We start from the raw sequence: 57,671 nt of genomic DNA on the forward strand, positions 1-57,671 counted from the left end.
GCAGCTAAAGACTTAAAATTTGGTAATGACGCCCGAAAAAAAATGTTAAAGGGTGTCAACGTTCTCGCTAATGCAGTGAAAGTGACTTTGGGTCCAAAAGGTAGGAATGTCGTATTAGATAAATCTTATGGAGCGCCTTCTATTACTAAAGACGGCGTTTCTGTGGCCCGTGAAATTGAGCTAGAAGACAAATTTGAAAACATGGGTTCTCAAATGGTCAAGGAAGTTGCCTCTAAAGCAAACGATGCCGCAGGAGACGGTACCACCACAGCGACCGTGTTAGCACAATCCATTGTCACAGAGGGGTTAAAGGCAGTTGCAGCAGGCATGAATCCCATGGATCTTAAGCGTGGTATTGATAAAGCAGTAGAAACCGCTGTTAAAGAACTTAAAATTATATCTAAACCTTGCAAAGACTCTAAAGAAATTGCACAGGTCGGCACCATCTCTGCTAATGCAGATGCAAGAGTAGGTAAATTAATTTCAGACGCCATGGAGAGGGTTACTAACGAAGGTGTGATCACCGTTGAAGAAGCCTCTGGTCTGGAAGACGACCTAATCGTTGTGGAAGGAATGCAGTTTGATCGCGGTTATCTTTCCCCTTATTTTATTAACAAGCAAGAAAGCAGCTCCATTGAATTTGATAATCCCTATATTTTATTAGTCGATAAAAAAATCTCTAACATCAGAGACATGTTACCCATCTTAGAAGTGGTGGCAAAAGAAGGAAAACCCTTACTCATTATCGCAGAAGATGTTGAAGGTGAAGCTTTGGCAACCTTGGTGGTGAATACGATGAGAGGCATCGTCAAGGTCTCTGCTGTCAAGGCCCCTGGGTTTGGAGATCGCCGTAAAGAGATGCTACAAGATATCGCGATATTAACTCACGGTCATGTTCTTTCAGAAGAAACAGGAGATTCTTTAGAAAAAGCAACGAAAGAAAATCTGGGTAATGCAAAACGCATCGTTATTACTAAAGATGCAACCACTATTATTGATGGAGCAGGTGAAAAATCGAAGATCGAGGCTCGTATTCAAAATATTAAGAAGCAGATTGAAAATGCGACTTCTGATTATGATAAAGAAAAACTGCAAGAGCGTGTTGCTAAATTGTCAGGGGGAGTCGCTGTTATAAAAGTGGGCGCTCCGACTGAAATTGCGATGAAAGAGAAAAAAGCTCGTGTAGAAGATGCTTTACAAGCAACAAGAGCAGCAGTAGAAGAAGGGGTTGTTCCAGGCGGCGGAGTTGCTTTGATCCGTGTCGCTTCCAGAATTGCAAATTCTAACTTGCAAGGAGATAACGAAGATCAAAATGTGGGTATTCGTGTTGCTCTTCGTGCCATGGAGTCTCCTCTGCGTCAGATTGTAGTCAATGCTGGAGAAGAAGCCTCTGTGATTGCTAATAAAGTCAAAGAAAACAAAGGAAATGATAATTACGGCTATAATGCACAAACAGAAGCTTATGGTGACATGATTGAGATGGGAATTTTAGATCCTACCAAAGTGACACGTTCTGCATTGCAATATGCCGCTTCTATTGCAGGATTAATGATAACGACTGAATGTATGGTCACTGATTTACCGAAGGAAGAAAAGGCCTCTGATATGGGTTCTGGCGGAATGGGCGGAATGGGCGGAATGAATGGTATGATGTAATACAAAAAGCATCACATACATAGTCAATCTGTTACATGAATGCCAAGGTTATAGCTCAATGAGCTATAACCTTTCTTCTTAAGAAAGCCGCTTCTTTTTTAAAAGAAGACACGGTTTAAAAAAGTGGTTCATTTACTTTAAAATATATAAATGACTTTTAACTTTGTTAACAATTAGGAAATTTAGTGCTTTTGAATTTTTCAATCACTCCCATTTCTTAAACTCCACTCTAATCTGAGGAACTTAGATAATGAACTCATTACCCGAGTTGGACCACTCAAATAGCGGTCATCTTGATAAAAACACCATTTTAGCTGATGTTGCCTATTAATTTAATAAGAGATCGTGAATTATGGATGTAGTGTGTATTTTATTAATATTGAAATTTCATTTGTTCGTTTCTTAAAACTATTTAATGGGCGTTTTTGTTAGTTTTTTTATTTTCATAAAGTGTATATTATGTCATCAAAAATTTTTTTATTTAAAGCAAATTATTTTCATTTGAAATATTCAAATTAACTGATTTAAAATTAATGATACATAAGATACTTATGACGATGTTATCGAACAGCATAAACTTTATTAATCGTGCAAACACAAAAATAAAAAACATAAAAATATATTTACTAAATAAACAGCATATTATATGAAATTCATTTTAGTCAACAACAGAAGTACAGCTAAAATTAATAAACAATGTAATAAATTAGTAAAAAATTAATATTTTAGATGAGAATTTTTAAGTAAATTTTAAAAGAAGCGAAATGTTTGAAAAATTATTAGAATTAGCAGAAAAACATAAAGTTGAGAATATGACAAAATAGAGAAAAAATCTAACAACAAAGTAAACGATACAGCCAAGCGAAAAATTTCGTCAAAATTATAATAATAAAGAATCTTCTAAAAATTGTGTTATTGGCGTGACTGTCCGTTATGTAAATAACTTACAAAACATAAGAAGGGTAAATTGTATTATTAACCGTCTTCAACTGTATCGTTTATTTTATAAAATAAATTCTAAAATCAATAAAGCAGAAACTGATGTAAATCTTAAAAATGAACTCATCTCTGCAATATTCATTGCGACTTTTTTTGAAGAAAAAGAGGGATTATGTCGAAAATAGACCTGATTTCAATTGGAATGCCTCGGAAACATTTTGTTTAGAAGTTGAAAAAATGTAGAAACATTGAAATTCAATTCGATTTTAATTCAGCTTTTGATTCGAAGAGGGGAGGCAAATTTGTTAATAAATGAAAAATTCACTTAGTGGAGAAATTAGTAAGCCTCAAAATGATGCTAAAATCTCTATCTTATTAAAGGTAGATAATAATGAAATCAATTAAAAAATAGATAAACTTTGTATAGAAAATAACATGATGACCCTCAGTAATTTTTGCTTGATATGGGCTGTTTACAGCACTAGAAAACGGTAAAAATGAATTTTAAAAAGCACCATGGAATTTAATTCGCTGACAGCCACTGAAAAACAGGATTTCAACCTCCCTCATCGTTCTCATCTGGTCGAATAATTTTTGTGAGTGATTGTTTCTGTGTATCTTACACTCAAACATTAAAGTTTATTATCCTGATTACAATTAATGTACAAAATCTGACTAAAGAGTTTAGTTTTAATGAATCACAAAGTTTTTTGATAAACTTTTTGAATTTCAATTAATTGATTTTTTAAACATTTCATAAGGAGATTTTTATAAATAAATCGGGTGTAAAAAATTGGGTGACGATTATATGAATGGTTGTAAAAATAATTTAGACAAATTTTTCGGCGTTACATGAGGAGTGTCACATTATTCAACCCGATGGAACGTCTTTAAAAGGGAAGAATAAAATAAAGGTTTGAACTTTTTCAGAAGGAGAATCGTGTCAATAAATTAAATCTTTACTTATTTTACTATTTAGATTTAGGAGAAAAAGTATATTTTCTGAATGGCACTTAACTGATAGTTAAACTCATGAACAGGAATCTTTTATTAATAAAACCATTAGTATTCCTAGAGCCATTAGTATAGTGAAATATAATGATAACAATATATTATATCGATAGTAGAGTAGCAAATAGCTGAACAACCTCATGTGTGATGCGTAATTGCGGAACCTTATCAAAAGGTGACAGATAAAGGTGTCATAAACCAGATAACTGAGCCCAGCCAGCTTTATATCTGGAACATGAATTGGTTCAAATACTTTTTGAAATGTCAAGTTAAATAACTAAAATTATATAGCCAATTGATATCCATATTTTATTATTAGCCGACTCTATTCATTTTATGAGGCACTGTTAAAAATCATTGTTTCAGCTAACGGCTCTATTTTGAATGCATCATGATGTTTGATTTTCATACCCTCACCCACACCAGAGTCACTTCTGTGGAATAATAAATCTTGCGCTTCTGTTTGACTCGACGTATTTTGAAATCCTTTTAAAAAATGCTATCACTGGTCTGCAAAGTATAACGGTCTTTTAGTGCCTTCTCCTTATTCTGAGTTAGTTCGCGGTACATGTCTTTTAATATGACCTCAGTTTGGGCATAATTATCATTATGCAAGTTAAGTATAATATCGGCGCTTTTTAAAGACACTTTGATGATATTAGCCGCAGTGTGATCCAATACCATATTGCTGTACTTGTGAGAACAGGCGCTTTCTTTCACCTCGATAACACTATTATTTGGGAGAATATTTTCAAAATATGATAGGTGTCGATTCCCTTCGCTCCCTAACTAAGCCGTCCTTCGATTAGGCTTAGTGTGTCTTCCCCACAGACATCAAAAGTGTTTCGGTTTTCTTGATGGTCTCTTATCTCATCATTACCCCGCCTAATCAATAGTAAGCCGTAAAGTCAGATTCACGCACGCTTGTCCGAAGGGTGCCCGTATATCTGGCCCTCATTGAGAAAGATTAACGTCCTATGACCCGTCAGGACCTCGAGAGGGTGTATGCACACTATCCTGCTTGCCAACAGATTGGGCAGATAGGCCGACCATGTACCTATGTTCTTAATAGATGGTGTCTTCTGCCTACACTGAGGGTGCCGTATTCTGGCCATGAAAAATGGTGTAACTACCATCCTCTTGAATCGCCATCAAACCAGCTCGCCCATCTCCGTTTATATCCTGTAGTTGTAGATGACTAGGATGAACATTGCCATTCAATTTTTTCATAGGTACTTGTTTTTGATTGACTAAACGTATACATGGGTGCTTCTTCCTATTATGTGTACCCAATAGCGTCTGTCATTCCCATTTTTTAGTCACAGGAAGAATCTCGCTCAGGATGATCCCCATTCAGGTTACCTGACAGATAATGGGCATATTGACGAGCATGGACATGCGTCTCCTGATTAAGTGACAGTGTCGATAAAGCGACTTCTTCTACAGAAGGCAAAGGGTTTTTTTTATCACTATAATAGACATATATCTTTTTTTCGACAAAAGACACGACATCTAGATCGTCGTGTTCATTAACATCCGTCAAGACCGGCGGCGCATTAAACAAGGAAGATAATTTGACACCTATCATTTCCTTAAGAATACAAATGAGATAATTCAGTTTTAGTAGATTTTTCTTTCTTGTCAACAACGAGAATTTTTTATTTTTCTAAGTCCTCTGGAAGTATGTGGTCTTCTGTCATTTTATTGGAGATGATTTTTTATAATGTTGTGTCTGAGGTGATACTTGACAGAGACTGCTATATACCATTTTGATTTTAGGATAATAAGATATCAACATCTGTGCTTGTGTTATCAGAGACAGCGTATATTCTTTCTTGCTTGAGCCAAAATCTAATGAGCTTAGTAGGGCCTGCGATAAGATCTAGCGTGCCCTCTATCGCCATGACTATGTCGATGCCTAACGTCACGCCTAATGAAGCTAGGGTGCCGTTGACGATAAAGTCTTGGCGCAATATCGGACGGTCGTTTTGCTCAGCTCAGCAAACGCTTGGTAAGTTTAATGTATGTCGAAAATAAAAGATAATCATCCTAATAAGGGCCTTTCCAAAGGTATCAGTTTAAAATCCATTTTCATCTCTTTTTGTGCTAAACGGCTGTCATATCGATCTAACCTATATTAGATGGGATTAATCGCTAGATTCGAGGCAAAAGAGTCAAGGCCCTAATCTCAATTGAGCATTCGACTCTTTCTTCTTTTCTTGGTTTAAATCGTGTTTTGTAGACACTTGATAGTGCGTTTTATATCACGCAGACCTAGAAGGTAAACGTATCATTGCATACCCAAACCCACTCGACCGCCGACTCGATTGAGACCGACCCAACAGTCTAATAGCGGCACGATTTTTAACTCACCCCAAAGGGCCCGCTGGATTTCTAGTATCGATTCTGTGAGTGCCGTACTCATTTGTTAGACATATTGTTCATCGAGCGCGCCAATCGTTTGCTCACCCAAGGCCAGATTATCCATCACGGTTAATACCCGATTCGTACGAGCTGTGAGACTGTTTTTGGTCATGAATTCATTCTGATGCACCTAATTGCATACGATTTTATCGAACTTATCTAAAATAGGGCGATTGGCTCTCTTCACGACCAATATTTTTCTGTCTTCTTGATTCACGTTCACCAGGAGATGACGGGTCCCATCTCTAGACGCCACCTTGCTTTCTGATGTAGGGCTTCTTCTAACTGCTGGCGATAGCTCTTAAAGCCCTCACCGTCCGTGCCTGCCGACGGACACCGCACTAATCTGATATAGTCTGGTGTTGTATCGATCCCATGACTTGCTTTAAGTTTTTCATTCAACACGCTGAAGTAATTCGACGAGGCTTGCGCTTGATAGCCGCCCAACGTTTGGTGATGGCGTTCATTAAGATGTATAATGAGTTGGCCATTAAACGGGTCTCAGTATTGCTTAAGTCGATCTTCACCTGTATTCTCTCTTATTGACTGAAGAGGAAAGCATCTACTGCTTTGGGAGTAGTGCTCATTAATATATCGGCGTCACTATAGCCATTAGTATTAATTTCAGGTGGCTATATTGGATTATTTTAATTGAATTTTTTAACAGCAAGATTGTATTGATTTTTGATCCCTGATCGTTTTAATTCAGGGATTTTTATCGATTTGTCACATGCAGGTCGCGATGCATTGTCGTGTGATTTAACTGACAAATGAAATTCATAATTACCATACCACCATTATTGATTGATGAAAATAACCGACGTAACGGAGTAGGACTTATTCACGATCATCAAATATGGAAAATGTTTTAGCACCTCTATCAATATCAATTTTTTAAGATGCACATACCGGATTCCACCAGAGTCTTCATAATCAGAAACAGTGAGATCTATAGAGGGAGAGACAAAAACGTGTTCGGGAAGTTAACCAGTAAAAAGATTGTACTTTGGTACTGTTTTATCGAAGATAAGTATGACTTTTTTCTATCGTTCATACCTCTTAGTTTTCTGACACAGAACTAGAAAGCCAATCTTCGGCATTTAAGTGTAACAGAAGAATATTCTACACTTTGGTTGATAACACGACTGCACTTTGAAGATAGTAGTTCATACCCTGATTATGTTACTGTGATTGTACTAAATACGATGAACTCACTGGTGTCTGGTTGTTGCTTTATTTTTTTCAAAAAACCATGAACAACAAAATTTGTTTCAGATTTAGTTTTTATACTTATATAAAGATTGTCGGATCTCACTGAACGCAAAGATTTATTAATCTGTTATTCGTCCGCCCCAACATATTATTTGATATTTCCATAAATATTTGGATTTTTAGTATAATCTATTTTTTCGTACTCTCCGTGTTTTTTATAAGTAAATCTATACATCACATTCATTTGGATTAAAAATGAATAAATATTTTTATTATTAATGAATCTTAATTTTTAAAATATTGAGGAGGCTCATTTTATTATAATTAAATTAGAAAAAGCGATTTAAGAGGTGTAAGCACTATATTTATCTAAGATTTTTGAGAAATTTAATCCATAACGTTAACTTAAATTTAGGCTTTCAGGGTTCAATTTTTTAAAAAATCATTCACAAAAAAGTAAAATCCTGTCATATATTTCATAAATTATTTCGCTATTTCGTTATGAATTCATTTTATCAAAAAGGATAATTATGAAAAAAAAAGTGCGGATTGCTATTTTGGGTGCTTCAGGGCGTATGGGTCTGCAATTGATTCAGGCGGTTCATCAATCTGAAGCAGCGACCCTTGTCGCTGCCTTAGTACGCAAAAAATCTCCACTGATTAACATAGATGCGGGCGAATTTGCCGGTATTGGTTCAATTAAGGTTGTGTTTAGTGATAATTTAGAAGTGATCTCTGATGCGTTTGACATTATGATTGATTTTACCTCTCCACAGGCAACGCTCTCTCACTTAGACTTTTGCTGCAAGCAGAAAAAATCCATGATTATTGGCACTACAGGTTTTGATGAGTTAGGTAAAGCAGAGATCAAAAAAGCGGCAAAAAAAATAGGGATTGTATTTTCAGCAAACTTTAGTATCGGAGTCAACCTGATGCTACAATTTTTAGAAAAAACGGCCATCATGATAGGGAATCATTCAGATATTGAAATTATTGAAGTACATCATCGTTATAAAAAAGATGCCCCCTCTGGTACGGCCTTAGCAATGGGGGAAAGAATTGCAAAAGCGTTAGGTAAAGATTTACAAAAAGAAACTATTTTTGATCTGACAGCTTCCTTAAATGAAAGAGCATTCGGAAAAATTCATTTTTCTACTATTCGAGCGGGTGATATTGTTGGGGAACATACCGTGTTATTTACCGGTATAGGAGAAAGTTTTGAAATGACTCATAAAGCGACCAGTAGAATCAATTTTGCAAATGGGGCTGTCAGAGCCGCGCTTTGGCTCGCTAAAAAAAATCAAAATGGGGTTTTTGATATGAATGATGTACTTGATTTCAATAAATTTTAAAGCTCCTCGCCTTTTAAAAGGCGAGGAAGATATCTTTAAGACGAAACGTTTTTTTGCTCTCTAGAAAAAATGCGATCATAGATTGCAACGATCAGAAAAGTGACGATAGAGGGCAATAACCAAGCCAGCCCTTCTTTTGTTAAAGGAAAATGTTCGATCCAAGAAGGTAATAGATCTGAGAAAACTGAAGCTTTCAGGCCATCAAAAATACCAAAAATCAAACTCATTAGCATGACTGAGGAAACGATAATGCTTTGATTACGCCACCAGTTTAAGGTAAAACTTAATAAGACTAATACAATGCAAGGAGGATAAATAGCTGTCAGTACAGGAACCGAAAAATAAATAAGATGACTTAATCCCAAATTTGAAACCAGCATTGAAAAAAGACCTAATATAAAAATCAATGTGCGATAAGAAAAAGGCACAAATTGACTGAAAAATTCAGCACAGGCGCAGGTTAAACCAATCGCAGTGATCATACAGGCAATGAAAATAAGCCCTGCCAAAAAAATATTTCCTAAATTACCAAAGGTATGCTGAACGTAAGCGTGTAAAATGACGGTACTATTTTGAGCGTTTGGAATTAAAACACCGCTATCAGATCCTAATTTAAATAAACTCATATAAATTAATGTCAGCCCAATACCACAAATCAAACCAGCATAAATGGTATAGCGTGTCAGTAACACCGGAGAAACAATGCCACGAGAACGAGCTGTATTCACAATCACAATCCCGAATACTAAAGCTCCAAGAGTATCCATGGTTAAGTAACCATTAACAAAACCCGTTGAAAAGGGAATTTGTTGATAAATGTCACTGACAGGGATCGTAGAACCCGAAGACCACAAACAGGCAGAGATGCCAAGAATGCTCAAAGCCAAGATTTTTAAAGGAGCCAAGATATGCCCAATACTGTCTAACAAACGGCCAGGGTATAAGGAAATAAAAACCACCAACCCGAAGTAAATGACAGTATAAATTAGCAAGGGCAATGCGCTGTCGCCGGTAAGGGGAGCAATACCAAGTTCAAAAGAAACAGTGGCAGTACGGGGAGTGGCAAACAAAGGTCCAACACATAAATAGCACGCTGTAGCTAAAATCAGACCTGCTTTTCGACCTATCGGGGCACTTAAGTTATCAATTCCCCCTCCAACACGTGCTAATGCGATAACAGTAATGACAGGTAAACCCACAGCTGTTATTAAAAACCCTGTTGCTGCAAGCAATAAGTGTTCGCCAGATTGAAAACCTATTATAGGGGGATAGATAATATTACCGGCCCCTATAAACAAGGCAAAAGTCATAAAACCTAATGCCAAAATATCTCTAAACGATAAGCGATTATTCATACTGATTTTTTCACCTAATTTATTGTGTTATTTAGTCAATTAATCCGGTAGAAAAATTTCATTATCCATTTTCCCAGTTTATTAAAAATCATATAAATTTATGACAATTTTTAAGTAATATAATTATTTTTATGATATGTAAAGTTTTTTATTTTTATAAAATATATTATCGTTATCTCTTTAAATTTAAATGAATAAAATAGCTAAATAAATATGAGTCATTTTTAGCATAAAGATATTATAAAATAAAAAATTAATAAAACTATACTCGTTTTTTTATTAAGATGATGAAAGATTAATTAATATAAATAATTAGTAAGATATTTTATTCATTAGATCAAACTTAAATGCAAAAATAAATTAATCGTTTTAGTTGAAAGAATAAAAATGTATTTATATTTTATAAAATAAAATGTTTATTTATAAATGATAATACATTTTATAATGTTAATATTATTTTTTAAATTTTAATCATATTAATTTTCATTAACATGAAAAAGTGAGTATCAATTTTATAAAAAGTTAATGATCAGTATATCATTCATGATTTTGTAAAATATTTTTGTTAAAATGTGGCGACTCAATAACCTCGTATTAAGGCTTATCTCTTGAATATTCAACTATTTTTATCAGAAAAAATACGTCATGCCCTGATAATGGCTGGTGCGCCTGATGACAGCGATGCTCAGCTACATCCTTCAGGTAGAACGCAATTTGGGGATTATCAGGCCGATGGTGTGATGTCCTGCGCAAAAAAACAACGCATCCCCCCTAGAGAATTAGCAGCAAAAGTGCTTGAGCATCTTGATCTCACAGGTATTGCTAGAAAAGTAGAGATCGCCGGCCAAGGATTTATCAATATTTTTTTAGATGAGCAATGGATCTCTCAAAAAATAGAGGAGATTTTTATCGGGCCAAAATTAGGATTAACTCCGGTGACGCCTGAAAGAATTGTGATCGATTACTCGTCTCCTAATGTTGCCAAAGAAATGCATGTCGGTCATTTACGTTCAACCATTATTGGCGATGCGATGGCGCGCACTTTGTCTTTTCTTGGTCATCATGTGATTCGAGCAAATCATATCGGTGATTGGGGAACTCAGTTTGGCATGCTGATCGCCTATCTAGAAAAAATTCAACATCATCATGATCTAGAAATGGCGTTATCAGATTTAGAAAATATTTATCGCGAAGCAAAGAAACATTATGATGCGGATGAAATTTTCGCTCAGCGTGCGCGGGATTATGTCGTCAAACTACAGAGCGGGGATCCCTATTGTCGTGAGATATGGCAAAAACTAGTTGATATCACAATGACACAAAATCACCTATCTTACGAACGCCTCAAAGTGACTCTGACCCCTGAGGATATGATGGGCGAAAGCCTCTATAACGATATGTTGCCGAATATTGTTGAAGATTTGATTGCCAAAGGCGTTGCGGTCAAAGATCAAGGTTCTATGTTGGTCTTCCTTGAAGGATATCAAAATAAAATGGGCAAGCCGATGGGAGTGGTGATTCAAAAAAAAGATAAGGGATATCTTTATGTGACCACTGATATTGCTTGCGTCAAATATCGGTGTGAAATCTTAAAGGCAGACCGTATTTTGTATTATATCGATTCTCGTCAGAATCAACATTTAGCCCAAGTTTGGGCAATTGCGCGCCTTGCAGGTTATGTGCCTGAATCTGTTGCATTGGAGCATCATATGTTCGGCATGATGCTTGGAAAAGATGGCAAGCCTTTTAAAACTCGTACAGGTGGGACCGTCAAATTATCAGATTTGCTAGATGAAGCAGTAGAACGTGCAGGGAAATTAATTAGGGAGAAAAATCCAGATTTGAATGAAGCCGATTTCAATAACCTGATTCAATCCGTGGCGATAGGGGCAGTTAAATATGCGGATTTATCAAAAAATCGAACCACTAATTATATTTTTGATTGGGATCGTATGTTGTCATTTGAAGGCAATACAGCCCCCTATATTCAATACGCATATAGCCGTGTGACATCATTATTTAAAAAATCAGGCTTGGATGAAAAAAAGATCATATCGCCTGTTCTCATTCAAGAGGAAAAAGAAAGGAGTTTAGCCATTCGTTTATTACAGTTTGAAGAAATGATCAGCACTATGGCTCGGGATGGTACGCCTCATTTGATGTGTTCGTATCTTTATGATTTAGCCACCCAATTTTCTACTTTTTATGAGTCTTGTCCTATGCTTAATGCCAAAAATAAACAGATTCGTCAGAGCCGATTAAAATTAGCTTGGCTGACTGCAAAAACTCTTAAGCTGGGGCTAGAGAATTTAGGCATTGAGACGGTCGAGAGAATGTAAGGAAGTTTAATGTAATCTCTGAAAAAAATGTCTGAGTCTAACTCCTAAAATTAATAAAACTGTAAAATAAGAGATGGCCCCTGCAATCACAATACCTGACAAACGGAACAATCTGTAGATCATTCCTCCTAAATCCCAAGGGGGCATGATCGATAGTAGTCCAAATAAAACTACACACATCACAGAAACTGCCATCAATAATTTTGCGATAAATGGGCACCAACCGCTTTGTGATTGAAAAATATTTTTTTTGCGTAATTGCCAATAGAGTAATGCGGCGTTTAGGCAGGCAGCCAAACTAATAGAGAGGGATAAACCTGCGTGTTTTAAAGGACCAATGAAGATCAGATTCATTATTTGAGTCATGAATAATGTGAACAACGCTATCTTCATGGGCGTTTTAATATCTTGGCGCGAATAAAATCCGGGTGATAATACTTTGATGATCATCAATCCTGGCAAACCAATCGAATAGGCAATTAACGCTCTTTGTGTCATTTCTGCGTCAAAAGCGGTGAATTTCTCATATTGAAATAAGGACAGGGTCAAAGGTTTGGCAATGATGATTAAGGCAAAAGCTGCAGGTAAAGCTAATAACAAACACAGCCGAAGACCCGTATCAATCAGTCTGGAATATTCAAGTACCTCGCCATTTGCAAAACTTTTCGCAAGGTAAGGTAATAAAATGGTACCTAATGCGGCACCTAATATCCCCGCGGGAAATTCTATCAAACGATCCGCATAATACATCCAAGAAACAGAACCTGAGACCAAAAAAGAAGCATAAATAGTATTGATGATTAAAGAAATTTGACTGACGCAGACCCCTAAAATAGCAGGGCACATTTGTTTCATCACGCGCCAACTTCCAGCATGTTTTAAATTAATACGGGGTAAAACGAGCATCCCGATTTTTTTTAAATAAGGCAATTGATAAAATAGCTGGAGGACTCCTCCCAACAACACCCCCCAAGCCAATGCCAATATAGGCGGATCAAAATAAGGAGCAGCAAATAAAGCAAACCCTATCATGCTGATATTGAGGAGGGTAGGTGTAAAAGCAGGAATCGAAAAATGATTCCAGGTATTGAGTAATACTCCTGCCAAAGAAGCCAATGAAATTAAAAAAATATAAGGAAAGGTAATACGTAGTAAAGAAGAAGTTAAAGCAAAGGCAAATTGATCGGGTGTATCACAAAAACCCGGCACCGTGACGTAAATGATCCAAGGTGCGACAAGTATACCTAATGCGGTGATCATGATTAAGACCAAGCTTAGTGCGCCTGAAATGTAAGCGACAAAGGTGCGTGTGGCCTCTTCTCCTTTTTGATTTTTATATTCTGCTAAAATCGGCACAAAGACTTGAGAAAAAGCCCCTTCAGCAAAAATACGCCTTAACAGATTTGGTAATTTAAAAGCAACGAAAAACGCATCGCTCGCTACCCCTGCACCGAATGTTTTAGCAACGATTGCATCACGAGTAAATCCTAATATCCGAGAAAAAAAGGTCATGGAACTGACGGTTGCCAGCGATTTTAATAGATTCATATAGTGCCAAACATGTCATTTTAAGAATGAGTTTGTATCGCTTTATGGATAACGTCGCTATCTGAAGAGATGCATGACAAAATTGCTGGGACATTGATTAAAAGAAATGAGTATTTCTAACATTCAATCAACACATTAATAAAGATGCCCCATCTATCCTACATCGTGTGCAAGCGAATCAGGATTCACTTTTAGATGGGAAATGTCTACAATTTTTTAGAACCTCTTGAGGCATCTTTATTTAATTTACTATTAAAATAGTGGGCTGAAAAACTCTTAATGCCTTTTCTAAGGCAGTCTGACTGAAGTTTTTAGATTGCAGAGCAACGTTTAAAAGCTGGACTTGGACAATGATACTTTTTATACAGGGTAATTTATAGCTAAGCGTATTGGTCGTTAAATTTGTTTTTTATTCTATATTTATTATACGATGAAACGCGTGGGATTGCAATTGAAAAGGATTTATCCCAGTCCTTTACCTTAAGGGTCACTGTAAAGCACCATGCAAATATGACCAAAAAATGAGATGGCTAAACTCTGTTAAAATCATTATTTTAATGAAAAATGAGGTGCATTTTTCATTAAAAATCCATACATTCAGTTGATAGGGTATATGCCGATCAAAAAGTCGACTGCTCCATCTTTTTTCACTTTTGCTGGACTGTTAGTATACCGTCCTATTTTTGACTCAAAGTGGATGCTAAAGTGAAATTTGTTTCTTTTAATATAAATGGGCTGAGGGCGCACCCTCATCAACTCGCTGCTATTATTGAAAAACATGATCCGTATCTCATTGGTTTACAGGAAACAAAAGTCCATGACGATATGTTCCCTCTGGAGGAAGTTCGTCGTCATGGCTATCATGTTTTTTATCATGGGCAAAAAGGTCATTATGGGGTGGCATTACTCACGAAAGATTCGCCTTTAGCGATCCGCAGAGGTTTTCCAACAGATCAAGAAGATGCGCAACGCCGTATTATTATGGCCGATTTGAAAACGCCTCAAGGCACAATCACTGTGATCAATGGATATTTTCCGCAAGGTGAACGTCGTTTGCATCCTACGAAATTTCTTGCCAAAGCCCGTTTTTATGAAGATTTACATCGCTATTTAACACAGTATTTTTCTGTGCAATTACATGTGCTGATCATGGGAGATTTTAATATTTGCCCCACCAATGGAGATATTGGTATTGGAGAACAAAATCGAAAACGTTGGTTAAGCAGCGGTAAATGTGCTTTTTTACCAGAAGAGCGTGCTTGGTTTGAACATCTTCAATCCTGGGGATTAATTGATCTCTTTCGAGTTGCGTACCCTGACTATGAACATCAATATTCGTGGTTTGATTATCGTTCAAAAGGTTTTAATGAAAATCGAGGGCTTCGCATTGATTTATTACTAGCAAGCATTCCTTTAGCGCGCTTGGCTATTAACAGTGGCATTGATTATGATATCCGTGGAATGGAAAAACCCTCTGATCATGCTCCTGTTTGGTCTGAATTTAAGTTGTGATGAAAGCAAAGTACTGTTTTGTAACTAACTGATTGAATTTTTGAGGAAAATAAATGCGTACTGTATGGCAGTTCATGGGCGGTTTTGTTCGCTGGATATGGCGGTCAATTAATTTTATGCGAGTATTAGTGCTAAATTTATGCTTTTTGTTATTGATTATAATTGGAGTGATGACCTATCTCCATTTTCAAAATGGACCACTTGAGCCGGTAAAAGGGGCACTATTGGTTGATTTAAGGGGTATTGTACAAGATAAACCCGCTACCAATACTCTTTTTCGCCAGTGGAGTAAAAAATTATTAGAAAGGGAGCAAAATAAGCTTCAAGAAAATTCACTGTTTGATATCGTAGAGATAGTGCGTCAAGCCAAAATAGATAATAATATCAATGGATTAGTATTATCATTAAGTCATTTAATCGCAATCGATCAACCTTCTTTACAATATATTGGGAAGGCGCTTCGCGAATTTCGAGAGACAGGAAAGCCCATATATGCGATAGGTGATAGCTATACTCAGGAACAATATTATCTTGCTAGTTTCGCCAATAAAATTTATTTAAGCCCCCAAGGAACAGTAGATATACACGGGTTTGCAACCCATCAGCTTTACTATAAATCTCTTATAGATAAGCTAAAGATCAACAGTCATATTTTTCGTGTAGGGACTTATAAATCTGCAGTTGAACCCTTTATGCGTAATGATATGTCGCCTGATGTACGAGAGGCAGATCAACGTTGGATTCATCAGTTATGGCGAAATTATCTTGAAGTTGTGGCGAAAAATCGTCATTTAACGGCGGAACAATTTTTCCCTGCAATCCCAGAGTTATTAAGTCGATTAGATGCTAACGATGGAAATACCGCTCAGTATGCTTTGAATAATAAATGGGTCGATCAATTAGCTTCTCGTTCAGAAGTCGAAAAAGAATTTGTGCGTATTTTTGGATGGGATCAAAAAAATGAAGATTTTAATTTTATTAGTATTTATGAGTATAATCTGAAACTTAAAATAGACCCCAAAAAAAATGACCATCATATAGCCGTTATTTTTGTAAATGGCATGATTACAGACGGTCTTAAAACACCTAATAACGTAGGCGCAGAGGATACTGCCTACGAAATTCGTCAAGCACGTTTAAATCCAAAAATTAAAGCGGTGATTTTACGTGTGAATAGCCCTGGTGGCAGTGTGTCAGCTTCAGAATTGATTCGCTCTGAATTAGCAACATTGCACGAAGCTAAAAAACCGCTGGTGGTTTCGATGGGCGGCTTGGGTGCTTCTGGGGGATATTGGATCTCTACCCCTTCGGATTGTATTATTGCCAGTCCAAGCACTTTGACTGGATCTATTGGCATTTTTGGTGTGATCAATACCTTTGAAAATTCGTTAAAAAGCATTGGGGTTTCAACAGATGGTGTTGGTACCTCGCCCTTATCTAATATTTCTATCACCAAAAATTTATCGCCTGAATTTTCTAAAATCATGCAAATGAATGTTGAGAATGGCTATAAAATTTTTGTTAAATTGGTCGCAGCAGCTCGACATCAAGATTCTAAGCAGATTGACTCTATTGCTCAGGGTCGTGTTTGGACGGGTTTTGATGCTAAAAATAATGGTTTGATAGATCAGCTCGGCGATTTTGATGACGCCGTTGAAAAAGCGGCAGAATTAGCAAATCTAAAAAATTATCAACTCTATCAGTTTGGTGATCAACTTAACTTCAGAGATATATTATTTGATCAGATAAATGCGGCTCTGCCTTTTGCTTTTGAAATGCAATCGCCGCTGTCTGATATCGTGAGCATATTCAATCGACATTCTCCTAATTTTGTTCAGTCTCTACAAGATCCATTAAATCGTTATGCTATCTGTCTAAATTGTAGAGAGGTTAATTAGATCTTTAAAATAGATGCCTGATGGTTCCAATAAATGATCAAGTTGTTTTTTGACCATCTGTGATGACTGGCACAGTTTCCTTTAAGATTTTTTTAATCGGAGATATAATAGAGCGCATCACATTCACCGAAAATCGCCATCACCAATAGGTAGGAACTGAACAGCCTTCTTTATAAAGAAAAGTAAGAACAAGGCGCTGCTTTACAAGAAAGTACTCTTTGCAGTAGAATTCGGCACTATTTTAAAGAATGCTGGCACAAAAACCAGCGTAAAGTCAGTTTAATGTTGATTTTGGGGTAAAAGGCACATGCCTATAATTAAAGTACGTGAAAATGAACCTTTTGATGTCGCTCTTCGCCGATTTAAACGTTCTTGCGAAAAAGCAGGTATTTTAGCTGAGGTTCGTCGTCGTGAGTCTTATGAAAAACCTACCACTGAACGTAAACGTGCTCGTGCTTCTGCTATAAAACGTCATGCTAAGAAATTAGCCAGAGAAAACGCCCGCCGTACTCGACTTTATTAAGATTAAAGTTTTATTCGTCATCACGTTCCGTTTTTCTGATCAATAATATTGAGATTTGATGCAAAGCTAGCTATTCGCTTTCATGAACCTAGATATCAATCAAATCAAGACAAAATGATATTGACTTTAGGCTGTGTATTTTTGATTTAAAAATGCACAGCTTTTTCGCGTTTTTATACAGGCGAATAAACGATTATGGTTAGACGAATTCCTCGTAAATTTATCAATGACTTATTAACACGCACTGATATAGCTGCTCTGATAGACGCGCGATTACCTCTGCAAAAAAAAGGGAAAAATTTTTATGCATGCTGCCCTTTTCATCATGAAAAAACGCCTTCATTTAGTGTGAATGATGAAAAGCAGTTTTATCACTGTTTTGGCTGTGGAGCACACGGTAATGTGATCGATTTTTTAATGAAATTTGAACGCATGGAATTTGTTGAAAGTATTGAAGAATTAGCCTCAATTCATGGTGTAGAAGTGCCGCGTGAAAAAACGGATGCCTTACAAGGACAGCTGCAACAACGCTATCATCAAAGGTACAATTTGTATCAGTGGATGGAAAAACTCAATGCGTTTTATCAAAAGTCTCTGAAAGATCCGGCCGCTTATAAAGCGCGATATTATTTATCCAAACGTGGATTAAATGACTCTATCATTGAGCTTTTTTCTATAGGATTCGCTTTACCGGGCTGGAGTAATTTATTGGATCATTTTGGTCAAGAAAACACATCTGAGCTAAAAGACGCGGGTATGCTGGTGATCAGTGATAACGGGCGAATTTACGATCGATTTCGTGAACGAATTACGTTCCCTATTCGTGATAAAAGAGGGAACGTAATCGCTTTTGGGGGCCGTGTTATAAACGAAGAGATGCCAAAGTATCTGAATTCACCGGAAACAGATATTTTTCATAAAGGTCGCCAACTCTATGGATTGTATGAGGCAAAACTCAGCCAATCTGATCTTAAACTATTATTAGTGCTAGAAGGTTATATGGATGTGCTAACTTTAGCACAGTTTGGTATTCGTTATGCCGTAGCCTCTTTAGGCACTGCCACCACTGAAGCACATATTCACTTAATGTTTCGAACCACCGATCAAATTGTTTGTTGTTATGATGGAGATAAAGCAGGTCGAAAAGCAGCATGGCGCGTTCTCGAAACTGCATTACCTTATCTGAATGACGGTCGCCAATTACGTTTTATCTTCTTACCCGAAGGCGAAGATCCCGATACCTTACTTCGCTTAGAAGGGAAAGCGGCGTTTGAACAGCGAATTGAACAGGCTCAGTCTTTTTCAGCGTTTTTATTTGATACCGTAATGCTCGATATTGAACTTAATCGCCCGGAAGGACGTGCAAAATTGAGTTCATTAGCTTTACCTTTAATTAATCAAGTACCAGGAGACACACTACGACTTTATTTAAGGCAAGAATTAGGTAAAAAATTAGGCATCTTAGAAGATCATCTGTTAGATAGATTACTGCCCAAAAAGGGAGCGAGTCAGATGCCTTATTCGAAGCAATTAAAACCTACTACGATGCGTGTATTGATTGCATTACTAATACAAAATCCACGCTTAGCGAAAATAGTTCCTTCTTTGGAAAATATTCAACAGGAACGCATCGCGGGATTACCAATTTTTATTGAGCTATTAGAGCATTGTCTTGTATGTCCTTGTTTGAATACAGCACATTTGCTGGAGCTTTACCGCGGCAAGAAATGCCAAAAACAGCTAGAAAAACTCTCTGCTTGGGGAGACATGGAGTTTAAAGAAGAGAAAATGATACAAATCATTTTTACAGATGCTTTAAATCATCTCTTTGATTCGATTTTGCAACAAAGATTAGAAATACTGATTGCTCGATCGAGGGCACCTTTAGGTTTAAACAGATTAGAACGACAAGAAGTTCGTTTGATTATAGAAACCCTCAGTAAAAAAAATGAGGCATCAAAAAGATTCATTGGCAATAAACAAGGAGAACATACTCTATCATTGCCGCTTTTTTTTGGGCAGCGGCGATAAATATCAGCCCAAAAAACGATTGTTGGCTATTTTTTGCCGATGAATACCAACCCAGATACTAATGTGGACAGCCTTATGGAACAAAACCCACAATCACAACTCAAATTACTTATTGCCCGCGGTAAAGAGCAGGGTTACTTGACCTATGCTGAAGTTAATGATCATCTGCCAGAAGATATTGTGGATTCTGATCAAATTGAAGACATCATTCAAATGATTAACGATATGGGCATACAGGTCGTAGAACAAGCCCCTGATGCAGATGATTTAATGCTGGCGGAAAATACAGGAGAAACGCATGATGATGCTGTCGAAGCAGCCACACAGGTGCTTTCGAGTGTTGAATCCGAAATTGGACGTACCACTGATCCTGTGCGTATGTACATGCGTGAAATGGGTACCGTTGAATTACTGACACGAGAAGGTGAAATTGACATTGCTAAACGCATCGAAGAAGGCATTCATCAAGTGCAATGTTCGGTGGCTGAATATCCCGAAGCCATCACTTATTTGTTAGAGCAATATGATCGTGTTGAGCTGGGCGCTATCAGATTATCGGATTTAATCAATGGTTTTGTTGATCCTAACATTCAGGAAAACGTACTTCCTAGTGCCATTCATGTTGGATCTGAGCTTTCAGATACAGAAATTGATGATGAAGAGGACTCTGACACAAGCGCAGTTGAGGACGATAACAGCATTGATCCTGAGTTAGCACAGCAAAAATTTTCTGAATTACGGGCACAATATGAAAGCACTCGTACAGCGATAAAACAAAAGGGACGGCATCATCTGACCACTGCCACTGAAATTTTAAAGCTAGCGGAAATTTTTAAACAGTTTAGTTTAGTACCAAAACAATTTGATTATTTGGTGAGCAGTATGCGATCTATGATGGATCGAGTGCGGATTCAAGAGAGATTGATTCTTAAGCTTTGTGTTGAACAATGCAAAATACCTAAGAAAAATTTCATAGAATTATTTTTGAATAACGAAACCAACAATAGCTGGCTCAAAATAGCATTAGCGATGAAAAAACCTTGGGTAGAAAAACTCAATGATGTCTTGGAAGACGTTCAAAGTAATGTGCAAAAATTACGAAAAATAGAAGAAGAAACCGGTTTATCTATTGAGCAGGTCAAGGATATTAATCGTCGTATGGCGATAGGTGAGGCTAAGGCGCGTCGGGCGAAAAAAGAAATGGTTGAGGCCAATTTACGGTTGGTCATTTCTATTGCTAAAAAATACACTAATCGGGGCCTACAATTTTTAGATTTAATCCAAGAAGGCAATATTGGCTTAATGAAAGCCGTTGATAAATTTGAATACCGTCGCGGTTACAAATTCTCAACTTATGCCACTTGGTGGATACGTCAGGCCATCACGCGTTCGATTGCAGATCAGGCTCGTACCATTCGTATTCCAGTGCATATGATTGAGACCATCAACAAACTCAATCGTGTTTCTCGTCAAATGCTGCAAGAGATGGGCAGAGAACCAGCCCCGGAAGAATTAGCAGAACGCATGTTGATGCCTGAAGAAAAAATTCGAAAAGTTTTGAAAATAGCCAAAGAACCTATTTCTATGGAAACGCCTATTGGTGACGATGATGATTCACATTTGGGAGACTTTATTGAAGATACAACGCTAGAGCTGCCTTTGGATTCAGCGACGTCAGAAAGTTTGCGTTTGGCCACCCACGATGTGCTCGCAGGTTTGACAGCTCGTGAAGCAAAAGTATTACGAATGCGTTTTGGTATCGATATGAACACAGACCATACTTTAGAAGAAGTGGGTAAACAGTTTGATGTCACACGTGAGCGTATTCGTCAAATTGAAGCAAAAGCACTGCGTAAATTACGACACCCAAGTCGTTCAGATGTATTAAAAAGTTTCTTAGACGATTGAACATCATCTCGTTTTGGTTCTGATAAAGACAAGCATGACGGTGACTGTTACTTCAAACATAAAATTTTTGTTTTTATTTTTTTATTTCTTAATGCAGTCGTCAGAGTGACTCTAAAGGAAACAAATATGGCTGTCAATAAAGCCGATCAAGCCCAAGCCTGTGATCTTGTGATTTTTGGTGCGAAAGGCGATTTAGCGCGTCGAAAACTTCTTCCTTCTCTTTATCAACTCGAAAGAGCAAATTACCTTCATCCAGACACTCGTATCATAGGTGTGGGGCGCGCTAATTGGGACAAAAATACTTACTCAGAATTTGTCAAAGAATCCTTGCACACATTTTTAATAAAGGATTTGGTGGAACCACTTCTTTGGCAAAAATTTCAATCTCGTCTTAATTTTTGCACTTTAGATGTGAGAGAACAGGACAATTTTGTGCGTTTAAAAATGATGTTGGATCAAAAAAATCGGATCACTCTTAATTATCTCGCAATGCCTCCTGACACTTTTGGATCCATTTGTAAAGGATTGGCACAAGCGAAGCTCAATAATAAGCCCACTAGAGTTGTGATGGAAAAACCTTTAGGCACAAATTTGAGTTCATCTAGAGCGATTAATGATCAAGTGGCAATATATTTTGATGAATCACAGGTCTATCGTATTGATCATTATTTAGGGAAAGAGCCCGTGCTAAATTTGTTGGCACTGCGTTTTTCAAATTCTTTTTTTTCTACAAATTGGGATAACCGGACTGTTGAACAGGTGCAAATTACCGTCGCGGAAAAAGTCGGGATTGAAGGGCGATGGGGTTATTTTGATAATGTAGGACAAATGAGAGACATGGTACAAAGTCACTTGTTACAAGTGTTAGCTATGATTGCTATGGCACCACCCGTCGATCTCACAACCGACCGTATTCGTGATGAAAAAGTGAAAGTGTTAAGATCATTGCGCCCTATTAATGCATCGAATGTAAAAAAAAATACGATACGGGGGCAATATACTGCAGGTTTTATTCATGGCAAAAACGTACTAGGGTATTTAGAAGAAACGGGTGCAAACAAAAACAGTAATACTGAAACTTTTGTTGCTATTCGTGTAGATATCGACAATTGGCGTTGGGCAGGTGTTCCTTTTTATTTACGCACAGGGAAACGATTGAAAGAGAAATGTTCTGAAGTAGTGATTTACTTTAAACCTCCACCTATGAATTTATTTCATCATTCTTATCAGTCACTCCCACAAAATAAATTGATTATTCGTTTGCAGCCTGATGAAGGGATAGAAATTCAGGTACTCAATAAAGTACCAAGCTTAAATCATAAGCAGCGATTACAACTGACCAAGCTCTATTTGAGTTTTTTTGAAACTTTTAATCAACACATTCCAGATGCATATGAGCGTCTTTTATTGGAAGCTATGCGAGGGATCCAGTCTCTCTTTGTTCGTAGAGATGAAGTTGAGGAGGCCTGGAAATGGGTTGATTCTATCGTACAGGCATGGGAAACAGAATATCTCACGCCAAAATTTTACGCCGCGGGTACTTGGGGACCAGAGGCATCTATAGAAATGATAAAAAAAGAGGGATATATATGGCATGAGTTTAATAAATAATTTGAGTAACCTTTTTTATTTAAATTATTTAAAAGGATAGTTAAATTTTAAAATAAATAATGTTTATTTTTATAAGAAATATTTGATTTAAATAAAATGTTTCTTATTATCTTTATTTTAAAAAAATAATAAAAATTAACATCAATAAAAATATCACTAAAAATTCCAGAAATGGCTAATATAGAAACTCATTTCTGCCATTTTAAATTTAAAAATAATTTTGTTTTTATGTCAATATGATTTGTATCATATTTTTTACAATGATCAGACTAAAAGATTCGAGTGATGTTACCAATGTATTGTACTACTTTTGTAGGAATAGTTTGCATAAGAGACTTTGTAAGTCCTACCTGTAGAAATGCTTTTATCAACAGATACAGTTAACCGTAATAACTGCTCTCACTGACTGCTCCTATTTGTTTTTTACAGACCTGATTAGTAATTTCCTTTTTTGTAAAACCATTAAGAAGCAATAATAAAATATTAAATTATTTTCAGTTAATATCGCTACTGAACTATCCGCACCATATAAACAGCGTTCTAAAGGAGGGAAAAGAACGCGCCATTCTAACTTAAATGCGATCTCACTTATATCCATATGAATGAATACCTATTGTATGTTATATGGATTTTTTATATTATAAATAATAAATGTTTTTTATATTTAAAAACCTTTTCGAATCCATTAAAATTATTTAAAAAAGAAAATAGCGGTTCTATTATTTTATTAATTGAATCTTAAAATGTGAGCGATTGTTAATTAATTTTTATTTAAAATTTCTAATAAATATTATTTTATATTATAATTCTTTATAAGAAGCCAATTCTTATATAAATATTAGAACATAAACTATTAATTATTATTAATATTTCATTTTTTATCATTTTTTTCTTAAATTAAAATTTTTTATTTTTATTAAAATTAATTATATAAAATTAATATAAATTTTTATTTATAGGGTGAAATATGTATTATGGAAGATAAAAAATTAATAAAAATAGTTAAATTTTGTAAATAAATTGTTTTTATCGCTCAATAAATGGTTTTTAAATAAAATAAAAACCATCAAAGATTTTGGGATTTTTTTAATAAACTCAGTAAAAACATTACTGTGGCACAGAGTACAACAGAAGGGCCTGCAGGGGTGTCATAAAAAGCAGATAAAGCCAGCCCGCCGGTCACAGCTAAAATACCTACTATAATACCTATGCCTGCCATTTGTTCAGGTGTGTGAGCAAAACTACGAGCAGTCGCAGAAGGGATAATTAACAACGAGCTGATGATCAAGACACCCACAAATTTCATAGAAAGGGCAATCGTCACACTTACAAGAAACATCAAAAGCATTTGATTTTTTTTTAAATTAATGCCTTCTACATAAGCTAACTCTGCACTAATTGTAATTGCAAGCAGTTGACACCACTTCCAAAGTAATAACGATAATACGAGCATGACTCCAGATGAAATTAAAAAAATATCATTGATTGTCACAGATAATAAATCTCCAAATAAGTACGCCATGAGATCTATTCTGACATTGGACATTAAACTGACAATGACTAAACCAAGAGATAAGGCACTGTGTGCTAAAATACCCAACAAAGTATCTACGGGGAGTTGATATTGCCCCTCTAACCACACAAGCAAGCACGTCAATAATAAGGTAATAAAAATTACTGCATAAAACGGATTAACATTAAGTAACAACCCGAAAGCGACACCTAATAAAGAAGCATGAGCGAGAGTATCGCCAAAATAAGACATGCGTCGCCAAATAATAAAAGAGCCTAACGGCCCTGCGGCAGTGGCCAGTAATATGCCAGCTAGCCAGCCAGGAAAAAGTAACTCAATCATGAGTTGAGTGCCGGTGTAGCGATTTTTTTTCTTCTTTTGCGTCATGATGATGACGATAGAGGGCCAGCCGCTCAACCCCCGACTTGCCAAACATCGCGATAAATTCCGGATGTACAGAAATCATTTTAGGGACACCAAAACAGCAGATGTGTTGGTTAAGGCAGAGGACTTCGTTTGTTTGCGCCATCACTAAATGCAAATCGTGAGAGACCATCAGAACCGCACAATTGAGTTCATTTCTTAACTTTTCTATTAAGTCATATAGGGCTAACTGGCCATTAGCATCGACCCCTTGAGTGGGCTCATCCAATACCAAAATTGCTGGTTTATTAAGAAGCGCTCTAGCTAGCAATATCCTTTGATTTTCTCCTCCCGATAATTTTTGCATAGGTTCATTCAATAAGTGCAAAGATTTAACGCGTTCCAATGCAGATAAAACATGCTCTAATTTTATTTTTGGTTTTAAGCTCATAAAACGTTTTACTGTTAAAGGCAAATTTGGATCTAAATGTAATTTTTGAGGAACATAGCCTATTTGCAGATGAGATTGACGGATCACGCTTCCTTCTGTTGGAGAAATCAAACCTAATATAATACGTACAAGAGTAGATTTACCTGCGCCGTTAGGGCCGATTAAAGTGAGTATCTTTCCTGAATAGAGAGAAAAAGAAATGTCTGATAAAACTTTTTTAGCGCCAAAAAAAACTGATACTTTATTTAAAGTGATTAATGAAGACATATGATTTGATTTTTAGAATACATATAATGTTATAATATTATATTAAATTTACCAGAGCGAATATTCATGATGTTATTCCATTTTAATTTTTTAAAAAGAAAAATAAATTTGCATCAAGGCATTTGTGCGGCGATTTTAATCTTAACCTGTTGTTTTAAAATGGTATCGGCTGCAGTTGTGACTTCGATACGCCCTCTTGGTTTTATTGCTGAAGCGATTTCAGACGGTATTATGCCTGTAAAAGTTTTATTACCGATAGGTGCCTCTCCGCATGATTATGCGTTGCGTCCATCGGATATTAAGGCCATTAATAACGCTAGTTTAATTGTTTCAGTTGATCCAACAATGGAAGCCTTTTTAGTTAAACCGTTAGAATCCATACCCGTCAATAAAAAAATAACCATTTCTAAACTACCTGAAGTACAGCGTTTATTGATATCCAGTCAAGATTCGGGCCAGCATGCGCATCATGCAAATTTTTATAATATGCACCTTTGGCTGTCACCTGAAATAGGGACATTAATCGCAATCAATATTTACCATCAGCTACTAAAATTAAATCCTAATGATAAAAAACGATTAGATGACAATTTAAAAAATTTTAAAAATCAAATAGATAAAACTATTCAAAAAATTTCGGATATGCTCTATCCCGTTAGAAAAAAAGGATATTTTGTTTTTCATGATGCTTATGGTTATTTTGAAAAACAGTTTAATCTCTCTCCTTTGGGCTACTTCACGCTCAATCCTTTAATCCAACCGGGTGTAGAACGTTTACATAAAATTCAATCTCAGCTCACTGCTAAAAAAGCAGTTTGTATTTTTGCGGAGCCTCAATTTAAGCCCGCTGTTATTAATGCTTTGGCTCAAGGAACAGCCGTTCGCGCAGGAGTTTTAGATCCATTAGGAAGCAAAATTCCAATGAATAAAGACAGCTATATGAAATTTTTTCTTGAGTTATCAATGCAATATTATACCTGCTTAAAATAAAATGAATAGGGATCTTCCATTGCAAAAATTAACTCAGAACATCGCTTTGGTTTATCACAATTTAGGGCGCCTACAGTGTTGGAGGCTCACTTCATCCGCTTTCCTTATTTTATTTTTTATTTTGTTACAAACTCTCATACATTCTCCTAAAAAAAAAATGGAATCGATTGTTTCTCATATCCCTTTTACTTCTTCTTTACCTGAAGATACGGATTTTATTGATCAATCAGATCAATCCAAATTTGATGAGACACCTGAAGATGAATTAAATGATGAAGAAATTCATGCCAATAACGTTCAGGAGCATGTCATTGCATTAGGCGACACCCTCGGAACCGTTTTAACACAATATGGTATTGATATTTCAGATATTGCATTATTGTCGGATAATAATCCCGCATTACGTCATTTAAAAACAGGTCAGGAGATTTCTTGGAAAATTAACGGGGAAAGTAATTTAGAGCAATTAACTTGGAGGGTTTCTAGGAGTGAAACTCGTATTTATGATCGCATAGACCATCATTTCAAAGAAACTCAAATACTTCAGAAAGGCGAATGGCGTTCTAGCCTCTTAAACGGACATCTAGATGGTAATTTCATCGACAGTGCAAAAAAAGCAGGATTAACTGCTTCAGAAATACACGCTGTCGTAAAGGCATTACAGTGGAAATTCGATTTTAATAAATTACAGAAAAACGATCCATTTTTTACGTTATTCTCGCGTGAATACTTAAATGGCGAAAATAATCAAAGTCGATTACTGGGCGTTCGAATTTTTTCAGGAGGCAAAAATTATTACGCAATAAGAGACGAAGATGGTTTATTTTACGATGAAAAAGGGGAAAGCGTAGCACAGGGTTTTATGCGTTTCCCTACGTTAAAACAGTTCAAGGTTTCTTCTGGTTTTAATCCAAAGCGTCTTAATCCAGTGACAAACCGGATTTTGCCTCATAAAGGTGTGGATTTTTCAATGCCAATAGGAACGCCCATTTTAGCCACAGGGGATGGAGAAATTTTGGTTGCTAAACACACTGGTGCCGCGGGAAACCTTGTAACTCTCCGGCATGGCCGCCAATACAGCACACGTTATATGCATTTAAATAAATTACTGGTTAAACCAGGACAAAAAGTAAAACGTGGTGATCGAATTGCGTTATCTGGCAGCACAGGTCGCTCTACAGGTCCTCATCTTCACTATGAATTTTGGATTAATCAACAACCGGTTAACCCGATTACGGTTAAATTACCTGCTACAAAAAATTTAACAGACTCAGCGCTTCGTCATTATTTACAAATGAGTCAAAATACCATTGCGCAGTTAAACTCTATTTAAGTTGTGCTTAAAACAATCGAGCCGTAAATTTTATGCACAAAAAAAATAATCATGCTGGTTTTATTCCACGTTTTGACAAAGCTTTTTTACATCCGCGTTATTGGGGAATCTGGTTCGGTGTTGGTTTGTTAGTACTTTTAAGCTATTTACCCATTAAATGGCGAGATGACCTAATGGCTTTCATTGGTTTTCTGGTAGGAAAATGTGCTAAAGGAGCGCGTCGGCGAGCTCGTATCAATCTCATTTATTGCATGTCGAACCTCACTGAGGTTCAGCGTGAAAAAATCATTGATGAGATGTTTTGTAATTTAACACAGCCGATTATGCTTATATTAGATCTTTGTCTTCGAGGTCCTCAATTCTTGGCCTCACGAGTACATTGGCATGATCGCTTTATTTTAGATGAGATTGAAAAAAAGAAGACGAACATAATTCTTCTTCTTCCCCATGCTTGGTCAATAGACATTCCCGGTATGTTATTGACCAGCGAGGGAAAACCGATCACCGCTATATTTCACCAACAACGTAATCCCCTATTTGATTATTTATGGAATTCTGCACGAATGCGTTTTGGGGCATATATGCATGCTCGTAAAGATACAATTAAACCGTTTATTCAAGCGATACAACAAGGATTTTGGGGGTACTATGCGCCAGATGAAGATTATGGCCCTGAAAAAAGTATTTTTGTTGATTTTTTTGATACTTATAAGGCTACTTTACCAACCTTAGGACGTTTAATGAAAATATGCAACGCCGTCGTTATTCCCATATTTCCGGTCTATAATTATCGTACTCACAGGATGGATATTTTTATTCGCCCCCCTATCAATAAATTTCTAGCATCAGAGGATGCTGAGATGGCACGTCATATTAATAAAGAGCTCGAAATTTTTTTAATTCGTTACCCATCACAATATATTTGGAGTTTAAAGTTGCTCAAAACACGCCGGAAAGGTGAAAGAGAGCCTTATCTACGAGAAGATATTTGATTTTTTAAAAATCTGCACTCTAAAACCTTTAGAAATAATCGAACTGATATTTTTGCTTACATAGAGAGAAGATGGTCAGCAAATTTTTTTCTAATAGTGTACCCTTTCTATCGGGTATGAGAAAACAAAAGAATTTTTAAATAATGCATTTATTGAGGTAATAAGTGATTGATAATGATGGTTACCGCTTAAATGTCTGTATCGTAATTTGTAACAAAAAATGGCAAGTTTTATGGGATAAGCGTTATGGGCAAGATTCTTGGCAATTTCCTCAAGGAGGAATTGATGTGACTGAATCGCCTGAGGAGACAAGGTATCGTAAGTTGTTTAAACAACTGTGGCTAAATAAAAAAGATGTTCGAATATTGACTTCCACTCCTTATTGGTTGAGTTACAAATTATCCAAACATTTAGTACGATGGAATACGGACTCAGTCTGTATTGGCCAAAAACAACAATAGTTTTTATTAAAGTTAACCTGTGACGAGAGCAATATCAATGTAGAATGCGAAAAAGCCACAGAATTTGATGGCTTGTGCTGGGTAAGCTTTTGGTGTCCAGTATGCCAAGTGGTGTCTTGTAAGCGGGGTGTTTATCATGAGGTGATGCAAGAGTTTTTTTCTTTCATTCTTTGATTCAAAAGAATTTAATATGACATATAGTAGGTGGAAAAATAATGTTCTACTCATGTTTAAAAAAAATACTGTTTCAATTAGATCCTGAACACAGTCATGAAGTTACTTTTCGTTATCTTAAACGTATTACAGGCACACCATTACAATTTTTAATCAGTCAGTCTGTTCCGACGAAATCGGTTGATTGTATGGGCCTTTCCTTTAAAAATCCTCTGGGATTAGCGGCTGGATTAGATAAAAATGGCGATTCTATTGATGTATTAGGGGCAATGGGATTTGGTTTTATTGAAGTTGGGACTGTGACCCCTCTGCCTCAACAAGGGAATAAAAAACCTCGATTATTTCGAGTCACTGAAGCAGAGGCGTTGATCAACCGTATGGGTTTTAATAACTTAGGGGTGGATTATTTAATAAATAATATTAAATGTTCCCGATTTGGGGGTGTATTGGGAATTAATATCGGGAAAAATAAAGAAACTCCTTTAGAAGTCAGCAAAGAAGACTATCTCATCTGTATGGATAAAGTTTACCCTTATGCGGGTTATATCGCAGTGAATATTTCATCACCTAACACTGAAAAATTGCGTCAATTACAATATGGCGATCTTTTAGAAGATATGTTGACTTCAGTCAAAAAAAAACAGACTCAATTACACGAGCAACATGATCGATATGTGCCTATAGCAGTTAAAATATCACCGGATTTAAGTGAAGAAGAACTCATTAAACTTGCAGATGCGTTTCTTAAACATGAGATTGATGGAGTCATTGCGACCAATACAACTTTAGATCATTCTTTAATTCAAGGTTTAAATCACTTCCAGCAATCAGGAGGGGTAAGCGGACGCCCTTTACAGATAAGCAGCAACGAGACCATTCGACTTTTATCAAAAGAATTAAAAGGTCGCATTCCTATCATCGGTGTCGGTGGGGTCGACTCATTAATGGCCGCGCGTGAAAAAATTGCCGCGGGGGCATCTTTATTACAGCTTTATTCGGCGCTGATTTTTCATGGGCCTGCTTTAATTAAAAAGATCATTAATCATATTTAATGTGAATAGACGAGCGATTTTTTCTGGACGTTTTTTATTTTGCTTTAATCCGAAAGTTTTAAATTTCCTTTAGGGATGCAACAACAAGAAATAATATTGCCGTCTTTATCCATGGCATCTTGAGTTAACGTTTTCACTTCTCCTATTATTATTTTTATTTGACACACACGACAGATCCCAGCGCGACAAGAATAAGGAATTTCAATGCCTTGCTCTTTTAACTGTTCCAAGAGCACATGCTGCTTATTGCCCAAAAAACAAAGGCCATTAAATTCGATCCAGACTTGATTGGTAGTGTCCGTTATCGAAGGTATTAAGCTCATCTCTAATTTTTTTTCGTAAGGGGAGGACATCTCATTTTCTCCAAAATATTAATGATTAATTTTTCGCTACTCGATGATAAAAAGATATCATCTCGAAAGATATATCCATATTCCATTTTTCCTATCCATAAAAACCACTTTATATATGACTGATTTTTTTGCTAGTACCTCATACGGTTTAGAAGAACTCCTTAAAAATGAATTAATCGAATTAGGTGCGACGGATTGTAAAATTGTGCAGGGAGGTCTTTATTTTCAAGGCGATGATCGGCTTTTGTATCAAAGCTTATTGTGGAGCCGTCTTGCTTCCCGAATTTTATTGCCGCTTGCCAAATTTTCAGTTCATCGTGATCAAGATCTCTATCTGGGTACTCGAGAGATTAATTGGCTCAACTTATTTTCTATCGATAACACTTTTTCGGTGCATTTTAAAGGTATGAATGACGTCATCCGAAATACGCAATATGGCGCACTAAAGGTGAAAGACGCTGTTGTAGATCACTTTATGAAACAAAAAAATGATCGTCCTTTTGTTTCAATATCACATCCAGATATCCGCATTCATGTTTTCCTACAAGGAGATAAAGCCAATATTTCATTAGATTTCAGTGGAGCACAGGGTTTGCATCAACGGGGATATCGGGCTCAAGGCGGTCAAGCACCATTAAAAGAAAACTTGGCTGCTGCAATTATAATGAGATCTGGCTGGCAAAAAGGCACAACTTTGGTGGATCCGATGTGCGGATCGGGTACATTACTGATTGAAGCCGCTATGATGGCCGCCGATCAAGCACCTAGGTTAAAGCGTTTGCATTGGGGCTTCCAAGCCTGGAAGGGATTTGATCTTCTTTTATGGGGTGACTTGCTTAAAAAAGCTCAGCTTCGGGCGGCTCATGGTTTGAAAAATACAGCACCTTATTTTTTTGGAACAGATCAAGATCCCCAAGCGATTAGGATTGCAAAAAACAATGTTCGTGAAGCAGGATTAGAAGATCTCATTAAATTATCTGTTCAAGAGGTGAGCCAGCTGGTGTTAAATTTTCCGCTGATCACTCTGTGGAATAAAAAATTGGCAGGAACATTGGTTTGTAACCCTCCTTATGGAGAACGGCTTTTGAGTAAGCCTAAATTGATGGTGCTTTACACCACCTTAGGACGCGTGATGAAAACCGTGTTCAGAGGTTGGAAAGCCTCCATTTTCAGTGGCTCATCTGATTTACTGAGCTTTTTATCATTACGCGCTGAGCGGCAATTTAAAGCGAAAAATGGCGCGCTTGATTGTTATCAAAAAAATTATTCGTTAAGAGATTATCCCCTGATAATCCCAGCTGCAGATTTTGCGAATCGGCTGCGTAAAAATAGCCGTCAACGTGGCAAGTGGGCACAAAAAGAAGGCATTGACTGTTATCGTTTATATGATGCGGATTTGCCTGATTATAACGTGGCTTTAGATCGCTATAGTGATAAGGTTATCCTTCAAGAATATAAAGCGCCTAAAACAATTGATGAAAAAAAAGCGCGAAAACGCTTGCAAGATATTATTCAAGCCAGCTTGGCTGTGCTGAAATTAGCACCTAATCAGCTGATCCTTAAAGTTCGTCAGCCTCAATCCGGTAAACAACAATATGTGAAATTATCTCAAAAAGAAGAGCTTGTTTTAGTCAAAGAATACCATGCACGTTTATGGGTTAACTTAACGGATTACCTGGACACGGGGCTGTTTTTAGATCATCGTCTTACTCGCCAAATACTCGCGAAACTCAGCCAAGGAAAAGATTTTTTAAATCTATTCGCTTACACCGGCAGTGCCACTGTTCATGCGGGATTGGGCGGCGCGCGAAGCACCACTAGTGTTGATATGTCGCGTACTTATTTAGAATGGGCAAAAAAAAATCTTAACACCAATGGATTAACGGGATCACGGCATCGTTTTATCCAAGAAGAGTGTTTCACTTGGCTCCAGCATCAAAAAGATGAGCAATTTGATTGCATTTTTCTTGATCCCCCGACTTTTTCAAATTCAAAGCGGATGAAAAGCACTTTTGAAGTTCAACGAGATTATTTATTACTTATAAAAACGATTAAAACGCTACTGCGTCCTAAAGGAAAGCTAATTTTTTCTTGTAATAAAAGAGGTTTTCATCTTGATTTATCTCAAATTTCCTTTTTAGGGTTTGAAGCAAAAGATCTCAGCAGACAAACAGAATCTGTGGATTTTGCTCATCATCGGCCAATGCATCATTGCTGGCTATTAACAAAAAAATAAGGAATAAAAAAAACCATGTCATTAATCAGCTTATCGGGGGCTTACCTTTCATTCAGCGACGCCCCCTTATTGGATTACACCCAATTACATGTTGAACCCAATGAACGGGTCTGTTTGGTGGGACGTAATGGCACAGGAAAATCCACGCTATTAAAAATTTTAAACAAAGAAATGTCACTTGATGATGGGAAAATGGTTTATCAACAGGATCTGGTGGTGGCACTCTTACAGCAGGATCCTCCTCGAGAGGTAGCTGGCACTGTATTTGATTTTATTTCTGAAGGTGTAAAAAAACAGTCTGCTCATTTAAAAACTTACCAAGATATTTTAAATAAAATAGCAACGGATCCCAGCGAAAAAAATTTAGAACAATTGGCGACATTACAAAATATCTTAGATCATCAAGATTTATGGCAATTAAAGACACGAATTCATGACGTGATTAAACAGTTAGGGTTATCTGCTGAGCAGAAATTATCTTATTTATCAGGCGGTTGGCTACGTAAAGCTGCTTTAGGAAGGGCTCTCGTCAGCGCTCCTGAAGTGTTATTATTGGATGAACCTACTAATCATTTGGATATTGAAAGCATTCAATGGTTAGAAAAATTTTTAAAAAATTTTGAAGGTAGCCTGGTTTTCATTTCCCATGATCGTTCTTTTATTAGCACCATCGCCACCCGTATTGTGGATCTGGATCGCGGAAAATTAACTTCTTGGCCAGGAAATTATGCCTTTTATTTAGAGAAAAAAGAAGACGCCTTACGGATTGAAGAACTGCAAAATGCCGAATTTGATCGCAAATTGGCTCAAGAAGAGATCTGGATCCGCCATGGGATTAAAGCCCGCCGAACACGTAATGAAGGTCGGGTACGAGCTTTAAAATTATTAAGAAAGCAACGTTCTGAACGAAAAGACGTCATAGGTAAGGCAAAAATACAATGGGAAGAGCAAGAACGTTCAGGAAAAATGGTTTTTGAATTAGAAAATGTTTTTTATACATTATTAGACCAAACATTAATCTATGATTTTTCTGTTCAGGTGTTGAGAGGAGACAAAATTGCACTTGTTGGTCCGAATGGGTGCGGTAAAACTACGTTATTAAAGTTGATGCTCGGCGAATTGAAAGCAAAAAGTGGAAAAATATATCGCGGTACGCATCTTGATGTGGCCTATTTTGATCAGCATCGAGCAGAATTAGATCCACAAAAAACAGTGCTGGACAACTTAGCAGAAGGGAAACAAGAAGTGATGATTAACGGGCGCTTGCGCCACGTTTTGGGTTATTTACAAGATTTTTTATTCCATCCTAAACGAGCGATGACACCGGTCAAAGTGCTCTCAGGGGGAGAGCGTCATCGGTTATTACTTGCCAAACTGTTTTTAAAACCCAGCAATCTGCTTGTTTTAGACGAGCCTACCAATGATTTAGACATTGAAACATTGGAACTGTTAGAAGAAATGATTGAATCTTATCAAGGCACTGTATTATTGGTCAGTCATGATCGACAATTCGTGGATAATGTGGTGACAGAATGTTGGATTTTTGAAGGAGATGGGAAAATCAATCGTTTTATTGGGGGGTATTCTGATGCTTATCAACAAAGAGCAAATTCCAAATTCATGCATCAAAAAATAGAGGTAGGGACCTCACCATCGCTATTGCCAATACAAAAACAGAGTGGTACACCAAGAAGCTTGCAAACACATCAAATTTCAGGATATAAACTGAGTTATCAGCAAAAAAAAGAACTAGAACAATTACCTATAGAATTAGAAGCATTAGAAGAAAATATCTCGCTTTTGCAATCTGAGGTCAGCGCCCCGGATTTTTTTTCAAAACATCAGAACGAAACACAACAGAAACTGAACACATTAAGGGATTCTGAACGCGCTCTGGAAGAGGCCTTTGCCCGATGGGCATATTTAGAGACGTTTAAAAAAAATAAAAAAATCTAATAAAAGACAGGAGAGATAAAATGCCCGATATTGCGAGTCAAGGGACCACAATTAATTTAATTTAACTCTTTATCTATGTAAAATTATAATGGAAAAACCTTTAAAAATTAAAAAAATTAGAAAAAATAAAGATAGATTTTATTTTATTTCATCATAATAATCTATTTTATGTTCTCTAAGTTAGATTTATGACGAAATTTAACATTTCTCTGTAAAATTTACTATTTTGTCATATTCTTTATCTTTTTATTATTATTTTTCGGCTTTTAATAATTTCTTCTTAAAAATGTTTTTAAAGTGTTTAAAACGGAATTTTAATATTTTTATTTCTTTACTTAATAACTGCCTCTTTAAAGAATTAAATTCTTCTGTTGATTTTCTATATTTTATTATAGTTTAGCTGTACTATTATTGCTTATTAAGATTGAATTTTATATAATCAACGCTTTTAGCAATTATCTTTACTATTTTTTGTACGACTTATTAAATTTATACTGTTTGTTAACATTTTCATACATATCTTATTTTTATTTATTTTAAACAACTTTATTTTAATTTTTTAAATAAAAATAATTTGATTTAAATTTAAAATAATTGTGAACAAAGAAGACACATTTTATAAAAATAAAAAAATTAAACAACAGAAAAATGAAATTTTCAAGGAAAAAATATTTAGCTAAATGTAACGGAGTGAAAAATGCCTCAAACAGAGAAAATCGTTATTAATACACTGCTAGTGATTACTCGAATCGTGCTCAGCATTTAAGTGAGTGAACACTGGAAAGTGTGGTCATTGTCAGCCGGCATGGTAAGCGGCCACTAAATTGACATCTTTAATGCACAGGGTGCTTAATTCCTAGCCTGTTTGGGAGGTTCCTGTATTATATTTAATCATGTGAGTTTTGATTATTTTATAAAAATTCATTTTTTAATAGGAGAATCTATGTTTTCATTTTTTATCATCCTTGAAAAATCAAGCTTAACATGCATATGTTAACATTGGCATATCACCGATACAAATCGGTGATAAATGCACTGGCACTGATTCTATCATAATATGAAAACTATTCAAAAACATTATAAATCCGCTTTCTAACTGATTTTATTCGATTAAAGTGAGTCGTACCATCAGATGGCTTCATAAATTATCGGTCAAAACAGATGCTTTTAATCTTCGTTTAATTCAACAACCATAATTTCATATATACTCTATAAAAATTCTAAAATTCTAAAATTCTAAAATTAAAAACATCTTTATTTTTCTAAGTTAATTTTTTATAAAATGTATTATAATTGTTTATTTTTTAAAAAATCATTATTATTTATTGAAATAAGTACTTACAATAAAAAGTGATTGTTTATGCTAAATTTATTTAAGTGAAATTTAATGATTTTTATAGTATATTAATATATTAAATGTAAAAGTTACATTTTTAGTGGATATATTTATATTTTTATCATTCAGAACGAATTTGATTTTAGGAATCAAAACAGAATGATAATGATTAAGGAGGAAAGATTGAAATCGACACTAGGATCTGATTTATCTCGATTAGTACGCTGATGGCGGGCTTTTATCGATGATAAACTAAAACCACTGGATTGCACTCAATCACACTGGGTAACATTGTATAATGTTAACCGTTTACCGCTTGAACAATCTCAAACTCAAATACAGTTAGTAAAAGCAATTGGTATAGAACAGCCTTCATTGGTGCGGACTCTTGATCAATAATTGGAAGACAAAGCTTTAATTACCCAGCATTGTTGCTCGAACGCTCGACGAGCTAAGCGTATACAACTAACAAGTGAAGGAAGTGACACTATTAAAAGTAGAAAATATTATTCATGAAACAAGCAAAGATATTTTGCAAGGAATTTCTGCAGTAGAAATTAAACTTTTATCAAATTTGATAGAAAAATTGAAAAACATTAAAGATTTACAAGATATAAAAAATACTACTGTTACATAATAAAAAACAGTTTTTATTCAAAAAAGAATAACATTAAATTAAAAGTACTATTTTAATATCAATGTAGTATATGAATTAATTTCCTTTTTCTGTTTTTATGTATACAGTTATGTGCAATATATTTTTGCACCTCATATTTTTTCGGATAAATTCCCATTCTATTACCAGTCACTTTTGACTTTAAAAAACTGGATTATGTTCAGGTGTTTAAATGTCGCGCTGAGCGGCCAAAACATCTTGGTGAATAACCGGAAAGTATCAAACTTGTATCAGCAAAATACCGATTTCTATTGTCAAAATTTATTATTGACTATGCATGACCATATTCTCGCGTAATATTGATTAGGGATTACCGGTAACTGTACTTTTTTCTGTTTCCTAAACAGAAATCGTGGGCATGATTGAATAATGACATGCTGGCAAAAGCGTGAAAATGGCATGACTGAAAGAGCCGCGAAATTGGCAACTGACACCAATTCTGTTGTCCTGTTCTTTATATCTCTTTGATATGGTGATTAGCTTTGATTCACGTAAAGAGGAGTATATCAACATCACAGGCGCTAATGTCGCCGGTATAAAACATTAGGCTATGCAGCCAATCTCACCAGCTGTAGAGTAGAAACCGAGAGAGGGTCACTTGAAAATATAGCGCGGTTTTTAAGGAGCAGTCGAGGTGCATACCCGTCATGCTCATGGCAACTGATAGGACATGAGTGCGCCCTCTTCACCGGTGTGGCTAATAAACTGGCATCCATGCTCTATTATCGCGCCAATTAATACGCCCAACGGTTAGACATTGATGAAAATAACCTGATTGCGATGTACGAAAGCATTAATCGCTTTTCTGCAGACTATGAGTATGTTCTGGCAAATCGGATTGAATGCGGTGTTTGCCGCCAAAAAGTCAAATCAGTTTATGACCTCGATGACATGATTGACGAGTTTATTTAGTATTTTCGCGATAAAGTCTGGGCAAATTTAGCCGTCGGATTGAGTAGTGAGATAAAAAATCTAGCAAACGACTGCTTGATAATTTTCCAAAAATTGAAAACGCATTTAGCAGCGTCATTAAAGATATCTTGGAGCCGCTGAAATAGTGAGTCGCGTTGTCTGGCGAATCAGTCAAGTGATTCGGTAGGTTTTTAACTGGCTGTGCTCTTTAGATGAAAAACTCATCACCACCTTTAGCGGATTGGCAGAGGCTATTTGGGTAAAATTGTTATCAAACAGGGGTAACTTAACATTAAGCTTAAATTGGTAAGGTTCAACGCCTATACAAATGCAGCAGGTGATAACGGTATTTTAGATTTTATATAAACAATCGTTATATGGAGAGGTGTGATGTCGGTAGTTGGTCAGTTATATTAATAGGAAATAGTATGACAAAAAATGAAATATTACCGTTTTGGATTGCAGACGGTGCTCATATCTTACCTGTGGATAAGTATCAGAAACTCACCGAATGGTTTTAGTGCAGGGGTAGTTCGTTCAGAAGAACTGAACACCGCCTGCGACAGGCATTAGTCATATTATATGTAATAACGCAATTTATTGCGAAGAACAATAAAAGTGATGTACTAGATAGTGATAATGTCGATAAACTAAAAGCAGGATTAATCAGTGAATTTTTGAAAAATGTTAATAATACGGCGTAGGCTGCCACAAAAACAGTGTCAGGAATAACAAAACTCAGTAGTGCTGCGAATAGTGATGAGCAAGCTAAACGCCATACCCAAAGCCGTTAAAGCCGATTCTAACTTAGCAAAACCGTGAGTATTGATAAAATCAATAAAAGCTAAATGAAGCAAGTGGTTTACAAACGACAGGTAACTCAACAACAGACCTAATCAGTCAAAAAGCGTTAACCGAAGCGGTAAATAACATAAAATTGCCCGTTCCTCTGATCGCTTGTGTGATTCAATCGAAAGGCTTATTGCTCAATATGAGCACTTAATAAACAGCGATGCCTTTTAGATTACTTCAGCAAAAAGTAAAGTACTCAAAAGTCTATCAACCAAGTAAAAACGATTTGGAGCATTAAAAAGACTAGTTTTTCCAACTAGAAATGAGATTGGAGTGACACTACAAATCTATTTAAGAGTTTAAGTAATGCCAGAAATTCATTACTACCTCAATAATGAGCATCCTTTACATATATTCATAGGAAGCGATGAAGCGAACATCAATTAAGGGAATGTAATATTTATAGATTGAATATCTATCGTGTAGATGAATCAAATATCATCTGATATTCAATGTTCTAAAAACAATGTTGAAATTTATTGTACACTTTCAATTTATCAGAAGAAGTATAAATTTTTTCCTGTTTTTAAAAAAGGATACTCTATATACTTATATGAAAAGAATGAAACACAGCTATTAATAATGTAAATATTAAATAAATTAAAATAGCAGTATAGCTATTAATACCAAATAACAAAGATACAAGGTAACTAATACAAACCATTAATATGATGTGAAATAACTATATACTGTATGACGTTGAACTACAGTATATAAACAATTTATTTGACAAAAATAACAGGTAAAAACGGTTTTTAATAAAACTAAACTCAAAAAGAAAATAGATATGGAAATAAAAAAGGATTTATATAAGAATCACCACTCATAAAAATTAACCTATTAATGAAGCAATGCATAACAAAAAACAATTATTCTGAATCAATCATTTTTTATTTCATATTTATGAAATAAAACTGCAGACAGGCATCTAGTAAAAAATACTTTCTATTAAAAACCTCACTCATAAGGTAGCGTCCATTTTATAACTATTATGATATTATAAGCCATACCTAATATTTTTGTTTCCACTGAAACTAAAAAATATAATTTCAATGAATTACTAATGTCATCTAATGACAAATCTCTTGATTTATTAAAATTAATAATATATAAAACCACCAAAAATTGTGGTCGAGAAAAAACAACGGTGTTAATCTTTTTATTCTTGATAAAATTTTCTCAATTAAAAATTGATTTTTTTAATTATTTGATTAAAAAATAAAAATTCAGTTATACAAAAATATTTGCTGCTCTAAAAGCAGCAATAAAACTTGCTGAATTAATACTATAATTATTTAAATTAAATACTGTTACTCCCAAACGCCAAGAATAACTAACAAAAACACAAATAGACGTTACTCCTCTCAATCCATATATAAAATAATATCTTTTCCCTATGCTATTTTTGGAAATTTATGGAAGAATTCACGCTCTGAAAGAGTTAGGCACAGTGGTAAAAAAGAAAGGAAAATAATGGTTATTGCTATAATAGCATAAATCATAAAGAAATTATTTTTCAGGTTAGAATAAGATGATTGAAGCTTAACTTTTCGTTCGGCTATTATAGTTTAATCTTTAAATAGGTTGCGCACTTCATCACTAATTTTTATCTATGTATATCAGTAGCATTTATTTTGTTATTTTAATTTGACTTCTTGACGACCTTAAATTTTTTCCATTTCTACAGAACTGGTTTGATACTTTATTGCTGTATAGATTGAGCAATATTCATCAGTTCCCCTTCGGGTTTTTATAATGGTTGTGCTATTTCGATGATTAGCCACATTTCTTTCTCCGCATTAACTCCTTGGAGGAGGTAGCTCTAAACATGGTGATAACTTGATTATCCTTATAATAAATATTAATAAATAGTTTAATACGTAGCATCATATTAGCAGCGTTAGAACAAGTTATTAAATCTTAACTGTAAGTTTCGTGTAAGTGAATTTGTGAGACATAGCGGTTTTGTTCTTAGTATTTTGCCAAAGATATCACAGGGGTATCAAAAATAATTTAATACATATATGTGTATATAAAATAATTTAAAATATATTTGCATTAATTAACTTATTCATTAATAACATTATTATATTTAAAGTTATTATTCGATTAAAAATATCATAAGCTGTGGGTTCGTTTAAAACCCTGATTAATTTTTTATTTAATAATGCATCAATATCAATATTGATATTGATGGCTTACAGTGGAACTGTTACCGATGCTGGCTAGCATCACACGCTGATTGACAAAAAACTGAGTAGAGCCCTATTCTTGTACTACTGAAATAATATCATTATTTTTTACGTATTGCTAATTACACTCCTTTAAATTTATTTTAAAAATTCTGAACACTGTGACCTGCTACACCACCAACAACTGCGCCTGCTCCTGTTGCTAACGTTCTGCCTGTGGCTCCTCCAACGGTATTACCTAATAATACGCCCAATACAGCACCACCAATGACGCCTAACGGGATTTGATCACCAGCTTTTTGAATGGTGATCGGGCGTATTGAAATGATAACGCCATCACTGATATTTTGTATTTTTTTAGCCTCTGAAGCACTAAAAACATCTCCTGATAAAGAGCTGTGACCGACGCAACCTATTAAAGTTGTCGCTAAAATAAAAACGGCAAATAAAGGTTTCAATATAATTATTTCCTATTGAAAAAGCATTTTCACTGACCACAATAGTATGATCAAATAAGATTTGATCATTAAAAATGACTTTTTGACTATAAAAATCATTACTCAATCAGAGATATTTTATAATTATCAAAATGAAGCCACTAGGCACGTTTTTTAAAAGTTGAAAACTGATTGAGAATGATGTGAGCAAGAGTAATCAACTCATTATTTTTTTATTTTAAGTGATTCAAGGATCATTATGAGTGAAAATAATAAAATGAATAACGTAAATATTCATGAGCTTCGACGAGAATATAAAAAATCAGTACTCCGACGTAGCAGTCTCAGTGTTTGTCCATTGGATCTATTTAAAGATTGGTTACAAGAGGCATGTCACGCTGGCCTTTCGGATCCCACAGCGATGTGTCTCGCAACTGTAGATTCTAGCGGACAGCCTTTTCAACGCATGGTATTGCTAAAATACTATAATCAGGAAGGATTGGTATTTTTTACTCATCTTAATAGCCGAAAAGCGCAACATTTAAAAAAACATCGTAATGTTAGCTTGCTGTTTCCTTGGTACATGCTCGACAGACAGGTGATTTTTTTAGGTCAAGCAGAATTTATATCGACTCAAGAAGCTCGAGAGTATTTTCAAAGTCGTCCAAAAGAAAGTCAGATTTCTACTTGGGCGTCTCCCCAATCAGAGATTATTGCAACACGTGAAGTGTTGAAAAATCGTTTTTTAGAATTCCAAAAAAAATTTCAGGAAGGTGAAGTGCCTTTACCTCATTTTTGGGGTGGATTTCGAGTTCGTTTTCATTCGGTAGAGTTTTGGCAAGGAGGCCCCCATCGCCTGCATGACCGTTTTATCTATCAAAAAAAAGAAAATGCATGGATAATTGACCGTTTGAGCCCATAACGGGCTGTGTTTCAAATCTTTTGTCCGAAGTATCAGTATAAATCAGAAAGCCTAATTTAAAATTAATGATCAAGTAATCGGAGTTTTTAATGATCAGCAATAACATGATTGAACAACTAGAACAACGTGGGTTAATAGCTCAAGTGACAGACAAAAGAAGGCTTTCCAAACGCCTTTATCAGGGGAAAATTTCTTTATATTGTGGCTTTGATCCTACTGCAGATAGCCTGCACTTGGGGCATTTAGTACCTTTGTTATGTTTAAAACGTTTTCAACTTGTAGGTCACAAACCTATCGTATTAGTTGGAGGCGCCACTGGTCTGATTGGTGACCCCAGTTTTAAATCCGGCGAAAGAAAATTAAACGATATTGATACAGTACATCAATGGGTCAATAAAATCCGCGAACAAGTTGAACCCTTTCTTGATTTTAATTGCGGTAATCACAGCGCTACAATAGAAAATAATCAAAATTGGTTTAGTCATATCAATATATTGACTTTTTTGCGGGATATTGGAAAACATTTTTCCGTTAATCAAATGATGAACAAAGAGGCGGTAAAGCAACGATTATCTCGTACCGATAGCGGAATTTCTTTTACTGAATTTTCCTATAATTTACTACAAAGTTATGATTTTGCTTATTTAAATAAAAATCATAAGGTAGAACTTCAAATTGGTGGCTCAGATCAATGGGGAAATATCACTTCCGGGATCGATTTGACACATCGATTAAACAGGCGATCTGTATACGGATTAACAGTACCTTTAATCACTAAGGCAGATGGAAGCAAATTTGGTAAAACTGAAGAAAATACCATTTGGTTAGATGCAAAAAAAACAAGCCCCTATCAGTTCTATCAATTTTGGCTTAATACTGCCGATGCAGATGTTTACCATTTTCTCAAATTATTTACTTTTATCGATTTAAATGCCATTAATGCTTTGGAAGAGCAAGATAAAAAAAATGACAAAGCGCCTCGTGCGCAGTATGTGTTAGCAAATGAGATAACAGAAATGATACATGGTAAAGAATGTCTTTCTGCTGCACAACGCATTACTGCTAGTTTATTTACAGGCAACCCACATGATATGCGAGAGAAAGATTTTGTGCAGCTGGCACAAGATGGCATCCCAATCGTGAGGTTAGAAACAGATGCTGACCTCCAAAAAGCACTGGTTAGTGCCAAGCTGACACCTTCACGTTCTCAGGCTCGAACTTTAATTCAATCTTCTTCCATTAGTGTCAATGGTAAAAAACAACTAAAACCTGAATATGTTTTTACCGATGAAGATCGATTATTAGAGCGATATACTTTATTGCGTCGTGGAAAAAAGTATTATTGTTTAATTATCTGGCAGTAAAAGTTTTGTAATGGTGATAAAAAAACAAAACTCTTTTCGGGATTATTCAGCTGAAACAGCATTATTTATTCGACGTATATTGATAGCTTTTGTGATCGTTTTTTTACTGATATCAATATTGATGGTGAACCTGTATCATTTACAGGTGGTGAGTTATCACGATTATTGTACCCGCTCTAATGAGAACCGGATCAAACTCGTTCCTATTACGCCAAATAGAGGCCTAATTTATGACAGAAACGGCGTAGCCTTAGCGTTAAATCACACGATTTATCAATTAGAATTGACACCGAATAAAGTCAAAGATATTGATAAAACCCTGAAAAACTTAAAAAAAATACTCAATGTTACAGATGAAGAGATCGCTAATTTTAAAAAAGAAAGTCAACATTCAAAAACGTTCATTCCAATTTTAGTAAAATCAGTTTTAACAGAAGCAGAAATCGCTCGTTTTTCTGTGAATCAGTTTCATTTTCCTGGTGTCGCCATTAAAGTCTATCAAAAACGCTATTACCCTTATGGCTCTGTTTTAACCCATGTTATTGGTTATGTCGCCAAAATTAATGCCAAAGACAAAGAAGAGTTAGAAAAAAAAGGCAGCTTAGTAAATTATGCGGCAAGCCCTGATATCGGCAAATTAGGCATAGAGCGTTATTATGAATCTTTATTACATGGTAAAACAGGTTATGAAGAAGTTGAGATCAACAATCGAGGGCGTACCATAAGACAGCTAAATGAACATCCTCCTCAAGCAGGAAAAAATATTTTTTTAACCATAGATCTCAAATTACAAATTTATATTCAAAAACTACTTGAAGGCAGCCGTGCTGCCGCCATAGTCACAGATCCAAATTCTGGAGAAGTTTTGGCTTTAGTTTCTAGCCCAAGTTATGACGCCAATCTTTTCGTCCATGGTATTTCCAGTAAACAATATCAAAGCTTACTAAACGATCCTGATCGTCCTTTGATCAATCGTGTTACACAAGGTGTATATCCTCCCGCGTCTACTGTAAAACCGTATATCGCTGTTTCTGCTTTGAGCTCGGGTGTTATAAATAAAAATAGCACTTCATTTGATACTGATGTCTGGCAGCTACCGGGATCAGAAAAGCGCTTTCGTGATTGGAAAAAAGGAGGTCATGGACGTTTAAATGTCACCAAGGCGATTGAAGAATCAGCGGATACTTTTTTTTATCAAATTGCTTACAATATGGGTATCGATAAACTTTGTGAATGGATGAGAAAATTTGGTTTTGGCGAATATACAGGAATAGATTTATTAGAAGAAAACGCAGGTGTCATGCCAAGTCGAGAATGGAAAGAAAAAAAGTATAAAATACCTTGGTATCAAGGTGACACTATTTCTGTAGGTATTGGTCAAGGATATTGGACGGCTACTCCGATACAAATGGTGAAAGTTTTAATGACATTAATTAATGATGGTGCTGTTAAAATTCCTCATTTGCTTCTTAGCATCAAAAGCTCTCATCTACGGCTTCCCTATCGTCAAAAAGATTATCTCCCAATAACCGATATTCACTCTGGTTATTGGGATCTGATAAAAGACGGAATGTATGGTGTTGCCAATAGGCCTAATGGGACTGCATACAAAAGTTTTATCGGAACGTCTTATAAACCCGCAGTAAAATCAGGAACCGCTCAGGTCTACAGCTACGAAACCTATAATTCCAACAAAGTGGCCAAACATTTACGTGATCATAAGTTAATGACTGCTTTTGCCCCTTTTAATAATCCTACTATCGCCGTAGCAGTAGTTCTTGAAAATGGAGGTCTCGGGACGCCCATATCTACTATCACTCGCCATATTTTAGATCATATTTTCGTACACAATCATGATACGACGCCCACTGTTGCGGTTTTAAAAGATATAAATAAAGATCCCTAAATCATATGAGCCATCCAGATCAAAAAAAGCAGGCATTTTGGAAAAAAATGCATATAGATGTGCCCTTAATCATTTTTATTTTAATACTCTTAATTTATAGTATTTTTGTGATGTGGAGCGCCAGCGGTCAAAATATTGCTATGATGGAGAATAAAATGGCACAAATTATGATCGGTTTACTTGTCATGCTATGCATGGCGCACATTTCACCGCGCTTTTATGAAAGATGTGCCCCTTATCTCTACTTTATTTGCATAATTTTATTAATATTAGTGGATTTTTTTGGACAAATCAGTAAAGGGGCTCAACGTTGGTTAGATTTAGGTATGATTCGTTTTCAACCCTCAGAAATTGCTAAAATTGCCGTACCTCTTATGGTAGCATCTTTTATTAACCGTGATATTTGCCCTCCTTCGTTCAAAAATACCGCTATCGCTGTAGGCTTGATAGCGCTTCCCACACTATTAGTCGCTTCTCAACCTGATCTTGGTACCGCCATTTTGATTGCAGTCTCTGGCTTTTTTGTATTATTTTTAGCGGGCATGAACGGGCGATTAATCGGAATTTTATTACTATTTCTATTCGCATTTATCCCCATTTTATGGTTTTTTCTGATGCATGATTATCAGCGCGATAGAGTCATGATGCTATTGCATCCAGAGCAAGACCCACTGGGCGCCGGTTATCATATTATTCAATCAAAAATTGCTATTGGATCCGGCGGCATTCATGGAAAAGGATGGTTGAATGGAACACAGTCACAGCTAGAGTTTTTACCTGAACGTCATACCGATTTTATTTTTTCGGTATTAGCAGAAGAATTAGGATTGATAGGAGTTTTAATTTTATTCGCTCTTTATTTATGTGTGATTATTCGCGGTTTAATTATTGCAACACAAGCGCAGACAATCTTTGGACGTGTCATTGTCGGTGCCTTCCTGCTGATTTTTTTTGTTTATATTTTTGTTAATATAGGGATGGTCAGCGGCATTTTACCCGTCGTTGGGGTTCCTCTACCTCTGATTAGTTATGGAGGGTCTGCATTAATAGTTTTGATGGCAGGTTTTGGTATTGTGATGTCAATACATACACATCGAAAAATGTTATCAAAGAATTTGTAAGTTCTATTTCATATTATTTTTGGATGACGATCTCGTGATAATCAAGTTTGCCATTTTTTCTCGTTTTATTACAAAAAAACTTATTTTACATTATACCCTTATGATCATGGGGGTGCATTTAACCACTTTAGCTTATGCGAACAGTGCGCTTTTGAGCGCCTTAATTCCTGTTCCGCCAGAAATAAACGCCGTTTCTTATATTTTAATGGATTACAACTCAGGCAAAATTTTAGTAGAAAAAAACGCAGATGAACGCCGTATGCCCGCCAGCCTCACAAAAATGATGACCAGCTATGTGATTGGTCAAGCAATCAAATCAGGGAAAATTAGCGTAAATGATATAGTCACTGTCGGTAAAGATGCCTGTTCCACAGAAAACCCTGAATTTAAAGGTTCATCGTTAATGTTTTTAAAACCCGGTGATCAGGTTTCAGTTGCACAATTGACAAGGGGGATTAACTTACAGTCTGGTAATGATGCTTGTGTTGCTATGGCAAATTATGTTACAGGGGGTCAAGATTACTTTGTTCTTTTAATGAACGCTTATGTTCAGGAGATGGGGCTAAAAAACACACACTTTAAAAATGTCCATGGTCTAGATTCACCAGGTCAATATACTTCCGCTCATGATATGGCTTTGATGGGCCGCGCATTGATTCATGATGTTCCAGATGAATATGCTATTTATAAAGAAAAAGAGTTTACCTTTAATCACATTAGGCAATTTAATCGTAATGGACTATTGTGGGATGACAGCCTCAATGTAGATGGTATCAAAACAGGCCATACCAATGCAGCAGGCTATAACCTCGTGGCTTCTGCTACTCAAGGGCCTATGCGTTTGATCTCAGTAGTATTAGGTGGACGTACTTTTAAAGAGCGAGAAGCCGAAAGCAAAAAATTGTTGTCCTGGGGATTTCGTCTTTTTGAAACCGTGGAACCATTAAAAGCCGTGACCGTATTTACCTCACAGCCTGTTTGGTTTGGCGCAGTGAATACTGCTCAATTGGGTGTCGATAAGGACGTTTATTTAACCCTTCCTAAAGATCAGGGTAAAAATCTTAAGATCAGTTTTGTTCTGGATTACCCAGAACTACTTGCTCCATTAAAAAAAAATCAAATTGTCGGGACTATTCATTTTCAACTTAACGGAAAAACCATCGAAGAACCTCGTCCATTGGTCGTTCTCTATGAAGTGAAAGAAGGGGGCTTCTTTAGCCGTATGCTTGATTATATAAAACTGATGTTTCATCGTTGGTTGAGTTAATCGGTTTTAAAAAGGACATTAAGAATAAACAGCAAATTAAATGAACTTCTTAAATTACATTGCGTTTTGACCTATAAAGTCATCTGTTTTTCAAAACTTCAATTGCTGGAACAAGTTATGACAATAATCCTAGATAGTATTCCTGTCGCTTATAATCCTCAAATTCAACCAAGTTACAAAGAGACCTTTTATGCATATTAGTGACCGTTTTGGTGGTTGATATCAAACAGGTCGAAATCCTTTATCAAGAGCTGTCAGCGCTGAAATTCGTTTGAATAGTATTATAAAATGATCAATAAATGATGATGATAGTGAACAACAAAAGAACGGTATCTCTAAAAAATCTTGTGGTACGAGATCTTGGATTACAGCCCTATTATCCTATCTATGAGGCGATGCGTGATTTTACGAATAAGCGGTATTCAAGTACCTATGATGAAATTTGGTTAGTAGAACATCCGCCCGTTTTTACACGAGGACAAGCTGATAAAGCACATCACCTGCTTAAACCCGGGACAATTCCGGTTATCCAAAGTGATCGGGGTGGGCAAATTACCTATCACGGGCCAGGCCAACAAATTTTGTATGTAATGATAGATTTAAATAGAAAACAGATTGGAGTCCGTGAATTCGTAACAAAACTTGAAAATACAGTGATAAAAACGTTAGAGCATTTTGGAATTATGGCTCAAACACAGCATCGAGCACCTGGAGTGTATGTAATGAAAGAGGACGGTACGCCGCAAAAAATATGTTCTATAGGGCTACGAATTCGTAAAGGCTGTTCTTTTCATGGGTGCGCTCTGAATGTTTCTATGGATCTTTCGCCTTTTCTTTTCATCAACCCTTGTGGTTATGCAGGGATGAAAATGATACAAATGCGAGATTTAAATGAAATTTGTACTTCTAAAATGGTACAGCCAATTTTGGTCCATCAATTTGTTCAGGCGTTTTCTTATACAGACCTATTGCCTCATTGGCAATCAAGATGACTATGACTAAAAGTACACTAATAAAACAAGGAGGAATGAAGCAAGGGATAAAATACCGTGATGCAGAAAAAACCCGATTAATTCCGATAAAAACACTACTCACTGAAGACCCAGAAATTCTGCCCAAACCAGGATGGTTAAGAATAAGGCTGCCTGCTGATTCTACCCGTATCCAAAATATTAAGGCCGCGATGCGTAAAAATAGACTGCATTCTGTTTGTGAAGAGGCTTCTTGTCCGAATTTAGCGGAATGTTTTAGTCATGGCACGGCCACGTTCATGATTTTAGGCGCTATTTGCACTCGTCGATGCCCTTTTTGTGATGTGGCATACGGTCGGCCTAACGCCCCTAATCAAGATGAGCCCCAAAAATTATCCCAAACCATTCAAGATATGAGGTTAAGTTATGTTGTCATCACTTCTGTAGAGAGAGATGATTTACGTGATGGTGGAGCCCAACATTTTTCTGATTGCATTTTTGAAATTCGCCAAAAGAATCCTGGGATCAAAATTGAAATATTAGTTCCTGATTTTCATGGTCGAGTGAATCGCGCACTAGAAATTTTAAAGCTCACTCCCCCTGATGTGTTTAATCACAACTTAGAAAATGTACCGCGTGTTTATCGGCAGGTACGGCCAGGTGCGAATTACAAACGTTCATTGGAATTATTAGCCCGTTTTAAATCTCAGCATCCTGAGATACCGACTAAATCTGGTTTGATGGTCGGTTTAGGTGAAACCGATGATGAAATTATCTCCGTTATGTTTGATTTACGTCAGCACGGCGTAACCATGTTGACGATAGGTCAATATTTGCAACCCAGTCAGTATCATCTTCCTGTACAACGTTATATGAGCCCAGCGAAATTCGAAGAAATGAAAAAACAAGCTATGGCAATGGGTTTTACGAATGTGGCTTGTGGCCCTTTTGTTCGTTCTTCTTATCATGCAGATTTGCAAGAAAAAGGGTTTGAAGTCAAATAAAATTGCCGGAGAGTAATCAACAAGGTTCTGATAAAATATGAAGATCATTGATGTCTAAGTCAGTGCCTATTTTTATCGGCAGGGTCATCGCTAGTGGGATCAGTATTAAATGTTATCCTCTTCTTTTATAAGTCCTATCTCAAGAACTACTGATATTAATGGTAAAATAATGGCCACTAAAAAATCACAGACAATAATGCTAAAAGATCAGCAGATAGAAATGCTAAAATTGCCCCCCCATTCTATAGAAGCTGAGCAGTCTGTGCTCGGGGGGCTGATGTTAGATAACGAACGTTGGGATAACGTTTCTGAACGTGTAGGCCACATCGATTTTTTTAGTTTGCCTCATCGTAGGATCTTTATAGCAATGCAACGTCTCATTCAAAAAAATGCGCCAATTGATTTGGTGACTTTGTCCGATGCGTTAGAACAAAAGGGAGATTTAGAAAAAGTAGGAGGATTCGCCTATTTAGCCGAATTAGCTAAAAATATCCCTAGTACCGCTAATATTTCTGCTTATGCCGATATTGTGAGAGAGAGAGCCATCGTTCGTGAAATACTTTCAGTAACACATGAAATTGCGGATGCCTGCTATGAACCTCAAGGCCTCAGCAGTACAGATTTACTCGATTTTGCGGAATCTAGGGTATTTAAAATTGCTGATCACCGACAAAGTCAAAATGACGGGCCAAAGAAGATTGATGGTGTTTTAACAGAGACAGTTAACCGTATTGAACATCTTGTTCGTCATCCACATAATGGCGTGACCGGCGTATCAACAGGATATCAGGATCTCGATGAAAAAACATTAGGATTACAAAAATCCGATCTCATTATTGTGGCAGCGCGCCCTTCTATGGGGAAAACTACATTTGCCATGAATATCTGTGAAAATGCACTCATGACACAAGAAAAGCCCGTTTTGATTTTTAGTTTAGAAATGCCTGCTCATCAGTTAATGATACGTATGCTCTCATCTTTTTCTCGTATTGATCAGACCCGTATGCGTACCGGTAAATTAAAAGATGGTGATTGGGCTCGTATCAGCAGTGCGATCGGAATGCTATTAGAAAAAGGGAATATGTATATTGATGATTCTTCTGCTTTGAGCCCTACAGAGATTCGTTCTCGTGCGCGGCGAATTTTTCGTGAAAACGATGGTTTAAGCCTTATTATGATTGATTATCTTCAATTAATGCGTGTCCCGGCTTTAGCGGAGAATCGAACATTGGAGATTTCAGAAATATCCCGCTCTCTAAAAGCATTAGCCAAAGAATTACAGGTTCCTGTGATGGCGTTATCGCAGCTCAATAGGGGGTTGGAACAACGAGCAGAAAAACGGCCTGTCAATTCTGATCTGAGAGAATCAGGATCAATCGAACAGGATGCCGATTTAATTATGTTTATTTATCGTGATGAGGTTTATAACGAAAATAGCGAAATGAAAGGCATAGCTGAAATTATTTTAGGTAAACACCGAAATGGCCCGATAGGCTCTATACGTCTGACATTTAGTGGTCAGTTCTCTCGATTTGATAATTATACGGGCACTCAATACGATGATTATATTTAATAAAATACAAGGTGCTCAATGAAAGGTGCCACCGCGATCATTAACCTTAACTCTCTTCGACATAATCTTGAAAAAATTCACCAATTCGCCCCGAAAAGCTGTTTAATGCCTGTCGTAAAAGCTAATGCTTATGGTCACGGATTACTAACAGTGGCGCAGACACTTAAAAACGCAGATTATTTTTCTGTCGCTCGTATAGAAGAGGCCTTAACACTGCGTTCGGGTGGAATCATCAAGCCTATCTTGTTGTTAGAAGGTTTTTTTTCTTTAGAAGATTTAGCTGTATTGCAAGTGAATCATATTGAAACGGTGATACACAATTTTGAACAGCTGGTAGCGTTAGAAAAAGTGCGTCTACCTGAACCTATCCGAGTTTGGATGAAAATAGATACTGGCATGCACCGTTTAGGTGTACGTCTTGAGCAAGCAGCAGCTTTTTATCAGCGGTTACAAAATTGTCCTAATGTAGCCAAACCCATTCATATCATCACCCATCTTTCTAACGTGCATCCTCATTATCCTATTGTAAAAGACCAGCAAATTCGTTCTTTTGATGCGTTTGTTCAAGGCAAACCAGGGCAAAAATCGATTGCGGCTTCCGGGGCTATTTTGCTTTGCCCTCAATCACATCGAGATGTTGTACGCCCTGGTATTGCACTTTATGGGATTTCTCCTTTTGAACATTTTGTTGGTCGTGATTATGGCTTATTGCCGGTGATGACTTTGCAATCCCCTTTAATTGCAGTGCGTGAGCATAAGTCAGGGGAAACCGTAGGTTACGCAGGGGAATGGATCAGTAAAACTGACACTTTCTTGGGTGTGTTGGCGATTGGCTATGGCGATGGTTACCCACAAAGTGCTCCTACAGGCACGCCCGTATGGATCAATGGTCGTCAAGTGCCTATTGTGGGTCAAGTGTCGATGGATATGATTTCAGTCGATTTAGGCAGGGATGCGACTGATAAGGTGGGGGATAGGGCTGTACTGTGGGGCGATCAGTTGTCGTTAGAAAAAGTAGCGTCTTATATCGGATACAGTACTTATGAGTTGATGGGCAAACTGACAGGTCGTGTCGCAATCAGCTACGTAAATTAATGTAAGAATATCTATTTCTTTGCAATGTTAACCAAAATTCATCTGGCCAGCAGGCCATGAATTGTTACAATCCCTCCCAAATTTGATTTTATCTCTCTATATTTTTAGAGCTAAGAAGTTTTTTATACATTATTTTTGAGATTAAAATGCTTGAAAAAAATATCAGAAAGACGGTAACTCATCGACCAAAAAAGTTACAAAAGGCACTAAAATCGCGTCACTTGGCGATGATTGCGGTGGGTGGATCTATTGGAACAGGCCTTTTCATTGCTTCTGGCGCAACGATTTCTCAAGCAGGACCAGGTGGAGCCTTACTCTCTTATTTCTTAATTGGTTTAATGGTCTATTTTTTAATGACCAGTTTAGGAGAACTGGCGGCCTTTATGCCTGTTTCTGGTTCATTTGCAACCTATGGTGCAAAATATGTTGAAGAAGGTTTTGGTTTTGCTCTCGGATGGAATTATTGGTACAACTGGGCGGTGACCATTGCCGTTGATTTAGTGGCCTCTCAATTGGTGATGCATTATTGGTTTCCTGATACCCCAGGTTGGATTTGGAGCGCTTTATTTCTCGCGCTTATTTTCATGTTGAATTATCTTTCTGTGAAAGGGTTTGCTGAATCTGAATATTGGTTTTCCTTGATTAAAGTCACTACCGTAATTGTATTTATTATTCTTGGTTTGTTGATGATATTAGGCGTTCTTAAAGGCAACAAAGTCATAGGATGGGATAATTGGATTCTAGGAGAAGCGCCTTTTGTGGGGGGGGTTTCAGCTATGATTGGGGTGGCTATGATCGTGGGGTTTTCTTTTCAGGGCACTGAATTAGTGGGTGTCGCCGCAGGTGAATCTCAGGAGCCGGCTAAAAATATTCCCTGTGCCATCCGTAAAGTGTTTTGGCGAATTTTACTTTTTTACATCCTTGCCATTCTTATCATCAGTCTGATCATTCCTTATACTGATCCCCATTTATTACACAATGACGTTAAAGACATTAGTGTCAGCCCATTTACTTTAGTTTTTCAAAATACAGGTTTATTATCTGCTGCGGCCCTAATGAATGCCGTGATTCTCACAGCCGTTTTATCTGCGGGTAACTCGGGGATGTATGCCGCGACACGCATGCTGTTTACCTTGGCAAGTGAAGGAAAAGCCCCCAAAATTTTTGCGCGATTATCTGATAATGGTGTTCCTCGTCATGCGCTTTGTGCCACCACTGTAGTTTCTGCTCTATGTTTTTTAAGTTCAATGTTTAGAAATCAAACTGTCTATTTGTGGTTATTAAATACGTCAGGAATGACCGGATTTATCGCTTGGCTCGGTATTGCCATCAGTCATTATCGTTTTAGAAAAGGATATGTTTTTCAAAATCGCTCTTTAAATGCATTACCTTACCAGTCGAGCTTTTTCCCATGGGGGCCCATCTTTGCTTTTTTTGTGTGTTTGATGATTACACTCGGTCAGAACTATAAGGCTTTTTTGGCAGATAGCATCGATTGGTATTCGGTGACCGCGACTTATATTGGCTTGCCTTTATTTTTTGCCATATGGTGTGGATATAAACTTTTACATGGCACAAAGTTTGTTCAATATTCAGAGATGCAATTTCCACAATGGCAAGACGATCAAAAGATCTGACACAGATTTTAAAAAAATCTTATCATCTTTAACGCATTTTTGAGATGAAATATCAGATAAGGTTTTTAGAAGAAAAATATGTCACCCACTCTGGTAGGCATTCACCAAAAAGCCAGTAATAACCGTATATAACTCAGAAAAACATTGCAAGTCGTGATCATAGGGTTGGCCTATCTTTAATCCATGACCATTTTCGATACCTTTGGTATCGTCTCATCCTTGATACAGGAGCATGTGCCTAGATCTTATATTATTTCGTTAATTACTATCTTTTTTACTGCCATAGGTATGGAAAGATGGTTAAACGTTTTCCTTATGCGGGATCGGCTTATACTAGCGAAAATTTATCTTGCAGCGATTTTCTCTCATGTACCACTTGGATATTCGTTGCAGGATTAACTTTTTCACTACTCTGCTCAATCTTCGCGGTATTAACGTCATCGCCAACATGAACAGTCTTATTGTATTCATTCAGATCGTTCTAGCGCTGATTTTTTGGATTATTGATGAATAAAATTTATCAGGTGGAAGAAGAAGTCACCTTAATCAGCACTCGTCCTTTTTATTCAGATACGTTTTGTTTGATACCATGATCACAGGTGCCACTATATTATGCTTTTTTCTTTATTTTGATGCCATGAGCTCTTTATCTGAAGAAACGAAAGATGTTATTTCAGTGATCTCTCAAGCCATTTTTCTAACGATCATGACAGGTAGACTTATTTTTATTTTTGTGGCTTATGTTTATAATTTTATTTCCCTGGTGTGTCACGTTTTATCAATCTTAATGCCTTTCAACCAGATATTATGTTGTTTGTGACTGGGAAATTATTCTAATCCATCATTTTATGTTTTTCTTGTGTGACTGTTTTAGCATTAGGAATGGCTGCTCAAGAGGGGTTTCACGTTTACTTTATGTGATAGGACGCGATGGGTGTTTTCCAACAAAATTTTTGGCTACGTGCATCCAAAATGGCGATGCTCCGATTCTTAACATGGTATTCGTTAATATTGTTGCGTTATCTGCCGTTACTTTTGATTTGGTTACGGCCACCGTATTAATTAATCTTGGTGTCTTGATTGCTTATACCTTTGTCAATTTATGGATAATTTTCAGTTTTATTATCATGAAAAGCGCTATAGAGGTATATTTAATCTTTAGCATTATCTTATTTTACCTGGATTAGTGGTCACGACTGTCACTATGTTATGGATTAATCTTGAAAGCAGCTCTATAAAGTTAGGTTTTATATGAGCGGCTCTCGGCTTGTTCTATTTGGCATGGAAAACGCGTTTATTCAAAAAAAATATTAGAAAATTTATTGTTGTTTTTTTATGTTTTAAGATTGATTAAACAGAGAAATAAGCGAAAAAGAAACGGATTAACGATTACTTTCTCTTTTTTCTAACATGAGCCCTGATAACCCCGATCTTCTTGAGTGGGCGAACTTGCGGCTAAACGAGCGAGCTTATCACAGCGCGCGTTCTCTGGATGACCCGCATGACCTTTTACCCATTGCCAATTTATTTGATGCTTTTGAATCTCGGCATCCAATGCTTTCCATAGATCAATATTTTTGACATCTTTACGCTCACTCGTTTTCCATCCGCGTTTTTTCCAATGAACGGCCCATTGGGTGATCCCTTGACGAACATACTGACTATCCGTAAAAAGTGTCACTGTGCAGGGAGATTTTAAAGCCTGAAGGGCGACAATGCTGGCCATCAATTCCATTCGATTATTTGTGGTTAGCCGATAACCGTGGCTGAATATTTTTTCATGCTGTTGATAACGTAAAATACTAGCGTATCCACCTACGCCCGGATTACCAAGACAGGAGCCATCTGTGAAAATATCTACCTGTTTCATTATGTGTGATAAAATTGTATAAAATTTTTTTTGCACAAATTCTTCCTGAGAACACGCCCATGACCCGACAAATTGTTTTGGATACTGAAACTACCGGACTTAATAAAACAGGCCCGCATTATGAGGGCCACAATATTATCGAGATTGGGGCAGTTGAAGTTATTAACCGCCGTCTTACAGGTAAGACTTTTCATACATATGTGAAGCCTAACCGTCAGGTGGATCCAGTAGCCTATCAAATTCATGGTATTAGTGATAAATTTTTATTGGATAAACCGCGCTTTTCTGAAATTTTCGCTCGATTTTTTGAATTTATACGGGATTCTGAATTAATTATCCATAATGCCGCTTTTGATATTGGTTTTATGGATTATGAATTTTCTGCGCTCCCGCAAAATATCCCGAAAACAAACACTTTTTGTACAGTTACCGATACTTTAGCACTCGCTCGCCGTTTATTTCCTGGTAAACGCAATAATTTAGATGCTTTATGCGATCGTTATCAGATAGATAATAGCAAACGTACTTTACACGGGGCATTGCTTGATGCACAAATTTTAGCAGAAGTGTATTTAGCCATGACCGGCGGGCAAACGTTATTTTCTTTTTTAGAGGAAACAGACGAGACAGACATTCGTAACATGAGAGTGCATCCAAATCGGCTCAAAACTTCATCTCAATTAAAGATCATTTACGCTAGCTGTGATGAGCTTGATGAGCATCAAGCTAGCTTGGATCGCTTAGAAAAGAAAGCAGGCTCTTGCATATGGCGATCTGCCACCTAACAGAAGAATCAGTAGTCTGTCTCTCTATTTACAAAAGAAAGCCAATAAATTCAAAAAACAGTTGACCTTATTAAGGTGCAACCGTATCATCGCGCCCGTTCTAAACCAAAATACATTTTGGTGCGGTAGTTCAGTTGGTTAGAATACCGGCCTGTCACGCCGGGGGTCGCGGGTTCAAATCCCGTCCGCACCGCCATTTCTTAGATCAATCTACATGAAGATGGGGTTCCCATACCCGCTTCGTTCTCCTATTTTTTCCGTTAGGCAAATCCTTCAGATCGTCTTTATGAG

The 57,671-nt window shown here is 36.4% G+C and carries 38 protein-coding genes, 1 tRNA gene and 6 pseudogenes (1 of these 45 running past the window's edge); 30 read left to right on the plus strand and 15 right to left on the minus strand.

All coding sequences use genetic code 11. The annotated features are described in order from the left end of the window. Window positions 1-1,656 carry the 3' portion of a chaperonin GroEL gene (gene groL / locus CICURV3402_RS04150; protein ID WP_158379959.1) on the plus strand. It extends 3 nt beyond the left edge of the window, so only the last 1,656 of its 1,659 coding nucleotides appear in the window; its start codon lies off the left edge, out of view; its stop codon occupies window positions 1,654-1,656. Between the two features lie 2,439 nt (window positions 1,657-4,095). Here groL and CICURV3402_RS04155 read toward each other — a convergent pair. The 6 genes from CICURV3402_RS04155 to CICURV3402_RS07645 all read right to left on the minus strand — a co-directional run bounded on the left by CICURV3402_RS04155 (window position 4,096) and on the right by CICURV3402_RS07645 (window position 6,510). Beyond that, window positions 4,096-4,326, minus strand: coding sequence for a hypothetical protein (locus CICURV3402_RS04155; RefSeq protein WP_158379960.1), 231 nt, complete (start codon window positions 4,324-4,326; stop codon window positions 4,096-4,098). A gap of 366 nt (window positions 4,327-4,692) precedes the next feature. Further along, window positions 4,693-4,899 carry a hypothetical protein gene (locus CICURV3402_RS04160; RefSeq protein WP_222837044.1) on the minus strand — a complete coding sequence of 69 codons (207 nt, stop codon included), beginning with the start codon at window positions 4,897-4,899 and terminating at the stop codon, window positions 4,693-4,695. A gap of 22 nt (window positions 4,900-4,921) precedes the next feature. Further along, complete coding sequence (locus CICURV3402_RS04165) at window positions 4,922-5,194, minus strand: hypothetical protein (protein WP_158379961.1); 273 nt, start codon at window positions 5,192-5,194, stop codon at window positions 4,922-4,924. Between the two features lie 187 nt (window positions 5,195-5,381). Next, window positions 5,382-5,579 (minus strand): hypothetical protein, encoded by a 198-nt coding sequence (locus tag CICURV3402_RS04170; protein WP_158379963.1) that lies wholly within the window; start codon window positions 5,577-5,579, stop codon window positions 5,382-5,384. A 317-nt stretch (window positions 5,580-5,896) separates the two neighbouring features. Further along, window positions 5,897-6,031 carry a hypothetical protein gene (locus tag CICURV3402_RS07185; protein ID WP_268904300.1) on the minus strand — a complete coding sequence of 45 codons (135 nt, stop codon included), beginning with the start codon at window positions 6,029-6,031 and terminating at the stop codon, window positions 5,897-5,899. A gap of 218 nt (window positions 6,032-6,249) precedes the next feature. After that, a complete protein-coding gene (locus CICURV3402_RS07645) occupies window positions 6,250-6,510 on the minus strand; it encodes a hypothetical protein (RefSeq protein ID WP_158380023.1) in 261 nt (86 codons plus the stop codon). 1,262 nt (window positions 6,511-7,772) lie between these two features. Here CICURV3402_RS07645 and dapB point away from each other — a divergent pair. Further along, window positions 7,773-8,594: a 4-hydroxy-tetrahydrodipicolinate reductase gene (dapB, locus tag CICURV3402_RS04175; protein ID WP_158379964.1), complete on the plus strand. Its 822-nt coding sequence runs from the start codon at window positions 7,773-7,775 to the stop codon at window positions 8,592-8,594. Window positions 8,595-8,629: 35 nt separating this feature from the next. Here dapB and brnQ read toward each other — a convergent pair whose 3' ends face one another. Continuing rightward, window positions 8,630-9,949 (minus strand): branched-chain amino acid transport system II carrier protein, encoded by a 1,320-nt coding sequence (brnQ, locus tag CICURV3402_RS04180; RefSeq protein ID WP_158379965.1) that lies wholly within the window; start codon window positions 9,947-9,949, stop codon window positions 8,630-8,632. 608 nt (window positions 9,950-10,557) lie between these two features. Between brnQ and argS the strand changes: the two genes are divergently transcribed. Next, the gene (gene argS / locus CICURV3402_RS04185; RefSeq protein ID WP_158379966.1) at window positions 10,558-12,288 is read left to right on the plus strand and encodes an arginine--tRNA ligase; all 1,731 of its coding nucleotides are present in this window, start codon (window positions 10,558-10,560) and stop codon (window positions 12,286-12,288) included. A 6-nt stretch (window positions 12,289-12,294) separates the two neighbouring features. Here the strand turns inward: argS and murJ are convergent, their stop codons facing one another. Further along, the gene (gene murJ, locus CICURV3402_RS04190; RefSeq protein ID WP_158379967.1) at window positions 12,295-13,836 is read right to left on the minus strand and encodes a murein biosynthesis integral membrane protein MurJ; all 1,542 of its coding nucleotides are present in this window, start codon (window positions 13,834-13,836) and stop codon (window positions 12,295-12,297) included. Between the two features lie 705 nt (window positions 13,837-14,541). On the opposite strand from murJ, the gene xthA reads away from it, so the two are divergent. The 6 genes and pseudogenes from xthA to zwf all read left to right on the plus strand — a co-directional run bounded on the left by xthA (window position 14,542) and on the right by zwf (window position 23,319). Continuing rightward, the gene (xthA, locus tag CICURV3402_RS04195) at window positions 14,542-15,348 is read left to right on the plus strand and encodes an exodeoxyribonuclease III (protein WP_158379968.1); all 807 of its coding nucleotides are present in this window, start codon (window positions 14,542-14,544) and stop codon (window positions 15,346-15,348) included. Between the two features lie 53 nt (window positions 15,349-15,401). Beyond that, window positions 15,402-17,246 carry a signal peptide peptidase SppA gene (gene sppA / locus CICURV3402_RS04200; protein WP_158379969.1) on the plus strand — a complete coding sequence of 615 codons (1,845 nt, stop codon included), beginning with the start codon at window positions 15,402-15,404 and terminating at the stop codon, window positions 17,244-17,246. 307 nt (window positions 17,247-17,553) lie between these two features. Next, a complete protein-coding gene (rpsU, locus tag CICURV3402_RS04205) occupies window positions 17,554-17,769 on the plus strand; it encodes a 30S ribosomal protein S21 (RefSeq protein ID WP_015873205.1) in 216 nt (71 codons plus the stop codon). A 195-nt stretch (window positions 17,770-17,964) separates the two neighbouring features. After that, window positions 17,965-19,716: pseudogene (dnaG, locus tag CICURV3402_RS04210) on the plus strand (DNA primase); the annotation flags it as partial. A gap of 123 nt (window positions 19,717-19,839) precedes the next feature. Continuing rightward, window positions 19,840-21,708, plus strand: coding sequence for an RNA polymerase sigma factor RpoD (gene rpoD, locus CICURV3402_RS04215; RefSeq protein WP_158379970.1), 1,869 nt, complete (start codon window positions 19,840-19,842; stop codon window positions 21,706-21,708). 126 nt (window positions 21,709-21,834) lie between these two features. Continuing rightward, on the plus strand, window positions 21,835-23,319 hold the full coding sequence (gene zwf, locus CICURV3402_RS04220) for a glucose-6-phosphate dehydrogenase (RefSeq protein ID WP_158379971.1): 1,485 nt from the start codon (window positions 21,835-21,837) through the stop codon (window positions 23,317-23,319). 275 nt (window positions 23,320-23,594) lie between these two features. Here zwf and CICURV3402_RS06720 read toward each other — a convergent pair. From CICURV3402_RS06720 to znuC, 3 genes and pseudogenes are all read right to left on the minus strand, one after another. Beyond that, a pseudogene (locus CICURV3402_RS06720) lies at window positions 23,595-23,917 on the minus strand (winged helix-turn-helix domain-containing protein); the annotation flags it as partial. A gap of 468 nt (window positions 23,918-24,385) precedes the next feature. After that, window positions 24,386-25,174, minus strand: coding sequence for a zinc ABC transporter permease subunit ZnuB (znuB, locus tag CICURV3402_RS04225; RefSeq protein WP_158379972.1), 789 nt, complete (start codon window positions 25,172-25,174; stop codon window positions 24,386-24,388). After that, the gene (gene znuC, locus CICURV3402_RS04230; RefSeq protein ID WP_158379973.1) at window positions 25,167-25,913 is read right to left on the minus strand and encodes a zinc ABC transporter ATP-binding protein ZnuC; all 747 of its coding nucleotides are present in this window, start codon (window positions 25,911-25,913) and stop codon (window positions 25,167-25,169) included. Before znuC ends, znuB begins: the two co-directional genes overlap by 8 nt. 69 nt (window positions 25,914-25,982) lie before the next feature. Between znuC and znuA the strand changes: the two genes are divergently transcribed. The 5 genes and pseudogenes from znuA to pyrD all read left to right on the plus strand — a co-directional run bounded on the left by znuA (window position 25,983) and on the right by pyrD (window position 30,915). Then, window positions 25,983-26,903, plus strand: coding sequence for a zinc ABC transporter substrate-binding protein ZnuA (znuA, locus tag CICURV3402_RS04235; protein WP_187306948.1), 921 nt, complete (start codon window positions 25,983-25,985; stop codon window positions 26,901-26,903). 19 nt (window positions 26,904-26,922) lie between these two features. Continuing rightward, on the plus strand, window positions 26,923-28,236 hold the full coding sequence (gene mepM / locus CICURV3402_RS04240; RefSeq protein WP_158379975.1) for a murein DD-endopeptidase MepM: 1,314 nt from the start codon (window positions 26,923-26,925) through the stop codon (window positions 28,234-28,236). Window positions 28,237-28,268: 32 nt separating this feature from the next. Further along, complete coding sequence (gene lpxM / locus CICURV3402_RS04245; protein ID WP_158379976.1) at window positions 28,269-29,228, plus strand: lauroyl-Kdo(2)-lipid IV(A) myristoyltransferase; 960 nt, start codon at window positions 28,269-28,271, stop codon at window positions 29,226-29,228. 164 nt (window positions 29,229-29,392) lie between these two features. After that, window positions 29,393-29,863 (plus strand): annotated as a pseudogene (locus CICURV3402_RS04250) (RNA pyrophosphohydrolase). 41 nt (window positions 29,864-29,904) lie between these two features. Next, window positions 29,905-30,915 (plus strand): quinone-dependent dihydroorotate dehydrogenase, encoded by a 1,011-nt coding sequence (pyrD, locus tag CICURV3402_RS04255; protein ID WP_158379977.1) that lies wholly within the window; start codon window positions 29,905-29,907, stop codon window positions 30,913-30,915. 44 nt (window positions 30,916-30,959) lie between these two features. Here the strand turns inward: pyrD and CICURV3402_RS04260 are convergent, their stop codons facing one another. Further along, entirely contained in the window at window positions 30,960-31,268 is a 309-nt protein-coding gene (locus tag CICURV3402_RS04260; RefSeq protein WP_158379978.1) for a 2Fe-2S iron-sulfur cluster-binding protein, read from the minus strand. A gap of 115 nt (window positions 31,269-31,383) precedes the next feature. Here CICURV3402_RS04260 and rlmKL point away from each other — a divergent pair, with 115 nt between their 5' ends. From rlmKL to slyA, 3 genes and pseudogenes are all read left to right on the plus strand, one after another. After that, on the plus strand, window positions 31,384-33,504 hold the full coding sequence (gene rlmKL, locus CICURV3402_RS04265; RefSeq protein ID WP_158379979.1) for a bifunctional 23S rRNA (guanine(2069)-N(7))-methyltransferase RlmK/23S rRNA (guanine(2445)-N(2))-methyltransferase RlmL: 2,121 nt from the start codon (window positions 31,384-31,386) through the stop codon (window positions 33,502-33,504). Between the two features lie 15 nt (window positions 33,505-33,519). After that, complete coding sequence (locus tag CICURV3402_RS04270; protein WP_158379980.1) at window positions 33,520-35,460, plus strand: ABC transporter ATP-binding protein; 1,941 nt, start codon at window positions 33,520-33,522, stop codon at window positions 35,458-35,460. Between the two features lie 1,576 nt (window positions 35,461-37,036). Beyond that, window positions 37,037-37,433 (plus strand): annotated as a pseudogene (gene slyA, locus CICURV3402_RS04275) (transcriptional regulator SlyA). A 1,673-nt stretch (window positions 37,434-39,106) separates the two neighbouring features. On the opposite strand, the gene CICURV3402_RS04280 reads toward slyA, so the two are convergent. Further along, window positions 39,107-39,268, minus strand: coding sequence for a hypothetical protein (locus CICURV3402_RS04280; RefSeq protein ID WP_187306941.1), 162 nt, complete (start codon window positions 39,266-39,268; stop codon window positions 39,107-39,109). A gap of 2,146 nt (window positions 39,269-41,414) precedes the next feature. Then, window positions 41,415-41,889: pseudogene (locus CICURV3402_RS04285) on the minus strand (outer membrane lipoprotein). Between the two features lie 235 nt (window positions 41,890-42,124). Here CICURV3402_RS04285 and pdxH point away from each other — a divergent pair. The 11 genes and pseudogenes from pdxH (at window position 42,125) to CICURV3402_RS04340 (ending at window position 56,079) form a co-directional block, all read left to right on the plus strand. Further along, window positions 42,125-42,787 (plus strand): pyridoxamine 5'-phosphate oxidase, encoded by a 663-nt coding sequence (pdxH, locus tag CICURV3402_RS04290; protein ID WP_158379981.1) that lies wholly within the window; start codon window positions 42,125-42,127, stop codon window positions 42,785-42,787. Window positions 42,788-42,876: 89 nt separating this feature from the next. Next, complete coding sequence (gene tyrS, locus CICURV3402_RS04295; RefSeq protein ID WP_158379982.1) at window positions 42,877-44,151, plus strand: tyrosine--tRNA ligase; 1,275 nt, start codon at window positions 42,877-42,879, stop codon at window positions 44,149-44,151. 13 nt (window positions 44,152-44,164) lie between these two features. After that, entirely contained in the window at window positions 44,165-46,057 is a 1,893-nt protein-coding gene (gene mrdA, locus CICURV3402_RS04300; protein ID WP_187306949.1) for a peptidoglycan DD-transpeptidase MrdA, read from the plus strand. Window positions 46,058-46,062: 5 nt separating this feature from the next. Next, on the plus strand, window positions 46,063-47,178 hold the full coding sequence (gene mrdB / locus CICURV3402_RS04305; RefSeq protein ID WP_158379984.1) for a peptidoglycan glycosyltransferase MrdB: 1,116 nt from the start codon (window positions 46,063-46,065) through the stop codon (window positions 47,176-47,178). Window positions 47,179-47,284: 106 nt separating this feature from the next. Further along, entirely contained in the window at window positions 47,285-48,445 is a 1,161-nt protein-coding gene (locus tag CICURV3402_RS04310; protein WP_407079077.1) for a serine hydrolase, read from the plus strand. 299 nt (window positions 48,446-48,744) lie between these two features. Continuing rightward, entirely contained in the window at window positions 48,745-49,437 is a 693-nt protein-coding gene (lipB, locus tag CICURV3402_RS04315) for a lipoyl(octanoyl) transferase LipB (RefSeq protein ID WP_158379985.1), read from the plus strand. A gap of 35 nt (window positions 49,438-49,472) precedes the next feature. Further along, a complete protein-coding gene (gene lipA / locus CICURV3402_RS04320; protein ID WP_158380025.1) occupies window positions 49,473-50,420 on the plus strand; it encodes a lipoyl synthase in 948 nt (315 codons plus the stop codon). A 169-nt stretch (window positions 50,421-50,589) separates the two neighbouring features. Then, window positions 50,590-51,993 (plus strand): replicative DNA helicase, encoded by a 1,404-nt coding sequence (gene dnaB, locus CICURV3402_RS04325; protein WP_158379986.1) that lies wholly within the window; start codon window positions 50,590-50,592, stop codon window positions 51,991-51,993. 18 nt (window positions 51,994-52,011) lie between these two features. After that, the gene (gene alr, locus CICURV3402_RS04330) at window positions 52,012-53,088 is read left to right on the plus strand and encodes an alanine racemase (protein ID WP_158379987.1); all 1,077 of its coding nucleotides are present in this window, start codon (window positions 52,012-52,014) and stop codon (window positions 53,086-53,088) included. Window positions 53,089-53,234: 146 nt separating this feature from the next. Beyond that, entirely contained in the window at window positions 53,235-54,725 is a 1,491-nt protein-coding gene (locus tag CICURV3402_RS04335) for an amino acid permease (RefSeq protein WP_158379988.1), read from the plus strand. A gap of 144 nt (window positions 54,726-54,869) precedes the next feature. Next, a pseudogene (locus tag CICURV3402_RS04340) lies at window positions 54,870-56,079 on the plus strand (APC family permease). Between the two features lie 51 nt (window positions 56,080-56,130). Here CICURV3402_RS04340 and rnhA read toward each other — a convergent pair. Then, window positions 56,131-56,598 carry a ribonuclease HI gene (rnhA, locus tag CICURV3402_RS04345; protein WP_158380026.1) on the minus strand — a complete coding sequence of 156 codons (468 nt, stop codon included), beginning with the start codon at window positions 56,596-56,598 and terminating at the stop codon, window positions 56,131-56,133. A gap of 56 nt (window positions 56,599-56,654) precedes the next feature. Between rnhA and dnaQ the strand changes: the two genes are divergently transcribed. Continuing rightward, window positions 56,655-57,380 (plus strand): DNA polymerase III subunit epsilon, encoded by a 726-nt coding sequence (gene dnaQ / locus CICURV3402_RS04350; protein ID WP_158379989.1) that lies wholly within the window; start codon window positions 56,655-56,657, stop codon window positions 57,378-57,380. Window positions 57,381-57,499: 119 nt separating this feature from the next. Continuing rightward, window positions 57,500-57,576 (plus strand) — tRNA-Asp (locus tag CICURV3402_RS04355). The last annotated feature ends 95 nt before the right edge of the window (window positions 57,577-57,671 follow it).

The sequence above is a fragment of the Candidatus Williamhamiltonella defendens genome, assembly GCF_900699045.1.
GTDB lineage: Bacteria > Pseudomonadota > Gammaproteobacteria > Enterobacterales > Enterobacteriaceae > Hamiltonella > Hamiltonella defensa_A.

What these genes read in the sequence shown, in the direction of transcription:
- znuB (WP_158379972.1), bottom strand. Translation starts at nt 25,174, where the DNA reads ATGATTGAGTTACTTTTTCCTGGCTGGCTAGCTGGCATATTACTGGCC.
- dnaB (WP_158379986.1), top strand. Translation starts at nt 50,590, where the DNA reads ATGGCCACTAAAAAATCACAGACAATAATGCTAAAAGATCAGCAGATA.
- CICURV3402_RS04335 (WP_158379988.1), top strand. Translation starts at nt 53,235, where the DNA reads ATGCTTGAAAAAAATATCAGAAAGACGGTAACTCATCGACCAAAAAAG.
- murJ (WP_158379967.1), bottom strand. Translation starts at nt 13,836, where the DNA reads ATGAATCTATTAAAATCGCTGGCAACCGTCAGTTCCATGACCTTTTTT.
- CICURV3402_RS04310 (WP_407079077.1), top strand. Translation starts at nt 47,285, where the DNA reads ATGGGGGTGCATTTAACCACTTTAGCTTATGCGAACAGTGCGCTTTTG.
- brnQ (WP_158379965.1), bottom strand. Translation starts at nt 9,949, where the DNA reads ATGAATAATCGCTTATCGTTTAGAGATATTTTGGCATTAGGTTTTATG.
- lpxM (WP_158379976.1), top strand. Translation starts at nt 28,269, where the DNA reads ATGCACAAAAAAAATAATCATGCTGGTTTTATTCCACGTTTTGACAAA.
- alr (WP_158379987.1), top strand. Translation starts at nt 52,012, where the DNA reads ATGAAAGGTGCCACCGCGATCATTAACCTTAACTCTCTTCGACATAAT.
- pyrD (WP_158379977.1), top strand. Translation starts at nt 29,905, where the DNA reads ATGTTCTACTCATGTTTAAAAAAAATACTGTTTCAATTAGATCCTGAA.
- CICURV3402_RS07185 (WP_268904300.1), bottom strand. Translation starts at nt 6,031, where the DNA reads ATGAGTACGGCACTCACAGAATCGATACTAGAAATCCAGCGGGCCCTT.
- zwf (WP_158379971.1), top strand. Translation starts at nt 21,835, where the DNA reads ATGGCTGTCAATAAAGCCGATCAAGCCCAAGCCTGTGATCTTGTGATT.
- rpsU (WP_015873205.1), top strand. Translation starts at nt 17,554, where the DNA reads ATGCCTATAATTAAAGTACGTGAAAATGAACCTTTTGATGTCGCTCTT.
- dnaQ (WP_158379989.1), top strand. Translation starts at nt 56,655, where the DNA reads ATGACCCGACAAATTGTTTTGGATACTGAAACTACCGGACTTAATAAA.
- sppA (WP_158379969.1), top strand. Translation starts at nt 15,402, where the DNA reads ATGCGTACTGTATGGCAGTTCATGGGCGGTTTTGTTCGCTGGATATGG.
- rlmKL (WP_158379979.1), top strand. Translation starts at nt 31,384, where the DNA reads ATGACTGATTTTTTTGCTAGTACCTCATACGGTTTAGAAGAACTCCTT.
- znuC (WP_158379973.1), bottom strand. Translation starts at nt 25,913, where the DNA reads ATGTCTTCATTAATCACTTTAAATAAAGTATCAGTTTTTTTTGGCGCT.
- dapB (WP_158379964.1), top strand. Translation starts at nt 7,773, where the DNA reads ATGAAAAAAAAAGTGCGGATTGCTATTTTGGGTGCTTCAGGGCGTATG.
- rpoD (WP_158379970.1), top strand. Translation starts at nt 19,840, where the DNA reads ATGAATACCAACCCAGATACTAATGTGGACAGCCTTATGGAACAAAAC.
- pdxH (WP_158379981.1), top strand. Translation starts at nt 42,125, where the DNA reads ATGAGTGAAAATAATAAAATGAATAACGTAAATATTCATGAGCTTCGA.
- CICURV3402_RS04260 (WP_158379978.1), bottom strand. Translation starts at nt 31,268, where the DNA reads ATGTCCTCCCCTTACGAAAAAAAATTAGAGATGAGCTTAATACCTTCG.
- znuA (WP_187306948.1), top strand. Translation starts at nt 25,983, where the DNA reads ATGTTATTCCATTTTAATTTTTTAAAAAGAAAAATAAATTTGCATCAA.
- CICURV3402_RS04270 (WP_158379980.1), top strand. Translation starts at nt 33,520, where the DNA reads ATGTCATTAATCAGCTTATCGGGGGCTTACCTTTCATTCAGCGACGCC.
- tyrS (WP_158379982.1), top strand. Translation starts at nt 42,877, where the DNA reads ATGATCAGCAATAACATGATTGAACAACTAGAACAACGTGGGTTAATA.
- lipB (WP_158379985.1), top strand. Translation starts at nt 48,745, where the DNA reads ATGATGATGATAGTGAACAACAAAAGAACGGTATCTCTAAAAAATCTT.
- CICURV3402_RS04165 (WP_158379961.1), bottom strand. Translation starts at nt 5,194, where the DNA reads ATGATAGGTGTCAAATTATCTTCCTTGTTTAATGCGCCGCCGGTCTTG.
- lipA (WP_158380025.1), top strand. Translation starts at nt 49,473, where the DNA reads ATGAAGCAAGGGATAAAATACCGTGATGCAGAAAAAACCCGATTAATT.
- mrdB (WP_158379984.1), top strand. Translation starts at nt 46,063, where the DNA reads ATGAGCCATCCAGATCAAAAAAAGCAGGCATTTTGGAAAAAAATGCAT.